This window comes from Desulfosporosinus nitroreducens (genome assembly GCF_023897015.1).
Taxonomy (GTDB): Bacteria; Bacillota; Desulfitobacteriia; order Desulfitobacteriales; family Desulfitobacteriaceae; genus Desulfosporosinus; species Desulfosporosinus nitroreducens.
In genome coordinates this window covers 115,344-173,014 of the sequence record NZ_JAMHFY010000006.1, presented here as the reverse complement: position 1 = coordinate 173,014, position 57,671 = coordinate 115,344, and the positions used below count along the sequence as shown (strand labels likewise).

Below are 57,671 nucleotides of genomic sequence, written 5' to 3'. Positions count from 1 at the left end.
CAGTGCGTCAGCGGCGTAACGTGCTGACGCGTACAGAAACCGCTCTTCCCAAGAGCATGACATGCAAAGGCGCCTCCACCGCAACCCACCCCGAGAAGCGCCGTTCTACTAAGCGACCACATTCACTCCCTAAAAGCCCTACCAGAATGCCTTTCTGCAAAGCACCACAGTACACCCCTCAGAAGTCCACCCCAGAGGAGCGGTTTCTGCTAAGCGGATGTATCTGTGAAGCCGCGGTCCAGACGTGCGCTGAGGGTTCGCGTCCCGTAGCGCGCCGCAGGGCTTGTCCATGGATGGACTGATGCCGCGGTGCCAAGGATGGCAAGGAGCGGCGTCACATGCATCATACCCTGAGGTTCGGACGCGCTCGCGAACCCTCCAATACGTCAGCGGCGTAACGTGCTGACGCGTGCAGAAACCGCTTTCCCCCACAGCATGACATGCAAAAAGCGCTCCTCGGCCCTATCTAGGGCACAAGAAGCGCAGTACAATAAGCTTCTCTTATAAGATTTTACTCAAAAACGCCTGAGTCCTTGGATTCTTAGGATTCGCAAAAACCTCGTTGGGCTCTCCCTCTTCCATGATAATCCCCTCATCCATAAAAATCACTCGATCACCAACCTCACGAGCAAATCCCATCTCATGAGTAACTACGACCATAGTCATCCCTTCTCGTGCCAAATCCTTCATGACCGCTAAAACCTCTCCCACCATTTCAGGATCAAGAGCAGATGTAGTCTCATCAAAAAGCATAATCTTTGGCTTCATTGCTAAAGCACGAGCAATAGCAACCCGTTGCTGTTGTCCACCAGAAAGGCGATCAGGGTATTCGTCCGCTTTATCATAGAGACCAACTTTAGCCAAAAGCTCTAGGCCAATCTTTCTTGCTTCCTCTTTATTTGTCTTACGAACCACTTCTGGAGCAAGCACAATGTTTTGAATTGCAGTCATATGTGGAAAGAGGTTAAAGCGTTGAAAAACCATACCCACCTCTCGTCGTATCGCATTAACATTGACCTCAGAGTTAAGAGGAATTCCATCGACGATAATCTCTCCACTAGTAGGCTCTTCAAGTTTATTTAGGCAACGCAGGAAAGTGCTCTTCCCCGAACCACTGGGGCCAATGACAACCACCACTTCTTTTTCACGAACATGGCAATCAATTCCTTTAAGAACTTCAAGCTTACCAAAAGATTTATGCAAATTCTTAACGAAGATCATTCTTGCCCAACCTCCTCTCCATATAGGCAACCCATTGGGCAATCAACTGAGTCATTACTAAGTAATACAAGGCAACGGCCATATACATTGGAAGTGGTTGGTAGGTTCGTCCAACTATAATCTTTCCGGTATAAAAAAGTTCCTGTATTGCAATTATGGATAACAACGAGGAGTCTTTTAGCAAGGCAATAAACTCGTTACCCAAAGGAGGAATCGTCCGTTTAAAAGCTTGTGGAAGGATAACATAACGCAACGCTTGAGCTTGTGTCATCCCTAGCGATCGTGCAGCTTCGGATTGACCACGGTCTATGGACTGAATGCCGGCTCTAAATATTTCAGCAATATAGGCGCCTGAATTAAGGCCCATCGCCAATATTCCTGCCGTATACTGATAGTTATCGGGCATAGTCTGCCATTTAAGAAGCATTGGTATTCCAAAATATACTAGGAATATTTGTACTAATAATGGAGTCCCTCGAAAAAAATCTATATAGGCAATCGCCCCCGCGCGAACAACTTTGTGCTTAGACAGCCGAGCTAAAGCCATGAATAAACCAATTACAACCCCGATCGCCACCGCTCCAGCCGTTAGTTCTAAAGTAAGCAACGCCCCTTTGGCGAGAATAGGCATATTATCTACAACGACATGCCAGTTCATTCCCACAATAATCCTCCTATCTTCCTAATCTTCCAATTCTTATTCTTTATACTTTATTGCTCTCTTTTCTCCACTTTATATTACATCGCCTTAAAATTATATATTTTACCGCAAATTTTTACAAGTAAAACTACATGGCTATTAACCGCGTCGATAAAGAGTATATCCTTTATAAATTTATGAAATGCCTTTCCGCACCAACGGGTTTTAAACAACTAAACAAAGTGTGATTATACATGGAGGCAGGATTATATTCAAGGACCAATTTAAACCATTTTGAGTCTATTGAGACTAAGCGTATGTCAGCCTTTTAAGGGTTAAGAGGGTTAAGGGCAAACTAAAGGGAAAGCACTTTTTTATTTCAGTGCCTTCCCTTTAGCAAAGTAGTCAAACATGTTTAAAAGGATTATTTGATTGTAGGAGCATCCACTTTGAACCATTTCTTGTAAATCTCATTGTATTTTCCATTTTCCATGAGTTTTTTCAATGAGGCATTCATCTTTCCTGCTAATTCCGTATTTCCAAGCTTCATGGCAATTCCGTAATATTCTTCACCGGAGTCTGCATTTACAGATTCAATTTGGGCTGTAGGATTTTGGGCTTGGAACCAAAGTACAACTGGTGAGTCAGCCACAACAGCATCCACTCCACCGCTTATTAGAGCGTTCATAGCATCCGGGGTTGTGTCATACTTATTTGTTTCCATACCTTTTTCCTCAACTGCATATTGCCCCGTTGTATTGAGTTGAACTCCGATTTTCTTTCCTTTTAGGTCTGCTAATGATTTAAAATTAGCCCCTTTTTTCATGGCTATATATTGTCCGCTTAAAAAATACTTGTCACTAAACAGGACACTTTTGGCACGTTCCTCAGTGATTGTCATGGCAGAAATAACCGCCTCATATTTCCCTGCCTGCAAGGCTGGAATTAAACCGTCAAAAGCTGCTGTCTCGATATCTACTTTTGTATAGCCCATATCTGCGCCGAGAGCCTGAATAAGCTCAATATCAAACCCTGTCGCTACTTGCTTTTCATCCATAAATTCAAATGGTGCATAGGCAATATCGGATCCGACTCTCAAAACCTTTTCCTCGGGAGCTGGATTCGAAGATGGAGCGGGTGTGTTGGTACTTCCGCATCCGGCAAGTGTCAAAAGACTCAAACTAAGTACTGCAGTTAAAACAAAACGAATTTTTGACCTAAACATTTTTATTCCCCTCTCTTTTGGATGTCTTAGCAAACCCCTCTTAAAGCTTCGGTGTTATGCATCAGCTTATCCTTCTTGCTTCCGATTATACTTAGTTGCGAATAATTATACAATACTTTTTTCATCGATATCTAAGACACCCTCCTGTTATTTTTTCAGGTGCAGATCTAAAACCTCCCTTAGTCCATTCCAAAGTATGTATTCGCATCATAAACTAACTTATTATGTTGTTTTATCCAGCGTCCTCAAGAAGTATACTCCCGTTGGATGAATGCTAAATCCACTAATGCTCTTGTTGGAGACAGCCATATCCAAAGAGTTGCTAATAAACACCCATGGCGCATCTTTTACAAGAATTTGTTGGGCCTCAGTATAATTCTTAATTCGCTCTTCATTACTTGAACTTTGCTGTGCCTTAAGAAGCAATTCATCATATTTAGGGTTGTTGTACATTGCATCGTTTAAACGACCATTGCCAATTTGGTTTGAATGAAGCAGAGCATATAAGAAGTTATCAGGATCCCCATTATCACCAATCCAGCCGCACAGATATGCTTCCCCTTTTCCGTTATTCACGTTATCTTTGTGCTCTTTCCAAGCCGCAGAAGTAATATTAACAGTTACTCCTGCCTCCTTCAGATATCCTTGAATCGCAATAGCCAGATTGTCTCCACCTATTGCATTGTAAGGACGTGCATCCGTATAGCTGATAAGTTCGAAACTTAAACTATCATCATACCCGGCTTCTTTCAATAATTCCTTAGCCTTCGCCGGATCATACGGATAGGGTTGCAACTCTTTTACATAGCCAAAGAGGACTGAAGGCAAGGGGCCATTGGCCAGTACAGCGTTTCCTTTGTATAGGCTATTGACTATTTCTTCACGGTTAATCGCCATGGATATGGCTTGGCGAACTTTAGGATCGTTAAAAGGTTTACGATCTGCGCGCATTCCCATGTAGTTGATGTTCATACCTGGGACTGTACTAACGTTAAGTTTGGCATCCCCTTTTAGACGTCCGACATCATCTGGGTCAATACCATCAATAATATCTGCTTCGCCAGCTAATAGTTTATTGGCGCGTACGGAGTTTTCTTTAACAACTTCAAAGATTAGTTTATCAACTTTTGGTTTGCCATCCCAATAATCTTGGTTGGCTTTAAGGGTAATCTTGGTGTCCTTTTCCCAACTTTCAAAGGCAAATGGGCCTGTACCAACTGGGTTTTCCCCAAAGTCTTTGCCCATCTTTTTAATAGCTTCTGGAGAGCAAATAGGAACGCTGAGCGACATAGCAAGGTTTAGCAAAAACGGTGCATAAGGATTCTTCAGAACAAATTTCACAGTGCTTTCATCAACTGCAACGACTTTATCCACCATACCCAACGTAAACTCCGAATACGGCATTTCTGCTGTTTGATTAGGCGGCAGTTGTCGCTCTACATTGAATTTTACGGCTTCAGCATTAAATGGAGTACCATCATGGAACTTAACCCCTTTTCGGAGCTTAAATGTCCATTCCTTTTCGTCATCTGAAGTAGACCATTCTGTAGCAAGAGAGGGTTCTACCTCGGTGGAACCCTCTCTATACCTCACCAAGGTGTCAAAGACGTTGGCCACAACTTTAGCAGATTCTCCGTCTTCGATGAGTGCCGGGTCTAAACTAATTGAATCCGCTCCCCGTGCAAAAATAACGGTTTTCTCCCCCGCAGTCTGACCTCTGCCAATGGAATTAATTACGCCACATCCAGTAAGCAACGTGCTCACTAGAAAAAGGGAGGCAAGAACCCCTGCCAATCTCCTTCTCATACTATCTCCTCCTCTTCAATGCCCCTTCTTCTCTTTTATACAAGCAGGAATAATCTTCTATATATTCGATCTTCTTTACACAATCTCCTCTTAGAAAGTTGTCTTTAAACATTCACCTATTTCCACAGTTCCCCTATAAAGTCAGATATCCTATTCATGGTGATACTAATCACTCTAATACCCCTTTTTTAGCAATAAAGATTGACTCTAGTTCTTGGGTTGACCATTAAAGTTACTTTATCCCCCTAAGTTACACACAGGAGTGTGTGGATAGTGTGGATAAGTATCGTTTTAAGCCTATTTTTTCGAGAAATCGCTGTGGATAACCTTGTTGATATTCTTATGCAAAGTAATATATTAATGCAAACAGCAACTTTTTAAAGAAAAAATAAAAAGCATTGGTCGGCGAATTGCCTACCAATGCTTGTCAATATCAAAATGTTGAAATTTCTAAATTAGTATTGATCGCGAGCTGGGCGATGGTGCTGATAGCACTCACGGCAGTATACTGGACGATCAGATGTAGGTTGGAAAGGAACCTGAGTTTCTACTCCGCAGTCCCCACAAACGACCGTAAACATTTCACGTGATCTTCCTTCTTGGGAATTACGGTTTTGTTTGCGAATGTTGCGGCATTCACGGCAACGCTGAGGCTCATTTTCGAAACCTTTCTCAGCATAGAATTCTTGCTCCCCAACGGTAAAAATAAAAGTCACTCCGCAGTCTTTACATACTAGATCTTTGTCTTCAAAGGCCATGAAAGATATTCCCCTTACGTAAAAAAATGTAATAGGCTGTGCCCATCCATTTATAATTATAACTCTAATCAGACAAAGGCACAAGTTTTTTTTCAAGGCCAGCGGCTAAGCACAAGCCATAAATTGCTCTTACTCCACTTTCCCTAAGAACCCCTGCAACCGCTTCGAATGTGGCTCCTGTTGTCGTTACGTCATCTATAATCCATACGGTTCGACCTTGATAATACTTCGGTTGTCTCACAACAAATATGCCTTTTAGGTTATGAAGTCGTTCTTGACGGGAGAGTAAAACTTGAGACGATCTTGGCTCGATCCGGTCGACACCTAGAAGAATCGGCAATCCTAATTCCCAGTGTAAAGCAGAGGCAATCACCTCCGCTTGATTAAAGCCTCGTTCTGCCAAGCGGGTTTTATGCATTGGCACTGCAACTATACCATCTACGGCTGGAAGCTGGCTAATAGCCCAATCTGAAAAAGGTCGAGATATCTCTCTAATTAGTCGTGGCTGGGCTTTAAATTTGACAGTTTGAATAAATTCCTTCAATTCTCCTGAATAATGACCCCAGGCAGTAACTTGATCCAGTTGTTTTGGTCCTCTGCCCGCGGCACAATCAAGGCAATATAACTTCTCCGACTGAACCAACTTTCCACACCTTCCGCAACGCCTTAGGTCGGAACGAAGATATTTAGTCCTGCAAGTCATGCAAATTGGACCTTTTTCAGCACCACACAGTGCGCAATATTGTTTATCCGCGTACCAAAGCGCGCGACCGACCTTAGATGCTTCCCTCCACAACTCCTTCAAGCCTTCAACCTTCTTTCTCCAAGGGGTCAATCAGTCCTAATTCCAAAGCACGTTTGTTTTGTTCCTCAATCCATTGCACTGCAGTCTTCATCGCTGGTGTGATCTGCTTAGCCAAAAATAAAACCCCTCCCCCAGGCCTTTCCCTGGTTCGTCCCACTCTTCCCGCCATTTGCACTAAAGCACGCTCATCAAAAATTGGATGGTCTGCCCCAAGAACCACTACTTGAATCCCAAGCAAAGTAATACCTCGCTCGAGAATAGTCGTACTTATAAAAATATCATATTTGCCCTGTTGCAAGTTCTTTATCTTCATATTGCGCCCCGGATCCGAACTATAACTCCCATCGACGCACCAACCCGAAAAACGTTGTTTAAAGGATTTGATCCATGGATCAATCCAAGATATTTTGGGGACAAACACCAGCACAGACCCCTGACCTCTTAATGATTCAATATCTTTAGCCCATAAACCTATACTCCTGTTAGCTTCTAGCGAATTTCCAACCCTTATCCAAATTGGAACAGGCAGAGGATTTCGATGATGTCTTGCCGGAAGGCGAATGAGCGAAATTTGCCCTTTTCGAACAGCCTTTAATCCTTCATGAGAAGGAGTTGCCGTTAAGTAAAGTAATTTGCCTCCTGGTCGCAAGGCTTGATTCAGCCCCCATTCCAATGCTTTGTTCCCATGATAAGGAAAGGCATCCATCTCATCCATGAAAATTACATCAAAACACTGCCAAAATCTTAAGACCTGGTGCGTAGTTGCCAGCACGAGTCCCCCCACTTGAAATTTAACCGTGGTGGTCCCAGTCAAAACTTGAATCGGATAATTTAAAAAGTCCCGTTGAAGCCTTGGCGCAATATCATGAATAACATCCTGACGAGGCGCAGCAAAAAGTACTGATCTCCCTTGTGCCAGTGCCCAAGCAGCTGATGGAAAACACACTTCAGTTTTTCCTGCTCCGCATGCAGCCCAGAGAAGCGCGACTTTTTCAGATGTGCCTTTGATAAACTCCGATACTTGATCACTTGCTAAACGTTGGGCCTCGGTCAAGTTCCAGTGAGGTTGAAATAAAACCACAGAAGGACCGTCCAAGATAGAACGTTTGTCTCGATAAAGCACATTCAACGAGTTACTCACACCTATGCTTTGACAACTTTGGCACGTCGCAGCCACTCCATAAAAACTGGGCCACTCTTCTAAATCCTGTTCTCCACAACGTTGACATTGCCAACCCCTTTTATTTTGTTTTACAGAAGGAACCCATTGCGCACATCCCTGCTCAACATTGTAATGAGCAAATCTTGTGATCACTTCATCCCTCAGTTCGAGCTCTCGAGCAAGTTCTCGCAGATCCCCTATTGAAAGTTGCCTGCCCCGTACGAGTTGATTAAAGGCTTTCCAGGCCTCATTCCCAATTTCTTCTGCACTAAGGACTAAGCGCTCTTCAGGCAAGGAAATAGCCTCAGGGATCTTCCTCCAAGTTAAATCCATGTCCCAACTAAAATCTTCGATAATCTTGGAGATACGGCTCTGAATAGCTTGAGGACTCTTTTTAAAATTAAGGGTATTCTTCTTTGTTAGGCGCTCTAGAACCACTTGAATAATTGCTAACGGAAGAGGCTCACTGAGATAGCTGACTGCTCTCGAATCCCACTCAAGCCTTTCTTGAAACGGAAAAACACCAACCTCATGGTTATCGTTTAACGTAAGAAAAAAGAGCACCGAAACCCCTCTCCCTGTTCACACCGTGTGATCATTTCTCACATCCTGCTTATCCTCAAGCGAGTACCCACTAATCTCCATTTCTGAGAACCGACGCTGCAGACATGCTATGTATTTCTCATTTTGTTCTAGAAACAAATCCGAATTAATCTTAACTTCAATTGATAACGGGAGTTTATCGCTCTTTTGCAGATTAGGTAATGCCTTCTGAAGAAGCCAAAGTCGCTTCTCCATCTCTCCATTTTCAGAGCCGCCGTCGCAAACTAAGAAGACGCTATGTGATTTATTGCTAAGCCGTTCCCGCCATGCACCAATAAAGTCCTGCCACTTATGAGGAATACTCCACTCATAGCGTGAATTCGCTGTCCAGCAATAAATAGCTGCAACTAACATAAGCCCAATTAAAAAAGTCATATTTTCTCCCCCTGCTTACAACTTATGTTGTGGCAGAAGTTGTGTGAGTTGTCTTTGGCGAGCATAATCTGCAATGAGCTTAATATGTTGGGATGGCAGAAAGTTCTTGTGCCCTTGCCAAAGCCTTAGATCCAAATCATTAAGGTCATCTACCCTTCCTTCAATAGCTTCAGGCACTTCCGCAACCCACTGATAAAGGAGCATAGTCATTTCCGGTTGTGCTTGTCGATTTACCTCGGCCGCATCCCAAACAACCGACTGCGCCCATTCATAAGCTTCTAACTCAAATGGTTGCCATAAAAGAACTTCTTTCACAGTCTCTAATCCAGAATCTAGGTTCCCCTGTCTAAGCAAATGCTCTGCCAACTCTTGACGCACCTTAACTTGGGTCTGATCCCGCTTCAAACTCTTACCCCATAGTTCAACACTTTTTTCAGGGTCCTGCTCCCTGCATTGGACAGCCTGCGCATTCCAAATTTGCTCTCTCTCTATCATTTGCGGATTCAAGAGGGCGCTCCCACAAATCAAACAGAAGATAAAACTTAAACCCAACATTCCCATGTTGTTCAGCATGGGAAGTAATTTATTTTGTTTTGAAAAGATCGTTCTAAAATAATCACGCCGTTTATGCAGAATGCCAAAAAGCAACCAAAACAAAATCCCTAAGGCCCCAAAAGAAAAGTCTGCGTCCACTAAACTATGTAGTGCTAAAAAGATCAGGGCACTTGACACCTTAAGTTGTGCTTTTGCTTCTTCCAATTCAGTTAATGAACTGATATGTTGTTTATTCCTTCCCCAAATCTTCCAAGCCTTAGCTAACGACAAACTTCCCCAAACCCCCACACTCACAATTCCGAAAAATCCCTGATTCAACAAGATATGAATAAAACTCGAATGGGGATCTGCTGTCCAATATGGAAAGTGTTGAACTGCAGGAAAAGCCAACCACCCTCCTGCCTGAGGATAACCCCCTGAATTCCAAGCTAATCTAATCCCATCTTGAAAATAAACTATTCTTTCCTGCCAACTTGAAGAAGAAAAGCCCCAAGCGGTTAGGTTCTCCCATGCTGATTTATAATAGAGAGGCATGAGAATTGTTCCCGCAATTCCCAGCATAGCCCATACCAGTCCTCTAAGATATCTGCTTAGTATTTTTGGTCGCTGGTGAAATCTCTGTCGTATGGATAGGCTGGAGCTGTTCTTTTGTAAGTTAACTCTTAAAAAGATCTGTTGAACTCCTAGAACTATAAGAAATAATCCCACACCAGCACGTGAACCAGTCCCCACTAGAGAAACAGCCAGAAAGATTAAAACTAGCTTTCTTTGTGGATAAAGTAAGAGTGCAGCTCCTAAAAATGCTGCTGCAGCATTAGGGTAACCAAAGACAGAACTCAATCTGCCCCCCACTTTACCGATCCAAGGCAACCAGCCAATGACCGCAATTGCAATGGCTATCCATTCAATATATTGCAGCAAATACCTTTTGGCTTTTTTATCAGAAGAAATTCGAACCCCCAACCGATAGACGAACCAAAAGACTCCCCAACGTAAGGCTTCAAGCAATCCATCTGTATATTTAATGGGATGAAGAAGCCCTAATAAGGAAAAAATGAGAAATCCCAAAAGTAGGGAATCAGTTAGGCCCAAACCGGAATACTCCTCAGTCATAAAAATAGATCTTTTGTATATAAAAGAAGACATGATATAGGCAGAAAGAAGAAATCCAAACAAAAGCCATTCTTGAGGATAATAGAGACCGTGGATAAAAACACTAAATCCTAAAAAAAAAGCTAGGAAGCGTACTGTGTTGCTCCTAGCTCTGCTGTCTTGTTGTAATGATGCCCCAATCACTGGGCCGGGTTCTTCCTCTCTAGGAAGAATTTAAGGGTTCCTTCTGCCGCCAGTGCATCTCCGACATAGGCGACACCTCTGGCAACTCCATAAGTCTTGCGCAGCTTCACTAGCTCCACCTCTAAGCGAAGCTGATCTCCTGGAATAACCTGCCTCTTAAACTTGACATCATCTAAGCCGGCAAATAAACCTAAGTAACCTTCATATTCTGGCTTTTTTAGAATAGCTACCGTTCCGACTTGAGCAAGTGCTTCAATAATCAGCACTCCTGGCATAATGGGGTGCCCTGGAAAATGGCCCTGAAAGAAGGAATCATTTATTGTAACGTTCTTGATTCCCACCGCCCTTTTTCCTTCTTCAAGTTCTATGATACGATCTACTAGAAGGAAGGGGTAACGATGTGGAATGATCTTCTGGATCTCTTGGCTTTCTAACACTGAAATTCCTCCTTATTAATCGTGGTTAGTGGCACGCATTTCAAATTGCAAATATCGTATTACCAACACGAGTATGGCAGATATTAACCACTTTGTCTAATGATATGTCATACTGGGTACAAGCTGAGGACAGTTCTCGACTTGCATTCGAATTGCATTCAAAGGGTCATGAATTGTGACGAACTGCGAATATCGAACTGCGAGTTGAGAGTATCGCTTGCAGATGTGAACCAATATGTCTTATGATTAAGTATAATAAAAGTATATAACTGCATGCAAACAGTATAACCAAGTTTAGGTCTGAAGGGAAGATGGCAGGGGTATGAAAAAAAAATACAAGATTCTACATATTATTGGTGGCGGTGAAATCGGAGGAGCCGAGCAACATGTGTTATCCCTGCTCAAGGAAATTGACCGGACTCACTTTGATCCTCATCTTGTCTGCCTGACCAAAGGTCCTTTCGCCGACCTAGCCATAGAAAATAAGATTCCCGCCACTACATTCCCTATGCGTTTCCCCCTTGATCTTACTCCCCTGCCCGCTCTTATTAACTGGTCAAGAAAACAAGCAATCAGCGTCATTCACACCCATGGTTCTCGGGCCAATCTTTTGGGGCGTCTAAGTGCCAGATGGTTAGGCATCCCCACCTTAACCACTGTCCATAGCTCCCTTGCTCACGATTATCTCTCACCTTTATCTGCCCTAATAGCTCTAAATCTTGATCGTCTAACCCTGCCTCTAACCTCTGGAATTATCACTGTATCTGAATATTTAGCACAAGAAGTTACGTTAAGAGGCGGTCGAAATATTGAAACTATTTATAACGGCTATTCCTCAATTTCCTTTGACGAGCCTTCAACTACTCGCCGCTATTTCCGCGAAGAGTGGGGTATCCCGATGGATGCTCTTGTTGTTGGAACGATCGGCCGGCTCCATCCTGCTAAAGGACAAATGAATTTAATCAAAGCCGCAACACAACTTCACTTGAGATTCCCAAATCTCCACCTCTTGCTTATTGGAGATGGTCCTCTTCGCCAAAACCTAACTGAAGAACTTCAAAGAAGCGCTATTCCTCATACAGTCACAGGCTACCTGCCCAAAGCGTATGAAGCTCTTCGGGCAATGGACCTTTTTGTCTTACCTTCAATCAGTGAAGGAATGGGGCTGGTTCTCCTCGAAGCAATGCAGGCTGGAATTCCGATTGTTGCGAGTGCTGTCGGAGGAATTTCAGAAGTTATTCACAATGATAAAGAAGGGCTGCTTGTCCCTCCTGGAGATGTTGCAGCGTTAACCGCCGCGTGTTCTTCTGTTCTAGAAAATCATACCTTAGCGCAGTCTCTGGTTCGAGCGGGCCAGAACCGCTGGCCTATGTTTTCCATTGATAGTATGATCAGAGAAACTGAACAGGTATACAATCGATTATTAGAACGAGCCGTTAAGTAATATCAAATAATGAAAAATTCAAGAGACATACGAGTAGAATAAGGAACACCCACTTTAAGAAGTGGGTGTCTTGAAATTGATTTAAAGGTTGATCAAATAAGCTCAACCTTTGATTCTTCTATTACCGTTTTTCGCGACTATCGAGACTGCTCTTGTCTAGTTTATCATTTTTAGGCTTATTCTCACCCTTAGTTTGTAACAATTCGTACTCAAGGGATGATGGATTCCCTATTCTTAAAAAGCTTGGCAGATTAACCTTTTTGTTCGCAGCTTTATCATCGCTAGTACTTATATGGTCCCCATCTCCCTTACCTTGTTGTCCTTTATCTTTCTCGTTCTCTATCCTTTTGTCTTTATTGTTCCATATCTCTTTTTCTCTATCGCTCCCTACCCCTTTGTCGCTATCGTTACCTTCAGGTTGACTCTTCTCGTCCTTTTTCTGGTCCTCAATCTCTTTGTTCTGTTGTTTATTCTCCGACTCTTGATCTTTGCCCTTATCAGGCATCCCACCTTCGACCGATGGATCTTCATGCGCCTTCTTATCCGCTTTCACCTGAGCCCGAACTTTTGGGTTCTCAAGTAACTCAACTCGTTCTAAAGTATCTCTTAATTTTTCAGGCTGAGTGTCTACCCCTGCCTTTTCAGCGGTCTGCCAAAGTGCATACTCTCCTAATGTCAGATTCTCCTTTTGAGCAAGTTCCCTATCCTGAGGTGTTAAGGTAAAGAAGGTAACTTGCGGAGTGAATCCATTTTCCTCGGTATCCTTTTTAAGCCATGAGACAATTTGATCCTCGCTGAGATTCTTGTCTGCTTGCTCTGAAGTGCCAATGATTAGAGGAGAATAGCCTACTACAATCCAAGGTTGCTCAGGGTTAAGGAAATTTTGATTATGGGCCTCCGTTACTATTTGTTCTAAAACCTTAGCAATTGGTTCTCCTTTTAGTTCAATTTTACTAATCAGACGTTCCGCATCCTCGTTTTTAGTCTTTATTTTTAACAAATTCCCTTGTTCATCAATAGTAAATTGTATACTTGGATTAATATCAACCGAGAGCAAGGCTACTGCAGTTGGAGCTTGATACAGGTTCCATGCCAAGAGAGTGGTTAAAACCATAAGAAACAGCGCTGCAACCCCAGCCCAGGCGCGCAAACCTCCCAAACCCTCCAGAGAAGCCAACTGAATTTCAATCTCTTCTCCCACTTCGGCGTTTTGCCGTCTATGAACATGGCGAAAGGTACCATTTTCAGCTAAGACCGTATAGCGAGATCCGGATTTTTCCAGAACAACCGCTTTTATTTTTTTCATCCCTTCGCCTCCTTTTTCCGTGGAAGGACATACTCCCGTAAATAAACATAGTCGTTTTGGTTCGCTAAGAGTAAGGCTACAGCCAGAATATACTTTCGACCCCGTTCCAATACCTTTGGATGAATCTGTGTTCTCAAACTTAATGCTTGCATCGGAACTTTTCCTTTAGATTCAACCTGATGCCACAGCTCTAAATCAAAGGCTAATTCTCTAGCTGCCCGAAGCAAAGTCTCTCTAGAATCACGATGTTTAGGGGATACTTCTACCAAGTCCTGAAAGGTGAGCTGGAAAATTCCCAGTGCTTTAGAGAATTGCCGAATCTCTTCCGCTCGCTCACGGTTCTGTTCTTGCTCCCGGAAATCGTCTATTCCCAGATGGACATCCACCCGACGTCCAATGTCGTCTTGATCAAGCGAAATTGACTGCCGCAAACGTTGCCTGCGATGATAATCAATTAACCTGCGTTTCATCAAAACTCGTGCATATGCTAAAAAAGGTACTCCTCTATCCTCAACAAACAGGTCTATCGCCTCATTAAAAGCGATCAACGCCTCTGATAACTCGTCGTCTCGACCCCATTCCAGAGAGCGAAAACAAGCTTGGCTAGCTACATGACGAATAAACGTTTGAGATTCGGCTAAGAAATCCTCTCGAGCTTCTGAGTCCTCTTTCAAACGCTGCCAAGAACATAGTTCTTCCCATTCTGGCATTTTCTTTCTTCCTCCTAATCTCTTATACGAAACTAATTTTCTCTATTAGGGGGTCATATTAGTAAAACCTCTGCCAAAGAACCTTCATTACAAAACGTGGCAACACACTTTGACGTTTCCAACGCCAAGGCTCTTTCCACAAACGATAGAGCCATTCCAATTGAAACTCTTGAACGCGCTTTGGCGCTCGAACAACATTACCCGCAAGCGCGTCGAAACTACCGCCGACCCCTATACTCACAGTTGCCAAATCTCGATGCTCCGCAATCCAATATTCCTGGCGGGGAGCACCCAGTCCGACAAGAAGAATATCCGGACGAAAGCCTCTGATCCTTTCTATTACTTCAGTTTCTTCCTCCATGCTGAAGTAACCGTGAGAATCCTCCCAAGTTATTCCGGGATATTTCTGGGCAACCTGGATTCCTGCCTCCCGGGCTATGCCTGGTTTCCCTCCTAGAAAGAAAATCCGCCATTTATTCTGGTCCGCCACAGGAAATAATGCCTGGATTAAATCTATCCCGGTCACTCGTTCCTGAACCGGAGTTCTTAGCCGCTGAGAAGCCCAAACAACACCGATCCCATCTGCCGTTACTATATCTGCAGAATTAATCAGGTTCCTAAGTTGCTGATCTTTACCAGATGCATAGATCATTTCCGGATTAGCTGTAACCACACGTATCTTTAGCCTGTTTTCTACAGCCTTCCGAATCTCTTCTACAGTTTCTTGCATAGAATATGTATTTACGGTGATCCCGAGAATATCAACCCTCATGAAAAATCTATTCCTTTCGGATGAATGAAATGAATTGTACGCTCACCAAAGCTTATCCACTTCCTCCTAATGATAAAGCCCAAGGAAAGGGAGCCCCTATCCGAAAAGATTCTGATTTCGGATCGACCACCTATCCTCGGACAATTTTGTTTGTTAATAGTTTTTAATTAAAATCATGCTCTGAAACACTAATACTTTCCTGTCAATACCTTACCCGTACCTAAGGCCACACAAGAAATCGGATCCTCAGCTAAGCTAACCGGCAAGCCGGTTTCACGGGACAGACGGGTGTCAAAGCCATACATCATAGCTCCCCCGCCCGTCATAATTATTCCTTTATCAAGGATATCAGAGGATAATTCGGGGGGAGTGCGTTCTAAAACTTCTTTAACCCCGGCGACAATTGCATCGATAGATTCCTCAAGTGCAACGAAACACTCTTGAGAATTTACATTAATGGTTTTAGGCAAACCCGTAATCAAATCTCGTCCACGTACATCAATATACGCAGACGGTCTGCCCTCTGAAACTGCTGAACCAACAGCGATCTTGATTTCTTCGGCAGTACGTTCTCCAATCATAAGATTATGCTCCCGTCGGATATACCGACTAATAGCTTCATCGAACTTATCCCCGCCGACTCGAAGGCTTCGTTTGGCCACTATTCCATTAAGCGATAGAACTGCGATATCCGTAGTTCCTCCACCTATATCTACTACCATACTGCCTGCTGGTCCGGAAATATCCAAACCAGCTCCCAACGCCGCTGCATATGGCTCTTCAACCACCTTTACATCTTTAGCTCCGGCCTGGTAGGCTGCTTGCTTAACGGCCCTTTGTTCCACTTCTGTAACTCCTGAGGGAATGCAAACGACAACTCGAGTTTTAAAGAATGGCCATCTCTTGGCTCCTGCTTTCTCTAGGAAATATTTCAGCATGAGTTCCGTGGTCTGATAATCTGCGATCACTCCATCACGCATTGGACGTACAGCAACAATATTTCCTGGTGTACGCCCAATCATTAACCTGGCTTCTTCTCCTACTGCAATTCGTTTATTTGTGTTTCTGTCGATCGCAATAACAGAAGGCTCATGCAGGACAATCCCTTTTCCTTTAGCATAAACCAAAACACTCGCTGTCCCTAAATCTATTCCCAAATCAATCCCAAAATCAATTCCCAACATTATCGGAGATACCCCTTTCGTTAAGCAATAGCTTGTCCATCTAAATAATACTATAAACAAATAGCATAATCTCCCTCTCGGGAGATTCGCTACTTATAATCTTCTTACTGAATTCATTCGCGATAAAATCGCTAATCCCTTTTGATATCCAACTTTTTTTCAAATTACCTTAAAGTTCACCCTTCTTCAACTAAAATTCCCCTATCTAGTTCTCTTGGTACTTCTTTCGAGTCGCCTCTCCTCCACGAATATGCCGTTCTGCTTTGTTTGTCTCAAGAATATGCTTTACTTCCATGGATAACTTTTCATTTACTAATGGCAGGCGTTCCGTAACATCTTTATGAACTGTTGACTTAGAAACACCAAAGACATCAGCCGTTTGTCGAACGGTAGCACTCGATTCTAATATGTAAGTTCCAATATCGAGCACCCGTTTGCGTATATATTCTTGCACGCAGAGCCCTCCTTCGTCCACAAGTGTAGTACATTTATATGCATTCCCAACAAAAAAAGACATCCGTAAAAGGATGTCCTCACTTGGTAAATACTGAGATGTTTATTATTGCTCACTTATCTTGTACCTTATCTCCATGCCATACTTCAAAATGACGTTAATTTATCGCTTTTCGCTCCGATCATTGTTCCTGCTGGTTCGAAATCCTGCATACCCAATAAAAATAGACATCCCTAAAAAAGGATGTCCTGACTTAGTAAACTGTGATTATTTGATATTAGGGCACTAGCCTCTGGACCTGCCCGTTGTGCCATAATTCGTAATGAAGCTGTGGTTGATCACTTTCTCCTTCCGATCCAGGAAATAATCCTACCTGACCTAGCGCTCCCTGAGTTTCTATAAACTCTCCTTCTTGAACTCTAAGGTTATCCAGTCCTCCATAAGTGATTAGCCAGCCTTCTCCGCAGTCTAAAGTCACTTTTTGACCCTGGATAGGATCTGGTCCTGCTTCAATAACCGTTCCTCCGTGTGTAGCTCTAATCATTGTTCCTTCTGACAGAGCATAATCTAAGCCAGCATGATATACATAGTTTCCGAATGCCTCAGAATAGTAATTACCCACGTTTCGAATAGGCTTCCCATTGACCGGACTTGGAAAGTCCTTTATACCGATTGATTCATTGACGGAATTCTTCTCTCCAAGGACAAGCTTTATTTCTTCCTGTAATTCTGGATCTTGATTAAGACTGTTCGTCATCATCTGTTCTGATTCGGTTACTGATACACCGTTCGCTCCATTATTATCTGTTTTTATAGCTGGAGAAACCGATACAGCACGAGCAGCCTCGTTAGTTAACTTCTGTGGTTTTTCTAAGGAAATTTCCGCCCCAGAACTTAGATACCCAATATAAAGGATCAGACCAGCTAATATGAAGGCAAACCCCCATACCAAAACCCAGTCTTTTGCTATATGCCAACGTTTCATTCGACTCACCTCTAGATCTATTTTTGCCGAATGTTCCTGCTTTTAGACAGATAAAGCTCACCCTTCAATGCTCTAAATGTTACCTAATGTATTAAGTTTTGTTCCAGGATAATAGTATGCTAAAATTTCTTCTGCTTTGATACTCTTTTTGGCCAAATCATTGGCTCCCCATTGTGACATTCCTACAGCATGCCCGTTTCCATACGCAGTAATCGTAAGGCGTTCCGGTTGAATGGCATATTCAATATCCGTCGAGGAGAGTCCTAACATAGTACGGATTTGAGTTGCTGGATACACCCTGCCTAATACTCGAACAGTCTTAGCTCTTCCGGCCGATGTCTTGCTTAACACTTGAAAATCTGTTGCAGCCAAAGACCGCGGTGACTCTCTAAGTCCCAGCTTCTTATAAAGATCTAGGGTGGTAAATACAGTTTTCTTAATATAGCGTTGTGAATTTTCCTCACCTGAATTCACATTTTGTAAATAAGGTCGAGATGAGCTCCATACCTCTTCTGATCGCTCTGTGGGCTTTCTTCCGCTGCTGCTGTGGTATAAAGCTTCGATATATTCTCCATTGAACATTAGGACCATTCCTCGAGTTCCAAGCACAGCTTTTTGTATCTTAGTCCGATACCGCCAGTAATTAAGCAATCCCCAATTTTTTCTCATTTGTGTATCCGACAGCCATGCTTGTGATAACACCGTGGTGTCCACATCATATCCCACATCTGGCAGGCTGCTTTGTCCTATGCGTTTTGCTGCATAGGTCCGCGATGCAACAGCCTGAGCTTTTAATGCCTCAAGTTCAAATTCCGCAGGCATTTCTGCTGAAACTACCCCTACTAAATATTCTTCAAGAGGCAGTTTTATAACTTCTTTATTAGGCATCAGAACTCTTATTTGTACATCTTCCGGAGTAACCTTCTCCTTCTGCCAGCGCAAGACACTCCAGGGAATTACGAAGACAATGCAGAGTGATAATGCAATGAGCCATATCCAATCTTTTTTCATTGAACCCTCCTGCAGTACAAGCATTTTGCTTAAATCTATGCAGCAGGAATACAGAATATGGCAGACATTGAATAAAGAATAACTCTTCATTGCCGTGATGCCGAGAAGGGACGGCCAGCCATGACTCGTACAAGGATGGCGGGAAGGGACCTTTCGGAAACTACATACGATAAGTTATACTTTCTGACTAGTAAAAAAAGAACAAGAGTAGAATAATCTACTTCTTGTTCTTTATACAGGGAAAGCACATTGTACCCTGACGTTAGATACGCCAATAACGAGTACTTTAACGCCACAAAAATGAGTGTCACCGAGTGCGCTATGACCTATAATGAACACTTATCGAGTAAGATGCTAGGAAACTGACTCTTCCTCGCGGATAATATTGGCACCTAATCGAGATAGTTTTTCCTCTACCATTTCGTAACCTCGATCAATGTGATGAATCCCCCTAATACTTGTTGTCCCCTCAGATGTCAGTGCTGCTAAGATCAAGGCCGCTCCAGCCCGCAAATCTGTCGCTGTCACAGGCGCAGCATTTAAGCGATTTATTCCCTGAATAATTGCACTTCGACCTTCAATCTTGATATCCGCTCCCATACGCTTCAGCTCATCGACATGCATAAAACGATTTTCAAAGACGGTCTCTGTAATCAATCCCGTTCCCTTTGCCCGAGTTAAAAATGCCATAAATGGAGCTTGTAAATCCGTCGGAAAACCCGGGTGGACCTGAGTTTTAATATCGACCGCATTATAAACGCCGTCTCCACTTATTCTAATCCCATCGTCTTCTTCCTTCATGTGAATTCCGGCTTCTTCCATTTTCGCTATCAATGGCTTTAAATGGTCTGCAATCACATTCTGAACTAAGACGTCTCCCCCAGTTGCTGCAGCTAAAAGCAAATAGCTTCCTGCCTCAATGCGGTCAGGAATCACAGTATGATTTGTACCATGAAATTCCGGAACCCCTTCAATATAGATAATGCTAGTACCTGCGCCACGAACTTTGCCACCCATCTCATTCAAAAAGGTTGCAAGATCTACAATTTCCGGCTCTTGGGCAGCGTTTTCTATAAGAGTTGTGCCTTGGGCCATCGATGCAGCCATCATTATATTTTCTGTGGCACCTACGCTTGGGTAATCTAAGTAAATTCGGGCTCCTTTTAAACCCTTTGTTGAAACATCTAAAAACCCATGATCCATTCTAACTTCGGCACCCAAAGCTTCCAAGCCCTTTAGATGCCAGTTAATTGGACGTGATCCAATTGCACACCCTCCTGGGTGAGAAATTCGCACGTGCCCTTTTCGTGCTAATAATGGTCCCATTGTAACTATGGACGCCCTCATCTGAGAGACTAGGTCGTACGGGGCCTCAATACAATCTATCTCACGGGCATGGATACTCAGTGTTGAGCCGTTACGCTCCACTGTCGCTCCCAACGCAGAAATTACCCGATTCATTACATTTACATCTAATAAGTCTGGAGCGTCATCTAGTCGTATCGGTTCTTTACATAGCAAACTTGCTGCAATAATTGGAAGAACAGCATTTTTTGCACCGCTTACTGTAATCGTCCCTTCAAGTGGTTTACCGCCTGTAACTGTAAGCTTACTCAAATTCTGAAGACACCCCCCTATCCAAGGATTATGTTAGTTATGGCCTGGCGCCAGATAAGTTTTATTTCGACTTGTTTATATTCTCTTTGACCTATCAAATTTCCTGCATAATTTCGACTTTTTTCTTGTTTTTAAAACTAGAATTCCTTGAGCAAGGCGGGGATAGCAAGAACAGATTGCCCTTCGTTCCCTTTTCCGCGACTTAATAGTTGTATATTGATTTGATCTTGACCCGCGATAACACTCGTCCCAATATTTTTTTGATAGGCTGCGGTAGAAATCATATTATCTATGAGAACCCACTGAGCAGGGTCCGCATTCGTCTGGCTTAGATAGGCGGAGATATCTACAGCCTGATTGATACGCTCATCCAGATAAATTTCGCCTCCAGCCTTTTCAATTTGCGGGACCATAGTAGTATACCACGCATAAAGACTATTTTCCTCGCTTTTATTCAGTATTTGCTGTCCTGTCAGTGTTGCTGATACTTCATTTTCCATCTGCAATTCCTTATAAGTCCATATCCATTCAGGTGTGGGTTTACTCGTTCTGATTGCGACAGGTATATTTCTATCTTCAAACCACAAAATAACGCTGACTTCTGCGTCTTGTGCCTGTGCTATACCTGAATTTAGCAGTAAGGGTGCCTCTGACTTTGCTGTCTGTCCGGCATCATTATTATGTGTCATTACTCTTAGGGTCTGGCCTCCAAAACAAATCATCAATGTCCAAGCTAATATAACTATTTTTAATCTAATACGATCGAAATGACAGGCATTTGTGGACTCGTAACTCATGAACATATTATACCCTCTTTTCTCTCTTTCTGGTATCAATCTTAGTTTTACCAAATAGTGAGAAAGCTAACATACCTGCACTGAATATTACACATATTATTTTTAAGTCAACGCGCAAAATAGAAAAAAGGCCCCAGTAATAAGGGCCTTTCATCATTTCAAAAATGAAATTAGCTATATGAGCTTATTTTTTGTCTCCAGCAGCGTTAAGTCGAGCCGCAGCCCTTCGCAACGCATACTCAGCACGTTGTAAATCGATTTCGTTGGTACGAGACCCTAATCGCTTCAAAGCTCGTTCTTTTGCTTCTACTGCTCGTTTCACATCAATCTGCTCAGCAAGCTCAGCACTGTCTGCGAGAACGACTGCCGCATTATCAACGACTTCGACAAAACCACCTGCGATTGCAGCTTGATTAGTTTTCCCGTTAAGGGTGTACCGTATAACTCCTACATCCAGTCCTGCAATTAAGGGCGCGTGATTTGGTAGAATTCCTAGCTCACCTAATCCTCCAGGAAGAACAACAAACTCAACATTTTCTTTCAGTACGTTCCCTTCCGGAGAGACAATGCGTAGAGAGAATGTTGCTGCCATGGCTTATTCCCCCAATGTCTTGGCTTTTTCGATCACTTCTTCTATGGGCCCAACCATAAGGAAGGCGGCCTCAGACAAATGATCGTATTTTCCATCCGCAATTTCGTTAAAGCCACGAATAGTTTCTTTTAGCGGCACATACTTTCCTGGCGTACCCGTAAATGCTTCTGCAACATGGAACGGCTGTGACAGGAAACGTTGGATCTTACGTGCTCTAGCTACGATAAGTTTCTCATCTTCAGATAGCTCATCCATACCAAGAATAGCAATGATATCTTGCAATTCTTTATATTTTTGGAGGATTTGCTGAATACGTCGTGCAACACCATAATGTTCTTCCCCAAGAACTAATGGCGAAAGAATACGGGACGTGGAATCTAGCGGATCCACGGCAGGGTAAATTCCTATTTCGGAAATAGCACGGGACAGAACTGTTGTTGCATCCAAATGCGCGAACGCAGTTGCTGGTGCAGGGTCTGTCAAGTCATCAGCAGGCACATAGATTGCTTGTACAGATGTGATCGATCCTTTACGTGTAGACGTAATCCGCTCTTGCAATTGACCCATTTCTGTAGCCAAGGTTGGTTGATATCCAACCGCAGAGGGCATCCGACCGAGCAAGGCCGAAACCTCAGATCCAGCTTGTGTGAATCGGAAAATGTTATCAATAAACAGCAGTACGTCTTGACCTTGATCATCACGGAAGTATTCCGCCATGGTCAGACCCGTCAAGCCAACGCGAAGACGAGCTCCCGGTGGTTCGTTCATTTGACCGAAGACCATAGCAGTCTTGTCAATAACACCGGACTCTTTCATTTCGTTCCAAAGGTCGTTTCCTTCACGAGTACGCTCTCCAACGCCGGCAAATACGGAAATACCACCGTGTTGTCTAGCAATATTGTTGATTAGTTCCATGATCAATACTGTCTTACCAACTCCTGCACCGCCGAAGAGTCCAATTTTTCCACCCTTGGAATACGGAGCAAGTAAGTCAATGACCTTAATTCCAGTCTCCAAAATGCGTGTTGAAGGTTCTTGATCTTCAAAGGCAGGAGCTGGCCGATGGATCGGATAATGAGTGTCAGCTTTGACTTCTCCACCGTTATCGATAGGCAATCCTAAGACACTTACCATTCGACCGAGAGTCGCTGGACCAACCGGGACCGTAATCGCTGCACCAGTGTCAATTACATCAGTACCTCTTTGTAATCCATCGGTTGAGGACATTGCCACAGTACGCACTGTGTTATTTCCGAGATGTTGAGCGACTTCTAAAGTTATGTTAATATTCTGGTCTGGAACCTTAATCTCAAGGGCGTTATATATTTCCGGCAGTTCGTCGGGCGAAAACTCAACGTCAACTACCGCTCCCAAAACTTGCAAAACCTTGCCGATATTCACAGGCGCGAAACCTCCTTTTTGGGTATTTATGGCAGATTATTCTAAGGCAGCTGCCCCCGAGACGATTTCGGATATTTCCGTGGTAATAGCCGCCTGTCTGGCTCTGTTCATCGCCAGCGACAACCGACCAATCATATCCTTGGCATTATCCGTTGCCGAACTCATTGCCGTCATCCGAGCCCCTTGCTCACTCGCTTTTCCTTCAAGGATCGTCCGAAATATCTGTGTTTCAACATACTTCGGCAACAGAGTGGTAAGGATTGCCTCGGGTGAGGGTTCAAATATATACTGCTTGCCTTGTTTTCCTTCCGGTTGTTTGATCGGAAGTAATTTGACTTGCGTGGGTCTTTGGGTCATCGCTGTTACGAATTCGGTATATAAGAGATATACCTCATCCGCTTCCCCTTGCTCATAAAGGCGAATCACTTCCTGAGCAATCTGTTTCGCTTGATTATAACTCGGCTCATCCCCGAGTGCTACAAACTCAGCCAAAAACTCTATTTTACCGCGTCGAAAGAAATCTCGACCTTTGCGGCCTACCGTCACCAGCTTAACCTCTTGCGGTGTTTCGGCAATCAAGCCCGCGGTCTTACGAATAAGGTTTGCATTGTACCCTCCGCAAAGACCACGATCTGACGTTATCAACACATAAACAACCTTTTGCACTGGCCGCTCTTTCAAGAGCGGATGAACAATATCCACAGGAGCCTGTGCTAAGCGTTCCAAGACTCCCTGCAATTGGCTGGCATAGGGGCGGGCAGCGTTAAGTTTTAGTTGGGCTTTTCTGAGTTTGGCCGCGGAAACCATTTTCATCGCCTTTGTAATCTGCTCCATATTGCGGACGCTGCGAATCCTCCGGCGAATATCTTGTGCTCCTGCCACCTCGTTCACCTACTCCTTTATAATCTAGGCTAAAAATCCCTGCTTAAACTCATTAATCGCTTTTTCGAGCTCGGCGATCATTTCTTTGGAGAGCGCCTTCTCAGTTCGAATTTTCCCCAACAGGTCAGCCTTCACGGAGCGCATGAAGCGCAGGTATTCCTCTTCAAACTTCCCGATCTTTTCCACATCAATCTCGTCAACAAATCCTTTAACCGCTGCATAGATGACCACTACTTCTTCTTCGACGGGCATAGCTGCGTACTGACTTTGCTTGAGAATTTCCAGCGTCCGCTGACCTCGAGTGAGTCGCATCTGGGTGACTTTATCCAAGTCAGATCCAAACTGTGAGAAAGCAGCCAATTCACGATAGGAGGCGAGATCCAAACGAAGTTGTCCAGCAACTTGTTTCATCGCTTTAATTTGAGCGGAACCCCCTACACGAGAGACGGAGATACCGACGTTAATAGCAGGTCGGAAACCAGAGTTGAAGAGGTCAGCTTCTAAAAAGATCTGACCATCTGTGATGGAAATCACATTCGTCGGAATATAGGCTGACATGTCTCCCGCTTGGGTTTCGATAACCGGGAGTGCCGTCATCGACCCGCCGCCGAGTTCATCAGACAACTTTGCAGCTCTCTCCAATAAACGAGAATGCAGATAGAAAACGTCTCCGGGGTATGCTTCACGACCTGGTGGGCGTTTGAGCAACAAGGAAAGTTCCCTGTATGCAACGGCCTGTTTAGAAAGGTCATCATAAACAATCAATACATGCTTCCCATTGTACATGAACTCTTCGCCGATAGCGCAACCTGAATAGGGTGCAATATAGACCATCGGCGCAGGTTCAGAAGCAGTAGCTGCTACAACAATGGTAAATTTCATAGCATCGTGATCTTCTAACGTCTTAACCACGCTAGCGACAGTGGATGCTTTTTGCCCAACAGCAACATAGATACAAATCATATCTTGGCCTTTTTGGTTGATGATCGTATCAATTGCCACCGCGGTTTTACCGGTTTGACGGTCCCCAATAATCAATTCGCGCTGACCGCGACCGATTGGAACCATGGCATCAATGGATTTAAGACCAGTTTGCAAAGGCTCATGAACCGACTTCCTAGCCACTACGCCTGAAGCCTGGGATTCAATCGGTCGAAACTTATTCGACGCGATTTCCCCTTTGCCATCGATGGGTTGTCCAAGTGCATTAACGACTCGGCCGATCAAAGCCTCGCCTACTGGAACTTCCACAATTCGACCTGTCCTCTTGACTTGGTCGCCCTCTTTAATACCTTTGAATTGACCTAGAATAACGCAACCGATATTGTCTTCTTCAAGGTTCATTGCCATACCATAAACGTTGCCAGGAAACTCCAAAAGTTCACCGGCCATGGCTTTTTCGAGGCCGTAAACACGGGCAATTCCGTCTCCGACTTGGATAACTGTCCCAACATCTACGATTTCGACAGCCGTATCATAGCGCTCGATTTGCTGTTTGATAATAGAACTAATTTCTTCTGGACGCAAGTTCATCCTGTTATTTCACCCCTACTTCCTGAGGTTTATCTGAGGTTTTTCGTAAATCCTCACGCATTCTATTCAAAGCGTGGGCGACGGTCCCATCCATCACGCGATCTCCGACCTGAATGAGGACTCCCCCAATGAGTTCAGATCGTACTTCGCTGATAATACGGACATCTTTCCCAGTCATCCGGCCAATGGCCTTCTTGAGGTTGTCAAGTTGAGAGTCATCCAAGCTAATGGCACTAACCACCTTGGCCTCTACGACTTGACGGGCTTCATCCGCCAGCCGAGTAAACTCACGCTGAATAACCGGCAAGAGATATTCTCTTTTTCGATCAATCAATAGGTGGAGGAACCGACGTGTTGTCTCCCCAAACTCTTCTCCTAAAATTTTGTCCATAATAGACTTTTTGTCACTTGAAGAGATATGGGGATGCAACAAGGCGTTATTAACCTCTTTGTTTCCCTCTACTAGTTTTGTAAGCTCACGCAAATCGGTATCAATCGGATCAAGAGCCGTCTCAGTCGCAATTTTAAACAAGGCTTGGGAATACCTACGAGCAAGTGAGCCATTTATCATTGCATTTCCCCTACCTCTTGAATGAATTGATCTATTAATTTACCTTGAGTCGTCATGTCAAGTTTTTGCCGAATGATTTTCTCTGCCACTAAAACTGACAGATCGGCTACCTGTGCCTTGACCTCAGTGATCGCCCGATCTCGTTCACGTTCAATATCTACAAGGGCAGATTTTTTGATCTTCTCTGATTCTTCATGAGCAGCGGCTAAAATTTCAGACGCACGAACTTCGCTTACCTTAGTAGCCTTAGCAATCACTTCTTGGGCTTCCTGGCGAGCTTTACGCATTTCCTCTTGGTATTCGCGTTTTATTGTCTCCGCCTGTTGCCGTTCGTTTTCTGCCTGTGTAAGCATGGATTCAATATTAGTCCGCCGTTCTTCCATCATTTTCATTAGCGGTTTCCAAGCATATTTACTTAGTAAATAAACAAGCAACAGGAAAGATAAGACAGTAGCCGGTACAGTATAGTCAAATTGAATAGGATTCCCACCCAATGGTCTACCCCCCTCTCGAGTCTAATTGACGTCGGGATGATTTTTTTCAAGGGAGAACTCTCGTTCCCCCTTGAATTAAGATGGGCGTAACCTCTGCCCATCATGTGAGCTTACTTTGTAAACATGAGAAGCAGGGCTAGTACCCAGCTAAGGAGTGGCAAAGCCTCGATCAAACCGACACCAATAAACATGGTAGCTTGTAATGTAGCTTTAGCCTCCGGTTGACGACCAATACCCTCTACCGTTTTACTAATAACATTACCATTACCAATTGATGCCCCAAGAGCTGCCAAGCCAGCAGCAATTCCTGCACCAAGTGCAGCAGCAGCAGACACGTCCATGGGATTTCCTCCTTTCTTGTTTCCAATAATTTTAAAATATTATTCCCTCAGTGGTGTCGAGCATCACTGAAAACCGGCACAGAACGAAGTGCTTAATGGGATTCCGAGACAGCCTGCGATACATAGGCTGTTGTCAGCACTACAAACACATACGATTGAATTGCACCCACGAAAATACTAAAAGCTAGCCAAATAGTCGTAGGCAAAATCCCGGGCAGAACCCAGATACCAGGCAACATTAGTATAACCCCTAGTAAAATTTCGCCAGCAAAGATGTTTCCGAAAAGACGGAAGGCTAGTGTCATTGGCTTGGCAAGCAAGTCAATAAGGTGAATGATCGCGAACACTTTGAAAGGCTCCACAAAATGATGGAAATAATGGAGTCCTTTAGCCTTAATACCCAAATAGAGAACCAAAAAAATGGTCAACAAAGCTAAGGACATTGTAGTGTTGATATCTGCGGTCGGAGACATCATGCCTGGTGTGGCGAAAATATGACCTAATTGGGCAAAATGAACGTCGTGTAATAGACCAAAAGTGAAGTTCGGGATAAGGCCAAGCATATTGGAAAAGAAAACAAACATGAACAACGTTACCAAATAGCTTAGCAATGGACGCCCCTTTTCATAGTCCATGTTATCATTTATGATGCCACGGACAAAGTCCACGATCCACTCTAAAACGTTTTGCATTTTACCAGGTTTTCCACTGGTTAAATTGCGTACTCCAAGTAAGACAAACACCATAACAGCGGCCATCGAAATCCAAGTCATGACTAGTGTTTTACCATGAAATGTCATACTCCCCAAATGCCACAATACTGTTTCATGCACTTCTTTTATCACCCCTTTCTCCATAGTTTTTTTGTATTGCCACAATGATAAAGGATATTATCACCCCTGTAACAATCCCTAACGCTAAAGTAAACAGCCAACTTGACTGGAACCGAGCAACAGCGACGACAATGAGAGTAACCATGCCTAGCCGAGCCATAAAGTTCCTGCGCATCCGTTTGATCGCTGATTGAATATCAAGCTCAGAACTTAGTACCGCTTCACGATGAAGCCATAGAGTATAACCAAACCCAGCCCAATATCCCAGCAAACTACCGAAGAAGACCTGCCTACCCGTTAAAGCTACCCCAATTAACATACAGGCTGTTCCACTCAACAATGCGATAAAGCTACTTCTTATCATCGGATGCTCCCAACTTCATTAAAGTGATTACTAAGTAGCTTCCTCCGAGTACCAATCCAATTAACATTAAACCTATTGTGAATAATGGTTCTGTTTGCCATCGAGCATCGAGGTATCTGCCTAGGAAGAAGCCTCCCCCGACAAGAATAGCCAAGGATGTCGATATATTCGAACCGACTACGAGCGCTTTTTGCCAAGATCTTTGTTCCTCAGCCATATTATTCTTTCCTTATGTATCGAATTTTAAAAAGTGAAACTAAAACTTCTTAATTAGAATCAGCTATTTCAACCTGCGTTCAATATGCTAATTTTAACAATTCCTGCTATATTTTATATATTAGCATACTTCAAGAGGACTTTGTGCTTTTTTTTACAGCATTGAAGAATTTTATGTCCACTCTTAATTTTCTGCAATTATTTCTACAATTCGTGTAGCCGCAGTTCCGTCTCCATAAGGATTACTGGCCAATGTCATTTTTTGATAAGCATTTTCATCCCCTAATAGATGCTTTAGTTCTAAAAATACACGTTCGTATTCTGTCCCCACGAGCGAGACAGTCCCCGCTGCTACAGCCTCAGGACGTTCCGTCGTGTCTCGGACTACCAACACTGGTTTCCCTAAAGACGGGGCCTCCTCCTGAATCCCACCCGAGTCGGTTAAAATCAAATGTGCCCGTGCCATTAGGTTTGCAAAGGGCTCATAGTCCATCGGTTCAATAAGATTGACCCGAGGATGAGACCCAAGGACCTCTGTGACAACTTTTCTAACAATAGGGTTTTTATGAACTGGAAAGATAACGTATGTATCAGTAAAGGTATCTAGGGTATTCCTCAAAGCCTGATAAATTTGGCGCATTGGCTCACCTAAGTTTTCCCTGCGATGCGTCGTAACAAGAATCATTCGTGATTCTTGTCGTTGGCTCAGGATCTCTTGAATTTCTTTGTCAACAAAACTGTATCCCGGGTTCACCGTAGCAAGTAAAGCATCTATGACCGTATTGCCCGTGACAAAAATCTTCTCTGGAGGAATTCCTTCTTGTTCGAGATTTCTTTTTGCCGTCTCTGTAGGGGCAAAATGGTAGTCGGTTAAAACACTCGCCAGTTTTCGATTCATCTCTTCTGGAAATGGGGAATACTTGTTGCCGGTTCGCAATCCAGCCTCGACGTGGCCAACAGGAATTTGCGTATAAAAAGCAGCAAGAGCAGCCACAAACGTTGTCGTCGTGTCCCCATGTACCAAGACCAAGTCAGGAAGTTCACGTTGGAAAACTTCTTTTAGTCCATTTAATGCCCGAGTTGTGATTTCAGTTAACGTTTGCCCCTGCCGCATAAGGTTTAGATCAAAATCCGGGACGATTTTAAATAACTTCAAAACTTGATCTAACATCTCTCGGTGCTGAGCAGTTACGATAACTTGACAGAGAATTGAATCTTTCTGTCGGAGTGCTCGGATCACGGGTGCCATTTTTATAGCCTCTGGGCGTGTTCCAAACACTACCATCACTTTTTTTCGTTTATTCACTCGGATTACTCCCTTCGATAATCAATCGTTAATCCGACTGCTGACTAAATTAACCTAAGGCTAATTCCTTCACCTTGAATTAAAATTCCAAGAGCAACATACATTAGCTAAGAAATATCTTCTCCAAATTTCACCAAATCCAATCCTGCTTCTCTAGCCATTTCGACTGCCAGCTGATCAGGATACGAATGAGTGTATATTACTCGCTTAATGCCAGCATTAATCAGCAGTTTTGTGCATAATACACAAGGCTGATGAGTGGTGTACAGATCTGCTCCAGTAATAGCGACTCCATGCTTTGCTGCTTGTACTAAAGCATTTTGTTCTGCATGCACAGCACGGCAGATCTCATGGCGTTCCCCTGAGGGAACGCCTAAGCTCTGCCGTAAACAACCAACTTCATCACAATGTTGGAGTCCAGAAGGACTCCCGTTATATCCGGTACTTAGGATTTGTTTATCCTTAACCAAGACAGCCCCAACTTGGCGGCGCAGGCAAGTTGAGCGTCCGGCTACTACTTGTGCCATTTGTATAAAATAGCTGTCCCAACTAGGACGCTTACCTTGACTCATCATTTCGTGCCAAACAACCGGTCCCCGGCATCCCCGAGACCCGGTACAATATAACCATGGTCGTTCAACCGCTCATCTACCGCTGCGACAAAGATATCCACATCAGCGTGTGCGTTTTGCACGGCTTGAATTCCCTCCGGCGCTGCGATCAGGCACATTAATTTAATGTTCTTGGCGCCACGTTCTTTTAAAAACGTTATTGCTGCTGCCGCCGAGCCACCCGTTGCCAACATTGGATCAATCACAATAAGATCTCGTTCCGCAATGTCGGGGGGCAACTTGCAATAGTATTCCACAGGCATGAGAGTTTCAGGGTCTCGATAAAGTCCGACATGTCCCACTTTTGCAGCAGGAATTAGGCGGAGCATTCCATCGACCATTCCTAAACCTGCACGCAGAATCGGAACTAATCCGACTTTTCGACCTGCAATCACCTTGCTTTTTGCTATTGCTACAGGGGTCTTCACTTCAATTTCCTGAAGTGGAAAATCACGAGTTACCTCATAGGCCATTAACATCGAGACTTCTTCGACTAGTTCCCTAAATTCCTTTGAACCTGTTTCCTCATCCCGTATTAGAGACAACTTGTGTTGAATTAAAGGATGATCAAGTACTTGAAGCTTTGGCATCGTTTTGGCTCTCCTAACTCCTAATCTAAATTAGTGTATAAGGGAAATTCAGCGCATAAAGAACTGACTATTTCCCGTGCTTGTGACAGTTTATCAGGTTCATTGTGCGAGGTCAAGGCAAGGTCCATCGCTTCCGCTATCCGCTTCATAGCGTCTGGGTTCATGCCCCGCGTTGTGACTGCAGGAGTCCCAAGCCTGATTCCACTGGTGACAAAAGGACTTGCCGTGTCAAAGGGAATCGTATTTTTATTTACTGTAATACCAACTTCATGCAGGATGCTTTCTGCTTCCTTACCTGTTAACTGTTTAGTCCTTACATCTACAAGCATTACGTGATTGTCAGTTCCCCCTGAAACAAGGCGGAATCCGCGATCCGTAAGTGCCTGAGCCAAAGCCTTAGCATTCTCAACAATATTCGTTTGGTAGATTTTGAATTCAGGTTGAAGAGCTTCTCCAAAGGCAACTGCTTTAGCCGCAATAACATGCATCAAAGGGCCGCCTTGAATACCTGGGAAAATTGCTTTATCAATGGCTTGAGCATTTTCAGCTTTACAGAGAATTAAGCCACCGCGCGGTCCTCTCAACGTTTTATGGGTAGTAGAAGTCACAAAATCTGCATAAGGCACCGGAGATGGGTGTAAACCCGCCGCCACAAGTCCCGCAAAGTGGGCCATGTCAACCATTAATAAAGCGCCCGCTTCATCTGCAATTTCACGCATTTTGACAAAATCTATAATTCTTGGATAAGCACTTGCTCCTGCAACAATCATTTTTGGATGATGTTCAATAGCCAACTGCCGAACCTGATCATAATCAATTCTTTCCGTTTCTGGGTCTACTCCGTAAGGAACTACATTGAAATACACTCCTGAAATATTGACCGGGCTCCCATGGGTCAAGTGCCCCCCGTGGGATAAATTCATGCCGAGTATTGTATCTCCAGGTTTCAAAAATGCAAAATATACAGCCATATTGGCTTGAGACCCAGAATGAGGCTGTACATTCGCATGCTCCGCGCCAAAAATCTCCTTAACTCGTTCACGTGCTAAATTTTCGGCCACATCAACAAACTCACACCCGCCATAATATCTCTTACCTGGATATCCTTCAGCATACTTGTTGGTGAGTACAGATCCTTGAGCAGCCATCACTGCTCGGCTAACAAAGTTTTCAGAGGCTATTAGCTCAATGGTATTCTTCTGACGATTTTCTTCTTGCTCGATGGCTTTAGCAACTTCGGGATCCTGGCTTTTTACCCATTGATTAATATAATCCATGTTAGTTCACTCCTGTTCACAATTTCCTTTAGCTGGGGTCGCGAGGTTTTTTGCTAATATGTAATAGGGGCATTTCTCGACTGGCATGTATTAAGCATACGCGGCTCGCGGGCCGCCAATAAGGCGCGGTCGGGTGCGTGCCAAGGTGAGGTGAGCTTCACCGAGCTCTTTGACATGTATGCGAATAGGTATTGCTACTGGTCTAAGGTGCATGCCAATAAATGTATCGCCAATATCAATCCCCGCATGTCCTTGAATTCTTTCTACCATAACTGGAGAAGAAAACTCTTCCCATGCTTTGACAGTCATAGCTCCTCCCGCATGAAGCGCCGGAAGAACTGTAACTTCCTCCAGTCTGTAATGCTCCCGGCAAGCACCTTCTACCACTAAAGCACGGTTGATATGTTCACATCCTTGAACCGCTAAATAGATCCCATGCTGGTGCACCCGTTCTAACAAAGGAGGAAGCAATACCTCTGCGATTTCCAAACTGCTTCCCTGCCCAATTTGATGTCCGGCGACTTCACTCGTACTGCACCCTAAGATAAGGATTTGTCGGGACCGGAGTTCAGCCTTTGAGAAGAAGGCATCTAATACCTCATTCCATACTTTAGCCATATCTTGAAGTTTTTCCGCGATGTTTCTGTCCATAAGAAAGGTTCCCTCCTCTCCTTAGTCATTGATTCCATGAAGTTTCGAAGTTAAATGTCTTCCCCTCGTTCAATATTAGAAATCAAACTTACACGGAGAGCATGCCTGCCACCTGAAAATGACGTCTTCAAGAAAATATCAACAATGTCAAGGGCAAGTCCTGCTCCAATAACTCGAGCACCCAGGGCTAAAATGTTAGCATCATTATGTTCCCTTGCCATTCGAGCGGAAAAAGTCTCAGAGCAAACCGCAGCACGGATTCCAGGAATTTTGTTAGCAGCCATAGAGATTCCCAACCCGGTTCCGCAGACGGCAATTCCTAAATCTGCTTCTCCTTTTGTGATTGCACTGCCTACTGCAAAACCGTACTTTGGATAATCAACAGAATCCTTAGAATGGGTTCCAAAATCGAGAACTTCTATTCCCTGAGTCTCTAAATGCGTTCGAATAGCTTCTTTAAGTTCGTATCCACCGTGATCAGCTCCCAGCGCAACTCTCACTCTTAAACCTCCCTCTTTAGTTCATTACTTTATTTCTCTAGATAGTTGTAAAAGTCCTGCAAAAACACAAAATATAGCGACGTTTCACGCCGCTAGTGTAGACATTTTTCTTCTATCTTATGCTTTTTTCTCAGTACTTTCATTACCTGTAAGCAACTGCCTTTTTAAATTGCTCAGCAATTCTCTGATTTCCTGCGCCGTCTGACGATAAACTTCTAGTGAACCCATCCACGGATCTAGTATATCTCGTTTTCCATCTCCCCAATCCCCTAAACGCCGGATTTTATGATTACATTGAGGAAAGCGACGCTTTAAGCCTTCTTCTTGCGCTTGAGTCATAGGTATAATCCAATCAGCATCTGCCATAAGTTCATAACTAACTCTTCTTGCACCATGCTGAGAAATATCTACATTTTGTTCTTTAAGAATCTTTACCACGTGAGTACTGACATTGTCTCCATCCCACGCATCCATTCCCGCTGAACTTACTTGGACTAAGTCTCCAAACATTGCCCGGGCCATCCCCTCCGCCAACGGACTGCGACACGTATTTCCTGTACAAACAAACAAAAGTTTCGGCCCCAATAAATTCACCTCATTATTACAAAAGAAGTTTGATTCCAATTAGAAACAGTGCCAGTCCCCCGAATAATTCGGCCTTCTCCCCCAACCGGGTTCCCATTATTCGACCCAGAACCAAGCCCATTCCTGTCATTAATCCCGCAATCATGCCAATAATCATAACCGTCATAAAAATGTCTGCTCTAATCGTCCCTAGAGAAAATCCTACACTCAAGGCATCTAAACTTACACTTGCTGCCAAGACATAAATACCATAGCCTTTAAGCGTACTGTTACCGGTATTATTCTTGTGAAAAAGGGTCTCCCTAGCCTCCCCGAATGGAAAACTCTGCTTGGTTGGCCGGTAGACTTTATAAAGCATTCGCCCGCCCAAACCAATAAGGACCAAAGCTCCTAACAGACTGGCAAATTGTCCGAGAATCGATCCTAGTGCTTGACCAAGTATCATCCCGCTTAGCGGCATGAACACATGAAATAAAGCCACTATAAAAGACAATCTTACCATCATGCTTTTTCGGATACCTGCTAATCCAATTGCCAAAGCCAGGGAAAATGCATCTGCACCTAAAGCAGTTGCAACAGCCACAACCCATACTAAATTCATTCCCTTTCCCTCCGTTCTCCCTATGTATATGCATTGGAAAGGGTTGATTAGACGAATTAGTGACTATATGTGTTGCGTTCGTTTGCCAGCCGCTTTTTCTAAGCGGTTCATAACGGCACTCCCCAGGCCTGCTTCTTCGATCCCTTCGACCAAAATCAAATCCATTCTTCTTTCATCACACAACCGTAACCCTTCAAATATGTTGCTTGCCACTTCTTGAGGTCTATCTTTAGAACCTAGAACAAATAAAAGATCGGGAAACCAGTTATGTAAAAGGGATGCACTCTCTAACGTACACAGTACACCGACCTTTTTTAACCTTGCCTGTCCTCTGAGAATTTCTTGTCCCATGCGTTGTACAACTCTATCTCGCAGTCCGCTGACCAGAAGCAACTCGCCCTGTGGAGCGTAGTGCCTATATTTCATGCCCGGCGCTTTGGGAGCCTGGTTTTCCGAAGGAGTGTCTGCACGGACTTCACCCAACACCTCTTCTAACTGTTCCTTGGTAATCCCGCCTGGGCGAAGAATGGTGGGAACGCCCCCGCTCACATCGAGCACAGTCGATTCCAAGCCAACTTCACACGCTCCTGCATCAAGAATTAGGGGAATCTTCCCTTTCATATCACGCCAGACGTGACTTCCTCTTGTCGGACTCGGTTTACCTGAAAGATTAGCACTTGGCGCAGCAATCGGAAAGCCGGCTTCTTCGATCAAGCGAAGGGCAACTGGATGACTGGGCATACGTATTGCAACGTTAACTAGTCCAGCAGTTACAATATCCGGTACCAAGGCCGTTTTTGGGAGGATTAAGGTTAAGGGACCTGGCCAAAAATGCTGAACACAAAGTTCTGCCTCAGACGTCCAACTTTCAACTAGATTATTTGCCATAACACGATTGCAAACATGAACAATTAATGGATTATCTTGAGGCCTTCCCTTTGCTTCAAAAATCTTAGCACAAGCGGAAGCATCCAGGGCATTTGCCCCTAACCCATAGACGGTTTCCGTTGGAAAGGCAACCAGTTCTCCTGCTTTCAGCCACTCAGCGCCCTCATTAATAAGTTCAGCTTCAGGGTGGAGTCTGTCAATAGTACTTCTTTTTGTTTGCATCAATGCTCACCTCGCTAAGATCACTCTGTCCCGCCCCGCTAAGTCCGGGAAAACTTGTGTTTTGAAACCCTTCAAGTGAAAAAGACTACAGACGGCTTCGGCCTGATCCCAGCCAATCTCCATTAGTACTTTCCCTTGAGGCCTCAATAAGGGACGTATCTCTTCTGCTAAACGACGATAAAAATCCAGACCATCTGATCCCCCTAAAAAGGCCATAGCAGGTTCATGGAAAATCTCAGGAGCGCATTGACGATAGTCCTCTGTTGAAACATAGGGAGGATTTGTAATGATATAGTCCCAACATTCTCCCCGAATAGAATCCACAAAATCCCCCTGACGCCACTGCACTATAGCTCCCAATCGTTCGGCATTTTGTCGGGCTACCTCTAAGGCATCTAAAGAAAGGTCGATTCCAACCACCTCTGCGACAGGATAATAATGGGCAATAGAAATTGCAAGCGCCCCGCTTCCTGTACAAAGATCAGCAACCTTAATCAGTCGATCCTGACCTATATCATTTTCCTGCCTTACAATATCCAGCCACTTCTCGACTAATATTTCGCTGTCTGCGCGGGGGATAAGCACCCTTTCATCAACATAAAAAGAGAGTCCCATGAATTCCTGTCGCTTTAAGATATATTGCAGTGGCACGTTCGAAGCACGACGCTGGATAAACGCCCTGAATTGTTCATTCTCTTGCTCAGACAAATTACGATCCCAATCAAGGTAAAGACGATCTCGCGTTACCTTTAGCACTTCCGCTAATAACAAGTCTGCGTCAAAGCGAGCATTTTCAATCTCTTTTTTCAAGAGTTCAGTCTCGCCCCAACGCATTCCATCAACTATCTTCAACCCACAAAGCCCCTTCTCGATGTTCGAGATTCGCAGTTCGTGGTTCGAATCTCTACTTTACACATATAACGCCCGAAAAATAAGTTCCCTAAAAGTTAAATAACATTACATATTATTTAAGCTTAGGTTCCTTTATTGAATCTCTGCTTTTAATCTTTCCGCTTGGTCTGATGAATTCAGAGCTTGGATAATCTCCTCCAAATCTCCCGTCAGGATCGTCTCTAGGCGATGGAGGGTCAAGTTAATCCGATGGTCCGTCACTCGTCCCTGTGGGAAATTAAACGTTCGAATTCGCTCACTCCGATCCCCTGTACCTACCTGACTGCGACGTTCAGACGCCTGTTCTCCACTCGCTTCTTCTTGAGCTTTCTCTAAAATACGAGCACGCAAGACACGCAAAGCCTTTTCTTTGTTCTTAAGCTGGGATTTTTCATCCTGGCAAGACGCAATAATTCCAGTAGGAAGATGCGTAACACGTACCGCCGATTGGGTAGTATTTACACACTGTCCGCCTGGTCCACTCGAACAGTAGACATCAATACGCAAATCATTCGGATTGATAGAGACTTCCACTTCTTCTGCTTCGGGAAGGACCGCTACTGTAGCAGTAGAGGTATGAATCCTGCCTGCCGATTCTGTGGCCGGTATCCTTTGAACGCGATGCACACCACTTTCAAACTTTAATTTACTGTAGGCTCCATGTCCTTCAATAAGGAAAATAATCTCCTTATATCCCCCTGCATCAGAGTAACTAACACTAAGAACCTCTACTTTCCAGCCCTGACCTTCAGCATAGCGGGTATACATCCGATGAAGATCGCCTGCAAATAAGGCAGCTTCATCCCCACCGGCTCCTGCTCGAATCTCCATAATAACGTTTTTCTCATCCAAAGGATCTTTGGGCAAGAGAAGAATTCGAATTTGCTCCTCAAGTTCCTGAGATTGGTTTAAGAGTTTTTCTCGTTCCTGCTCAGCCATCTCCTGCATATCAGAGTCAAGCTTTTCTCGAAGCAACGATTCTATCTCCTCTTGTTCATGAAGCACTTCCTGATATTCCCTAAACGTTGTGACAAGATTCGTCATCCCCGCCTGAGCTTTAGCATATTTTTGCCATTCGCTCTGATTGGAAATTATTTCCGGGTCACTGAGGAGCTCTGTAAATTCATCATATTTCCGTTCAATTTCATAAAGTTTTTCTAACATTTTTACACCTCAAAAATTACGTAAGTTCTTTACCTGAAATCTAATACGCCCTTTAAGGCCGCCAGGGCTACTTCTAATTGAGCATCGTCCGGTTCCCGAGTCGTTAATTTCTGTAATAACAAGCCAGGAACAATAAGCCACGTAACCGCCACCAAAAAGGATACAACCCGACAAAAGCAAATACAAAAATACTTACAGCAACGACAATATGGAGAAAACTCGTCCCACAGCGCGGATGCAACCTAGGGAATGAACGCGTATTATCTACAGTAAGATCTTGCCCTGCTTCATAGTTAAATATTGCTTTATGCTCTGCACCATGGTATTGGAGGAAACCCGCTGAATGTCTTTGAGTTCCTCTTCTCCACCCTCTTCCTCTCCCAGAGAACGATTGACGGAAAAGGTTAATGCACGTATTCCTGCTATCAAAGAATCTATAAGTGCAACGAACCCTCGAATCACCATTCGGCAGCCTAACTGCAATGGCGCTCTCCTGCGGTCCACGCATCATAACCCCTTCTATGACCGCCTGCCGGCTATATTAAACTGGTCTGCTCATCCTACGTCCTCCTCTATTATATCGAGGCGAGATGCGGGAGGTTCAATGTTTGAGGTTAATGATAAAAATATCCAGCCTCACTTCGAACATTACGCAAAAAGCAGAGCTTGCGCTCTGCTTTTCCACCAGCAACGACCGCAGGCCGTTGTTTACATCCCATATTTCTTTTTAAACCGATCAACCCGTCCGCCAGCATCGACAAACCGCTGTACCCCGGTATAGAAGGGATGGCATTTTGAACAGATTTCCACTTTAATGTTCATTCTTGTGCTCCCTGTTGGGATAACTTCTCCACAAGCACATGTAACAGTGGTTTGTTCATATTTTGGGTGAATTTTTTCTTTCATGTCTTCACCTTCTTTCCCATTTGGATCGAGGCGCTCTTTTGTCGCACCTTAAAATACAATTCCAGTCAACTCTTACTATTCTAGCATAAAGATCATTAAGCGGTCAAGGATCGTGTTCCTAAATTTATCGTTACTCCTAAATTAACAACCTTTCATGGCATAGCGAGGTTTTTTATCGAAGCTGTGACGTGCTTCAATAAATCTAACCGTCCCGGTCTTTCCTCGAGCCACCACGGTATGTGTTAATGCCCCTTTAGCTGTAAAGGTAACCCCTCGCACCAAGGGACCTTCAGTAATTCCAGTTGCAGCAAAAAAAACATCATCACCGCTTACTAAGTCATCCATTGTCAACAATTTACTAACATCATCAATTCCTAAGGCTTTCGCTCGTGCTACATCTTCCTCATTTTCCGGCCAAAGACGCCCTTGCATTTCTCCTCCAATACATCGAAGGGCTGCGGCCGCGAGAACCCCTTCCGGCGCTCCGCCTATTCCCATCATCATATCCACACCAGTGTCTTCAAAGGCACAGGCCACAGCTGGGGAAACATCTCCGTCTGTAATAAGACGAATCCTCGCCCCACAAGCGCGCACATCCTGAATCAGCTTTTGATGTCTTGGGCGATCTAAAATCACGACCGTTATATCCTCCATGCTTTTCCCTAACGCTTTTGCTACATTTGAGACGTTCTCGGCTACTGTAGCATCTAAGTTAATCCGCCCAACAGCTGCCGGACCTACGGCAATTTTATCCATATACATATCTGGAGCATGCAGCAGGCACCCCTTCTTAGCTATTGCAACAACAGCTATCGCCCCAGCCATTCCTTTGGCAACAATATTAGTTCCTTCAAGAGGATCGACAGCAACGTCCAATTGGGGTTTGTCTCCGTTTCCCACTCGTTCTCCAATGTATAGCATTGGAGCCTCATCCATCTCCCCTTCGCCGATTACCACTGTACCGTCCATGTGAATAGTATCAAAAACGGCCCGCATAGCTTCAACCGCCGCATTATCCGCTGCATCCTTATTCCCTAGCCCAACCCAACGCGCCGAAGCTAAGGCCGCAGCCTCAGTCACTCTAGCAAATTCCATTGTAAGTTCTCTCTCCAATTTCAATTCCCCCTTAAATGCTTAACCTCTGCTTTTAAAACTATAATTATAATAATTTATATAGCACATTTTAAATCTATCACCTTATTGTGACATGCTTTTAGAGGTTTTTCAACAACGATTAATATGTAAAACCCTATCAAACGCATAAAAGTTGGCATCAACTTATCTGTATGCAGACAGGCCAATGCCAATTTATATTAAGAAAAGGCCATAAATGGCCGAATGTACCTATTTCTATCGCTTTTTCCAATCCGCCAAGAATTTTTCAATCCCAGCATCTGTCAATGGGTGACGGAATAGCTGTCTCAAGACTCCAAAAGGGACTGTTGCAAAATCTGCTCCTATTTTGGCTGATTCAGTTACATGAACGGGATTTCGAATGCTGGCAGCAATAGTTTTGGTTGTAATTCCATGAGCCTGATAAATCTCGCAGATATTTGCTAATAAATCCAATCCATTTTCACCAATGTCATCTAGTCTGCCAAGAAAAGGGCTTACATATGCGGCACCTGCCCGTGCTGCCAGTAACGCTTGGTTTGCCGTAAACACGAGTGTAACATTTGTTTTAATTCCCTTGCTGCTTAATACCTTTACGGTTTTAAGACCATCTTCAGTCATCGGAATTTTTACTACAATGTTTGGATGAATAGCAGCTAAGACATGTGCTTCCTGCAACATCCCTTCATGATCAAGGGCTATTACTTCTGCACTGATAGGGCCGTCAACGATCCCAACCACCGTATTAAGAAGTTCATGAAAGTCTTTTCCTTCTTTAGCGACTAAACTGGGGTTTGTCGTTAGTCCTCCTATGACTCCCATATTCCAAGCTTGCTTAATTTCTTCGATATTTGCAGAGTCTAAAAAAAACTGCATTCAGCTACCTTCTTTCTAAAAAGTTTATCCGATTCGCTAACCGCCACTAACACTCTTGAAAGGAAAAATTAGCGGTCCCTTCTCGCCATCCTGCAAGAAGGCTAATCCGTGCGAAGACAGTGTCTTCGGGCTACAGGGACACTTGGCCGTCCTTGGCCAGCGGTCCCTTCTCGCTGTCCTTGGCTACAGGGACACTCGGCCAAGCCTGGATAACTTCAACTGAAGTATGTTTCCTTTATGCCTTACCGGTGCTCCCAAAAATCCGAATTTTTTCTCGGATTATTGCAGTTGCGGCTTCACGAGCAGGACCTAACATTTTTCGCGGGTCAATTTCCTTAGAATCTCCTTCAAGCACATGGCGAGCAGCCAAGACAAAGGCTTCACGAATATTAGTATCAATGTTAACTTTACAGATACCTCGTGAAATCGCCTCGCGAAGCGCTTCCTCAGGTACCCCTGATGAACCATGTAAGACTAGCGGAGTAGAAACTCTTTCCCGAATTTTTGTCAGTCGTTCAAAATCAAGTTTCGGAATCCCTTTGTATTGACCATGAGCCGTTCCGATTGCAATTGCTAAGGCATCCACTTGCGTTGCTTGAACAAAATACTCCGCTTCTGCAGGCTCTGTAAACAACGCCTCTCGCTCGGTGACCGTAATATCATCTTCGGTCCCACCTATTTTACCCAATTCGGCCTCTACAGAAATACCCAAAGGCCGAACAGCTTCAATCACTTTGTTGGTTAATGCAATATTATCTTCAATAAGATGCTTAGACCCATCAATCATGACAGAAGAAAAACCATTACGTGCACACTGCATTACCTGTGCAAAACTTGTCCCGTGGTCTAAGTGCAAGGCAATTGGAACGTTTGCCTTTTCAGCAGCTAATTTAGTTAAGGTTGTAATGTACTCAATTCCGGCGTATTTTATTGCACCTTGGCTCGCCTGGATGATTACTGGTGCATTTTCAGCCTCAGCTGCGGCCACGATCGCCTGCACAATCTCCATATTATTACAGTTGAAAGCACCTACGGCATAATGTCCTTTTTGTGCCTGATCTAATAACTCGACCATCGATACTAACGCCATTTCTTCTCCTCCTCTATTGTACGTGAAACATGCTGGCCACGTAACGGACTATTGATAAGCCAAGTCTTATTCTCTTCTAAATAAACAGATTTTATTCCTTCAATTTGACGAATATTATCTGAACTGTCCGCGTAAATAACTCCCACTGCTTCACAGCATTCACAATAAAGCTCCACACGATCCGGCAATAATTCAAAAGTTAACTGATGATTTCCACAAGCACACCCTAAATCCCCTTGCCTAGCCAGACGATGAAGATAATCTAAAACCCAAAGCATTACTTCAGGATTCTCGAAATCTTCCTCATACCCTAACTCTAGGGCTAATTCCCCAATGGATTTTTCACGCTCACGACAGGCCTGGGTGACTTTTTGCTTCGGTCCGATATACCCAACTGAAGCCCCTACATCAGGGCAAGCGAGTGGTAACGCTTCCTTCCCCCAAATTGCATGGTTGTTTAATCTCAAATAATGGGTCTCCCCACAGTAAGCACAAGCGTAAGCGATGTTGAACTGTCGTCGGTTCCTGCTGGTTAGCGACATCAGTTGACAGCCACAACCACAATGCAGATTCTTGCGTCCTTGACTAGAAAATGCAAAGAGAGAGAGGGCATAGAATTCTAGCTCCCCACATTGGGAGCATTGTATAGCAATAGTCGTATTTGTCGTTAGAATCATAATTCCCACCTCTTCCTACAGCTTATACTTCGTCATGGAAGAAGATTTTCCTGCCTTCCGTTAAAGAAAACTAAGGTAGCCCCAAAACCACAACGAAGGCCAAGGACGGCCGAGTGTCCTGGGCATTCGGCACGAGATACGTACTGTAGAGAAAATGTCATTTGGCGGGAAACACTACTTAAGGCTATATCTCGGTTAATATATCTCTTACTCGTTCTCTCAATTCAAATAAATCAAAAGGCTTACCCAAGTAATGAAGAATTCCAAGCTCCTTAGCTTGCTCCATATTTTGAGCATCACCATAGGCAGTCATCATAATCACGCCGACTTGACGGTCTAAAGCACGAATTTGCCTTAAAGTTTCAATACCGTTCATCCCCGGCATCTTCATGTCCATCAATATAAGATTAGGCTTGAATGTTTTAAGCATCTCAACGGCCTCTTCTCCGTCTGCAGCCATCTCAACCTCATGTTGATCCCCTCGGAAGGTCTCAAAGAGTAGGCGACGCACACCAAGTTGGTCATCTACTATAAGAATCTTAGCCACTCCCCACATCCCTTTCCTTTATCTAATCTAAAATGAATATTCTGTATACGTTGATGAAACTCCTTCTTCAATAATTCGTTCTGACAAAATTCGTCCATCTTGTTTATATTTCCTATGTATCCTGGGATTGGCTACTGTCCTGCGCAACGGAATCCTAACCTCATCTCCTAACGCGCAGTCTTGCATACCCACATCAATTACTGTAAGCTGCATACCAATCTTTCCAGCAACACGGACAGTCCGCCCCTTTAATTCTACTCGCTCTTGGCTAAGAAAAATACCTATCAAAGCCGCAAAATTTTTAATTATAATCTTAAGAAAATCAATCCATCCTTGGGGAACAAAGTGGGGAGCTAAACCTAATCCATCTGCATACCCTGCTGGGATCACGGCGAGCTGGGTAACGGACTTCGTACGATAGATGCTTTGATACCCTACATACGTTCCTTTTGGTACTTGGCGCAGATGAACAATCCGACTTTTAGCAACCCATGGGTCTCTTAATACTATTTTCCCGCCAAAACCCTGCCCGGGATAATGCCCAATCAATAGTGTCCCGATACGGACAAAGTCAAGATGCCATTCAGGATAATCCAGAAAAGCAGCACTATTGCAGACGTGTTTCCATACTGGATGAATCCCCAATTCCTCAAGACGAGCTGTGAGGAGCGTAAACTGTTCATATTGCTCTAATGTGTAGCGTTTGTCCCTTTGGGCTGCTCGAGCAAAATGAGTATATACCCCAACAACCTTAAGCTGAGGAGCACTCGCCAAGTTCCTAGAGAGCTCATCCAGCTCAGATAGCCGAAATCCCGTTCTCCCCATGCCTGTCTCCAATTTGAGCTGGACTGATACATGCTGGTTCAAGTCTTCACAAACTTCATTCAACTTGGCAATTGAGGACAATTCGGTAAGCGTCAGTTGCAATTGAGCTCCAACAGCCTCCGTCCATTCCTCCTGTGTGGTCGGACCTAACACTAAAATTAGTCCCTTTATCCCATGCTTACGCAACATTAAGCCCTCTTCAACCTTGGTAACCGCAAACGCTTCACATCCAACTCGCTCCAAGGCAAGACCTACTTGAACCGCGCCTAAACCATAGGCATCCGCTTTTACAACTGCCATACATTTCGATTCGGGATGGAGGTGCTTAATTATTTCTTGATAATTGCTTACTATGGCATCCAAGTCCACTTCTATCCAGGTTCCAGCCATGGCGTTATCTCCTCCGCACTCGCCGTAACTTTGATATTAATCCCTTTATAACATCAGAATACAGCGGTTCTAAATGATTCCAGAGAAAATAGGTAACTGGGCGATACACTAGATCCCATTCTCCAATAAACTCAGTGTACTCCCCGTTAAACCCCTTCTTAAAGCGATAAAGTCCATAAAGCGGATTATCTTCCGTCAAGTGTCCAGGGACCCCTCGGAAATCATAAAGCGTACACCCCAACGACTTTGCCCAGCGAATCATCTCCCACTGAATTAAGTAGTTAGGCATAACATTTCGATGAGCATTAGACGAAGCTCCATATATATACCAGGCTTTATTTCCAATAACAAATGCCAAAGTACCAGATATGATATTCCCTTCATATTCAGCGATAAACAATTCTCCTAAGCCAACTGGCACTAAAGAATCGTAAAGGTCTTCAAAATAGGAATAAGCCCGCACTAAGAAGCGGTCACGTTCGGTAGTTTCTTTAAGAACACGATAAAAGTCCGGTAAATCATCGCGCGTCCCTTTTCGAATATGTACCCCTTTCTTCTGGGCTAGACGAATATTGTACCGTGTTTTTTGTTGCATATTACTGAGAAGAGTTTCCTCATCCGGTGAAATATCCAGACGAAACACATACTTAGGCTGAACCCCTTCAAAACCCTTGCCACTCTCAGCAGATCTAAATCCTCTGGAAAGCAAATACTGTTCCAATTCCTTTTCAGAAGACGGCAAATCAGGATCAACCTTGAGGAAAATCGCTCCACGCGATTTTGCTAACTTACGAATCTCAGCCAAAACCAAATCAAACAACTCGACGTTCTTCCAGTCAACCACCGGTCCACGAGAAGCATAAAAGATAGGGATTCCTACAACGGGAATCTTCCGCTCAAGAATAGAGACCGCCGCCACAATTTCACTGCCCTCTTCAACAACCAATCTCCAGGGCACCCATCCCGTCCTGCTCTTAATCTCTCCCCATTCCCAAGACTGGAGTACATGCCCCTTCGAATGTTTAGCTAAAAACTCATTAAAGCGTGTATGTTCATTTTTATCGATCCACCTAGCAACATAGGTCATCGGTTCAGTCCCCTTCCTCTCACCATTCTTTCCATGGTTTTACTCCTCTAATCAGTAACTCAATATTATAAATAGCTTGGCTGTCACCAAACCACTGGCGAAGGCAGTAGCCTTAGTTGAACTTATTCGCTTGCCATGACTCGAACAAGACGTTCGAGGTTAATTGCACTGCCATGAATGGCAAGATGCCGTGATAGCCGATTGTCCCTGCGACAAGGATGGCGAGAAGGGACCGCTGGCCATGGACGGCCAAGTGTCCCTGTCGCCCACGAAAACACTGTTTTCGCACGGATTACTCTTCTTGCAGACACTGTCTTCGCACGGATTAGCCTTCTTGCAGGACGGCGAGAAGGGACCTTCTAGAAAGTAAAAACGATAAGTTAACTTTCTGGCTTAGTACACAGGAAGAGTTCGTGCCAGACCCTTAATCTAGGGTTTAGCAGAACTCTCCTAAGTTAAATCTATGATTTCAATATATGTACATCGAACTTTCAATACTACCATTGTTCATTGCCCCATTCTAATTCCCCTGTTCGAGACACAGCGACACACGTGAGACATCTTTGCATTAACACAAATTCAACTCTGCGTAAGCGCCCCCAGTCATTGCCCAGTATTCACTGTCCCCTTACCCCTTATGGTTCCGGGTCACTCACTCATTCATAGACGGTGCACACAAAAGTGCCGTCTCCCAAACTCCCGTCTCCCGACCTAAGCCCGGGACCCCGTGCGAGACGAGCGCGAAGTCTCAACGTAAGCAGAATAGCAAACTTCCGTTAAAGCGACCCTAGATACGGGGCAGTGTACAAGGTCCCCTCCCGCCATCCATGGCTCCGGGGACACTAGTCCATCCATGGACGTCGGATGTACACTGCCGCCAGTGGGCCACGGACGGCTCGTCTGGCACGATAGTCTCCAGTGGAGATTATCGCCGTAGGCGGGTTCTTTAAAATGATACTATCGCCGAAGGATGAACCCCGCTCCCCAAAGCCAAGAGCTTTAACGTTTAGTTTTGCTCTGCGTCGTAGGCACTGAGCGCTGTGTCCCGCAAGTCCTCTTACTTCAACGTCGCCCTAATAAACTCCCTAAACAGAGGATGTGCCCTGTTTGGTCGAGACTTAAACTCAGGATGGAACTGAGAAGCTACAAACCAAGGATGATCTAAGTACTCAGAAATCTCAACCAAACGACCATCCAGGGAGGTTCCGGAGAACCTTAAACCTACCTTCTCTAACTCCGCTCGGAACTGGTTATTAACCTCATAACGATGACGATGGCGTTCATATACTACTTGGTCTTGATAAGCCTGATATGCTTTGCTGCCCTCCACCAACTTTGCTGGAGAAATACCTAAGCGCATAGTTCCGCCTTTGTCTTCGATGTCTTTTTGCTCGGGGAGAATATCAATAACCGGGTAGGGTGTATCTGCATCAAATTCTGTACTGTTGGCTCGTTCCATGCCGCAAAGATTACGGGCAATTTCTATAATAGCAGTTTGCATACCTAAGCAAATTCCCAGAAAAGGAATTTTTTGCTCTCTCGCATATCGAATCGCTTCAATTTTCCCTTCAATCCCGCGGTTTCCAAAACCTCCTGGGACAAGGATTCCATCGACACCATCTAAATACTTCTCAGCGGATTCTTCCTCGATGTTTTCTGAATCAATCCAACGCACTTTTATTTTAGCTCCATGCTCAGTCCCTGCAGACCGCAAGGCTTCTGCCACACTTAGATAGGCATCGGGAAGTGCAACATATTTGCCCACAATGGCAATCTCTATTTCTCGTGTTGGGGATTTGATTTTGTCCACCATATTCTTCCATTCAGTCATATCAGCTGGAGGGGCTTCTAGTCCGGCACAACGCAGGACAATATCGTCAAAACCTTCTGCTTGGAGCATAAGAGGAACTTCATAAATCGTCGACGCATCCAAGCACTGAACAACAGCTTCTAAATCCACGTCACATAACAAAGCTAACTTTTCCTTCATCTCTTTGGCAAGGGCCTTTTCCGTTCGACAAACAAGAATCGACGGTTGAATGCCAATTCCCCGTAACTCTTTAACAGAGTGCTGAGTTGGCTTTGTTTTCAACTCGCCAGACATAGCTAAATAAGGGACTAAAGTAACATGAATATAAATAACATTCTCTCGCCCGATATCGTTTTTCATTTGCCGAATTGCTTCCAGGAAAGGCAAAGATTCTATATCCCCAACGGTCCCGCCAATTTCTGTGATCACGAAGTCAGGATGGCTCTCACGAGCAACTCGATAGACCCGTTCTTTGATTTCATTAGTGATATGTGGAATAACTTGAACCGTTCCGCCCAAATAATCCCCCTTACGTTCCTTTCGGATAACCGACCAATAAACCTTCCCTGTTGTAACATTGCTGTTTTTCGAAACTGGCACATCAATAAAGCGCTCATAGTGGCCTAAATCTAAATCTGTCTCTGCCCCGTCATCCGTAACAAACACTTCACCGTGTTGATATGGGCTCATTGTTCCAGGATCAATATTAATATAGGGATCAAACTTTTGTATTGCAACTTTAAAACCCCTATTTTTTAGGAGACAACCAAGGGATGCGGCCGCGATTCCTTTGCCAAGGGAAGACACTACTCCGCCCGTTACGAAAATAAATTTTGTCATGCGCTTTACCATTTCCTTTCAGACCTTTAAATGTAAACAAGTTCCTCTATTTCTCAAGCAGAAGATATATTCCTTACCAGACTATCTTCTGCAACAAAACACATAAATAAAGCTAGTCCGAGAGCCGCACTAGCTTTATTTTTTCGGTCAGAAAAGACTATGTTTTGTGTAAGGGGCAACCAAGACAAACGACTGTCAATGCGTTAGCTTAGTTTTCTTTATCTTCCTGTTCTATTTTAGCTAGACTTATAAAGGATGTCAAGATAAAGGGCACTTGACACTAAAAAAGTCGTTCCTCAAATCACTTATCGCTAAAAAACAAGACCCCCTCTCTTAAATTGAAGGGGTCTTTATCATCGACTGAGCTTCATTTATTAATTCCGAGACTCCCACTTCAAGTGGGTGTTCCTTATTCTACTTCGTGGGAGTAGACTCCCTCACCGAAGTCTCGATGTTCAGCTTTAGCTGAACGAGTTCACTCGCCGTGCATCCTTACAAATGTGCTAAACATTTACCATCCGAGTGAACTTTCTTTTCTGTCGATTATGAACTACCACTTTTCTCCGCGTTGCCCTTCATCGGTTTCATCAAATACTTCATCGCTTTCCGAACTGTCTTCATCTAAGGAATCTTCCTCTAATTCTTCTGTATCTAACTTGTCATCTTCATCCAAAGACGCTCTGTTCATCAAAGCAACCGCAGGCGACCGACGAGGCATTTTCGCAGGTTCCCAAACCTTAAGACCCCATTCACCTCGCCCAATAAATGTGAATCTGGTATCCAGATTAATCTGAGTGAGTGCCGCTGCAATCCGTATAGCCTCCTGAGAAATCCCTAAACGTCGAAGTACTTCTTCGATTAAGTTTTGATAATGCATGGGATTACCCTGAGCTTTTAAAACCTCATAAGCTATATCTGCTTCCGTCGGCTTGTCTTTTTTACTTAAAGAGTGGGTCAAAAAACTCCACCGCCCTTCGTCGTTTTGAATATCACTATATTCGGCCCACCCCTAAATATTTCCTGCTTATCGAAACTTTAAACATAATAAATTTACATTCTTTCTGGGGCTGATACACCTAATATAGCTAATACGTTTCCAACAATTTGTTTTACGGCTCGAACTAAGTTCAATCGAGCCCTTCGTAAACCGTCATCTTCAACAAGTACTCTCTGACTGTTATAAAAAGTATGAAAGAGACCCGCTAAATCAAGCACATAACGAGCTAAGCGATGAGGTTCCATGAGACGTGCAGCGACAATGATCTCGCTCGGCAAATCTGCCATCTTCTTGAGCAAATCCCGCTCCTCCGTGCTGTCAAGTCTTAACAAGTCTTCTTCAGTGGGCGGAGTGCCCAGGTCGCCCAGTTCCTCGGATTGCCGTAATATACTGCATAAACGAGCATGCGCATACTGTACATAGTAAACTGGATTATCAGATGACTGTGCTCGGGCCAAATCCATATCAAATTCCACTGTGGAATCCGGATCCCGCAGATTAAAGAAGAAACGCGCGGCATCTTTTCCCACTTCATCCATCAATTCACGCAAAGTAATATACTGACCTGACCGTTTAGACATTTTTACTACTTCGCCGTTTTGTATAAGACGCACGAGTTGCATTAAAATAATTTGAAGATTATCCGCCTCATATCCTAAGGCCGACATCGCGCCTTTCATTCGAGCGACGTGACCATGATGGTCAGCTCCCCAAATATTGATAACTTTATTAAATCCACGGTCAAACTTGTTGCGATGATAGGCAATATCCGCCGCAAAATAGGTGGGGGATCCATTGCTCCTGATTACTACCTCGTCTTTTTCATCCCCAAATTGAGTAGACCTGAGCCAATGAGCACCTTCTTTTTCGTAAATGTACCCTTTTTTCTCGAGTTCTTCCATTGTAGAACGAACAGCTCCAGAATCGTGTAAAGATTGTTCGTTGAACCAAACATCATATTCGACACCAAAATCCTCCAGTGTTTCTCGAATATTACGCATTTTTTCATCTAAGGCATACCGCACCAAAAACTCCCGTCTTAACCCTTGTTCAACCGATAGATACTTATCCCCAACTTTGGCGATTAAACCTTTTACAGTATCAACCAAGTCCTCCCCATGATATCCGCCTTCTGGAAAAGGGACATCTTGACCAAGCAGTTGCAAATACCTAGATTCCAGCGACAAACCAAAATTATGTATTTGATTCCCAGCATCATTAATATAGAACTCACGAGTAACTTCATACCCTGCCTTTGATAATAGCGAAGCTAAGCTGTCTCCTAATGCCGCACCTCGGGCATTACCCATATGAAGCAACCCTGTGGGATTGGCACTCACGAACTCAACTTGTATCTTTTGACCCTTTCCGATATCTACTCGACCGTAATCATCACCGGCTTTTAACACCTCACCAATAACGCCTGTAAGCCACACGGGGTTTAAACGAAAGTTAATAAAACCAGCCCCGGCAATTTCAGAGGATTCTATCCATGTTCCGCTCGTTTCCAAGTGTTTTATGAGTGCAACAGCTATATCACGGGGTGAGCGTTTCGCTTGTTTGGCTAAGACCATTGCGAGATTGGTTGCCAAATCTCCGCGCTGCCTTTCCCTCGGTTCTTCCAAAACAAAACTTGGCAATTCCTCAAAATTCAACTCTCCTGCCAATTTCGCCTTATTCGCAGCTTCTAGCAACTGGCTTGTAATCTTTGTCTTTATATTCTCGTAGAGACTCATCAGGGGATATCCTCCTTTACGTTTACCAACAGACCATTGTGACTCACCAATTTATCATCGACAAAAAGGTCATATTCTAGACTAATACGTCCCCCTTGGACTGTCAAGTCATACTCTACTTTGTTAGGCATAACACTTAACCATATTTTACCATAACAAGTGGTGTAAATACTGTTGTTAAGTACACCCTTTCTAAATTCCTGCGTAAGATCGATCGCGCCTTTTCGATTTAATACCACCGACTCATCTTTAATCGTTATAAATGTTGTCACTTCACCAAGATCCGAAGCATCATTTCCAGCTTCCTTATATACTACATAGAAAACCCCGTTTCGTTCATAAAACTTCCCAACCGTAAGCAATTCCTGTTGATTCTCATGCCCTTCCGGATACTTCTGTTTACCGTTGATTTGGATAGTTGCGTTTATTTGCAATAGAATTGCTCCTTTCTGAAGGAAGTGGGGAGCTATTAGGATAACCAATTTTGCAACCACTTAACCTGAGATCCAATAATCGGCAAGATACTAATGAATTATAACGTATAAGTGCATAAGTGCCTATTCTCGTTAACTTATAAAAATCCTTTTTCCTTATTAAGAAAATTAATTCTATCTATTCAAGAGCGAGAGGGAAGTTCCCTCTCGCTTGTTTTTATAATCGATTGTTACTTAAGATATTCCCCTCGTGGGGTCTTAATAATTCGTTGGATCTTCTCTTCTGCACCGTTAGAAGCATTTAGGTATATAAGATACTCTTCCCCCTGGTATCGACCTCGAAACTCATAACAATAAACTTCTTGGTTCCCACTTTTAGCAATTACGGCTAAGCGACTCTCCAGAACCTGAAAATTCAGCCGTAATTTGCGTACTGCTTGTTCCATTGTTAGTTTCGTTGGAAAAGTCCGTTCGTGATGGAACGCATAAAATGGCGAAGCGTCAAATCCGACAAGCTGACCGTTGTCCAAAGCGATCATTAAACGCACCTTGTCTGGGTAAATCCTTACCCCGTCTTTTTCCACAACGGCATCAAATTGAACATAAGAGCCGAATTCTTCACTTGACGTTATCGCAAGCTGCCAGCCTAATGACTGCAAAACTGCCTTGGCTTTATTTGAGGCTTCTTCAACACTCAGAGTCTTGGGCTCAATTGATCGTTGATCACGGTAGAGAGTAATAACACCGCCTTGACGGCTAACTTCCAAATAAGATTCTTTGAAATTCCAAATATAACCGCCCAGTGGCCCCTGAGATTCCCCTGCAAATTCTGGAGAAGCATCAGCATAGCCTGCTTTGTTCAAGAATTCCCGTGCTCTTTCAAGGGATTGATCTCGTGTAACATCCCCCGCCGGGAGGCCCAAGGGCTTTTCAACAACCCGAGTGGCGTACTCTCCTGTATACGAAAACGGTGGAAGCTTCTGTAGACTCGCATCTAACTGATCTAAGCCAGAGCGTACGGATTTCGAAGGAGCTTCTGACCCATCTGCAGCTGCTTCTGCAACTTGAGTGCCTAAACCAAGCCGTTGCCTTAATGATGGATCTGGGTCTGTCCAAACTAACTTTTCCGTGTCCATTCTGAGAATTAAATCCTGAACCTGTTGATTAACCGGCATAAGGCGTTCATGCATATCGCTAAGAGTCTTTTCCTCTTCTGCCGAAATTGTTCCTCCCCCAGCAATTCGCTGGGCCATAGTTCGGGTAAAATCACCGGACTGTGTCAAAAATTGCCCAACATAACTGAGTCCCGTTTGCTGAGCCGGAATTTGTGCGAAGTCTTTAAGTGCTGCATCACTTTTACTTGAAACTTGGCTTAAGTAGAGAATTTTTTGAGCCGGGTTACTAGCTACATTTCCTTTAGCCATATCTGTTTCCACCTGATCGAGATGACTCGCAAAATCGTTTAATGCTCGGCGGTTATTATTTTCTGCAGCAATACGATATTCCCCCGCCAGACGGTATTCATTCCATCCCCAGCCCAGTGAGATTAACAAGGCTAAGCCTAAAGCACCAATCCAAAATTTTCTGTGCATGTTGTCCCCCTACTTCGTAAACATATGGTTACCGATTTGCTTAATCTGTGGGCGTGACCATATATATTTGTTGGATGTTTTCGCCGGATTAAAAAAGAAGACTGCTCCGCCAGAAGGGTCTGATCCACTTATTGCTTCTTGAGCAGCACGAATTGAAGAAGCCGAAGGTGCTAAATTAATCTGTCCATCATCAACACTGGAAAAGGCTCTGGGCTGATAGATAATATCCGCAACTGTTTTCGGAAACGCAGGATCCTTAATCCGATTCAAGATCACGGCAGCCACGGCGACTTGTCCAATGTAAGGTTCTCCCCTTGCCTCCGCACTCACAGCGCGTGCTAAAAGGTTTGTGTCGATATTTTTATAACCCACAGCCTTTCCTGAAGCGTTTGTGCTCTGCCCTGTAAGGCGCTTTAATTCCTTGATGGTTTGTGTTCCAGCCAATCCATCTACTCTTAACCCATGTTCCTTTTGAAAGCGCCGAATCGCAGCTTCTGTTTTTGATCCGTACTTTCCGTCAACTGTTCCAACAGTATAACCCAACTGGACCAATTTCTTTTGCAACTCAGTTACTTCAGAGCCTTTACTCCCTCTGCCTAGTAAACGATCCCCTAAAGCTGCATAGGCAAACCCAGACAGAGCTATGCTAAGTAATAATCCGATGGTGATAACCATCCCCCAAGGTCTAATGTGTAATTTCATACCCTCACCTCACTTTGTTTAATAGTCTTTAGTGTGGCAAAGTTCATAGAAATTATCCAACATTACCCTAATTATTCCGCGAATATGATTATTAGGGTTTTGGGGGAAAATATTTGCGTTGGCAATAAAAAATAGCCACAAGGTTTTAACCCGTGGCTGGATCAGTGAACTCGTTCAGCTAAAGCTGAACATAGAGACTTCAGTGACGTAGGATGGACTCTAAAAACTGTATTAAGTCTCGAACTTCTCTCCGTATAAAAGGATAAGCATATCTCTAAAATATGCTTATCCTCAGAACGTTTCTTTAAGAACGAGGGCCTCTAAAAGGTTGCAATGCTCTTGGTTTCCCCAGGATTTCCGCCCAAATAACTCCTTGAACGAGTTCCTTTTTTGTGATAGAAAAACTGAGACCATTCATTACTTGAGTTCCTCTGGGTATACTCTTACTGCGATCTCTCTCTGCATCACGATTTGTTTCCGCTCTGTCCCGTCCTTGGTAGGCACTGGTTCCTTCGATTCCTTGAGTCCCCTCAACTCCCTGAGTTCCTTCAACCCCTTGAGTTCCCTCTGTTCCTTGAGTCCCTTCCATTTGAACAAAGTTCTCTATAGAGCCCCCCGGTTGAGGCAATTCCAAAGATTCTGCTTGAACAGTCCTCTCTTGGCGAGAACTATTCGTTAACGATTTTTGCATCTGTTCCCGCCATGATACTTGGGGCGGGTCCTGCAAAGCCTCTCTTATTGTTCGACCATCGGGTAATTTAAATCGATCAGAGAAATTTCCCGGTGTTTGTTGTTGCTTACTCTTCTTCAAAAGAGAGACGCCTAACTGATATATTACCCAAATGATAATTACAACCGTGAAGGACGACATGATTTCACCTACTTCTTCGTTGTGCTATCATTGCCTGATTCGCATTTTCCTGTTTGGGCAATGTTTCCTCTCATCTGGGTGTCCGATATGATATTTTGCATGTTGTAATAATCCATAACGCCTAGTTTACCTTCTCTGAGAGCCTGGGCCATAGCTCTTGGAACTTCAGACTCTGCTTCAACAACCTTGGCTCTCATCTCTTCAACAGCTGCTCTCATTTCTTGTTCTCTGGCAACCGCCATCGCACGCCGTTCCTCTGCTTTAGCTTGGGCGATACGCTTATCAGCTTCGGCCTGATCCATCTGGAGTTGAGCTCCGATATTTTTGCCGACATCAACATCCGCCATATCAATGGATAAGATTTCAAATGCCGTTCCTGCGTCCAGACCTTTAGCTAACACTGTTTGAGAAATCAATTCTGGCTTTTCTAAGACGGCTTTATGCGACTCAGATGAACCAATGCTCGTCACAATTCCTTCTCCAACTCGAGCAATAATTGTTTCTTCACCAGCACCTCCGACAAGTCTGTCGATATTGGCGCGTACTGTTACCTTGGCTTTAACTCTAAGCTCAATACCGTTTTGTGCCACAGCAGATACAACAGGAGTCTCAATCACTTTTGGGTTAACAGACATCTGTACGGCTTGAAGAACATCCCGCCCTGCTAAATCAATGGCTGCCGCCCGTTCAAAAAGGAGGGGAATAGCCGCACGTTCAGCAGCAATCAAAGCATTCACAACCCTATCGACATTCCCACCTGCCAAATAGTGAGCTTCAAGCTGATCTGTCGTAATCGGCAAACCTGCTTTATGTCCTTTGATTAACGGGTTGACGATTTTTGACGGAACTACTCGTCGCAAACGCATTCCTATTAAGTTGAAAATCCCGACGTTAACCCCTGCCGCTAATGCCGATATCCAGAGTCCAACAGGGATAAAGGTGAGAATTACACTTAAGACTACAAAACCGAGGAAAAACAGAGCAAGTGTTAAATATAATGGGTTCATTCATTGCCCGGTCGAAACCGAGCTCCACCTCCTTATAATTTTTATTTTTCTTCCCTGACAATAATTCGGGTACCCTCAACTCCAATTATTTTAATTGCGGTCCCGAGTCCTATATACCCTCCTTCCGTAACCACATCTAATTTTACGCCATCAAAACTACCTGTCCCAGCTGGGCGTAACTGAGTAAGAGATATTCCTACTTGCCCCAGATACATTTCATACTGAGGTTTTGGGGCAACATACCCCTCCTTAGCTGTTTGGCGAGTGCTTAACGAGAATCTCTTCCATAAGCGCCTAGTCCTGGGTAACCGAAAACTTAGGTAAATTATAATGCCCAAGACAGTTAGCGCTCCAACTGTGAACATTAAACCTTCTAACAGCGAATCTGTTACCAAAAAGATTCCCGTAATTAAGGATGCCATTCCAAGAATTCCGCTAACTCCAAAACCGGGGATGACGAACACCTCGACAGCCAACAGAGCAATTCCTATCAGAATCAGCGTTATAATAATACCCTGCGACACTGCCCTCTCCTCCTTTTTCTATGCTAAGCGTACTCTCTTACTTTAGTTCTATGTCTCTAAACTACTCAACCAACGCTTAGCAATTTGTTTATATAAATTGGCTCTCGCCAATAAATTTAGAATAACCAGCGTGGTAACAACCTTTTCCCGGTCTTCCTCAGGCATCTCTTCTTCAGCAAGTGTTTCTTCGACTTCTTTTTCTAAGCCATGCAATGATTTTTCCCAATCCAGCTGAGAACAATCAAAAATTTCACTATAGTATCGATAAAGCTTGGTAGGATTAATTCGGTCATCCGACGTATCTAAAAGGCTTTCATTGACATAACCTAACAAATGAGAAACCTCTTCTAATGACAGTATATCGCGTAAATCATTCATAAGCAGAACGTTGGCAACTTGTTCCCGATTATATTTCCTTTTTAAGGGATTAGGAAGGTACTTACGTCTGACCCAGTTCTGAACATGTGTAGGATTAATATCGTTCTGACTTACCCTCTTAGCAACTTCAACAACCTGTGCAAGCATCATGGAATCTAATTCTAGATAAGGAAGTGCTTTCTGCTTGGGTTCCAAATCATTCAACACATTGCGAATTGCTTGTAAATGCTTTAAATTCATCATCTCACCTACTCATGTTAATTATTAATTTGTTTAGCCGTTCAAGCAACTTGTTCTTTATGACATTATTATACGATCACTCCGATCATATGTCAATACCATAATTCCGCTTTTCAGTATCACTGTAATACTATATTTGATTTGTACTATTAAGTTTATCTGCTATTTCATGCAGGTATTTACCGTACCGTTGTAGAACAAAGATTCAAATACAAAAAGTGTTGGGAGATGGTAACATGTTTTACGAAGGGAAAATTTTCCGTCCGCCGAGTGAGGCCAAAAGTATCATCTTACAAATCACTGTTGGATGTCAGCATAACGCCTGTACATTCTGTACCATGTATAAGGATAAATCCTTTCGGATCAAATCTCGGGAAGAAATCAACGATATTATTTCAATAGCACATGCCCAAGATTCGGACGCTGAACGAATCTTCTTGGCAGATGGAGATGCGATCGCAGTTGATACATTATTGCTAATTGAGATTCTTGATCAACTTTATAAGAAATTCCCACATCTCCAGCGAGTCGGAATTTATGGAGGTCCCAAAGACATTCTCGCCAAGAGCCCCGAAGAATTAGCCGATTTAAAAGCTCATGGACTTAACATTGTCTATTTAGGTGTTGAAAGTGGCAATGAAAGTATTTTGAAATCAGTTTGTAAAGGCGTCACTGCTGATCAGATGATCTCAGCTGGACAAAAGGTTAAGGCGAGCGGTTTAACCCTATCTTGCACGGTTATTATTGGCTTGGGTGGAAAAGCCCGTTCACACGAGCATGCTGTTGATACAGCACGTGTTATCAGCGAGATAGATCCCCAATATTTGGGGGCTTTAACTTTAATGTTGGATCGCGAAGCACCTCTGGCCAAGGCCATTAAAGAAGGCACCTTTCAACAACTCAACCCCTTCGAATCTTTAACAGAGCTTCGAACTATGCTCGAAGCTCTTAACGTATCCCATTGTGTCTTTCGGAGTAATCATGCCTCAAACTACCTGCCGTTGCGGGCTACACTTCCTGAAGACCGAAATGATCTTTTGCAGACTCTTGACAGCGTCATAAAGAATCAAACTACGGAGCGGCTTCGCCCAGAGTATTGGAGAGGGTTCTAGCAACAACGTAAAAAAGTGGAAGCCAAAATTGATTACTCAATTTTGGCTTCCACTTTTTAAATCCACTTTGCAGTGTCCCATCTCGCCGTCCTTGGCCAGCAGTCCCTTCTCGCTATAAGACAAAGGTATTTCAAATAAGCGCCTGGGCCTGTGTGCTTGGGGCTAGGCAAGCATTCTTTTATTAACTAATTGAAGCATCTCTTCCACAGCACGTTCAGTGGAATGACCTGGTAAGGCAACC

62 protein-coding genes and 1 pseudogene (1 of these 63 only partly in view) are annotated in these 57,671 nt (G+C 44.0%); 2 read left to right on the top strand and 61 right to left on the bottom strand.

Going from position 1 to position 57,671, the window contains the following annotated elements; translation table 11 throughout:
* Positions 1–7: 7 nt before the first annotated feature.
* The 11 genes from M8E35_RS09350 to fabZ form a co-directional block, all read right to left on the bottom strand.
* Positions 8–175, bottom strand: coding sequence for a hypothetical protein (locus M8E35_RS09350; RefSeq protein ID WP_252468580.1), 168 nt, complete (start codon positions 173–175; stop codon positions 8–10).
* A gap of 326 nt (positions 176–501) precedes the next feature.
* A complete protein-coding gene (locus tag M8E35_RS09345) occupies positions 502–1,221 on the bottom strand; it encodes an amino acid ABC transporter ATP-binding protein (protein WP_073027561.1) in 720 nt (239 codons plus the stop codon).
* Positions 1,208–1,879, bottom strand: a complete 672-nt coding sequence (locus tag M8E35_RS09340) for an amino acid ABC transporter permease (protein WP_248286333.1) — start codon at positions 1,877–1,879, stop codon at positions 1,208–1,210. Before M8E35_RS09340 ends, M8E35_RS09345 begins: the two co-directional genes overlap by 14 nt.
* A 406-nt stretch (positions 1,880–2,285) precedes the next feature.
* Complete coding sequence (locus tag M8E35_RS09335) at positions 2,286–3,086, bottom strand: basic amino acid ABC transporter substrate-binding protein (RefSeq protein ID WP_252468579.1); 801 nt, start codon at positions 3,084–3,086, stop codon at positions 2,286–2,288.
* A 222-nt stretch (positions 3,087–3,308) separates the two neighbouring features.
* On the bottom strand, positions 3,309–4,892 hold the full coding sequence (locus M8E35_RS09330; RefSeq protein ID WP_252468578.1) for an ABC transporter substrate-binding protein: 1,584 nt from the start codon (positions 4,890–4,892) through the stop codon (positions 3,309–3,311).
* A gap of 455 nt (positions 4,893–5,347) precedes the next feature.
* Entirely contained in the window at positions 5,348–5,650 is a 303-nt protein-coding gene (locus M8E35_RS09325; RefSeq protein ID WP_014905249.1) for a zinc-ribbon domain containing protein, read from the bottom strand.
* 64 nt (positions 5,651–5,714) lie between these two features.
* Entirely contained in the window at positions 5,715–6,455 is a 741-nt protein-coding gene (locus M8E35_RS09320) for a ComF family protein (protein ID WP_252468577.1), read from the bottom strand.
* Between the two features lie 4 nt (positions 6,456–6,459).
* On the bottom strand, positions 6,460–8,181 hold the full coding sequence (locus M8E35_RS09315; RefSeq protein WP_252468576.1) for a helicase-related protein: 1,722 nt from the start codon (positions 8,179–8,181) through the stop codon (positions 6,460–6,462).
* A gap of 18 nt (positions 8,182–8,199) precedes the next feature.
* The gene (locus M8E35_RS09310; RefSeq protein ID WP_252468575.1) at positions 8,200–8,595 is read right to left on the bottom strand and encodes a hypothetical protein; all 396 of its coding nucleotides are present in this window, start codon (positions 8,593–8,595) and stop codon (positions 8,200–8,202) included.
* A gap of 15 nt (positions 8,596–8,610) precedes the next feature.
* Positions 8,611–10,242 carry an O-antigen ligase family protein gene (locus M8E35_RS09305; RefSeq protein ID WP_252468574.1) on the bottom strand — a complete coding sequence of 544 codons (1,632 nt, stop codon included), beginning with the start codon at positions 10,240–10,242 and terminating at the stop codon, positions 8,611–8,613.
* Between the two features lie 200 nt (positions 10,243–10,442).
* A complete protein-coding gene (gene fabZ, locus M8E35_RS09300; RefSeq protein WP_073027548.1) occupies positions 10,443–10,883 on the bottom strand; it encodes a 3-hydroxyacyl-ACP dehydratase FabZ in 441 nt (146 codons plus the stop codon).
* Positions 10,884–11,205: 322 nt separating this feature from the next.
* Here fabZ and M8E35_RS09295 point away from each other — a divergent pair, with 322 nt between their 5' ends.
* Positions 11,206–12,327: a glycosyltransferase gene (locus M8E35_RS09295; protein ID WP_252468573.1), complete on the top strand. Its 1,122-nt coding sequence runs from the start codon at positions 11,206–11,208 to the stop codon at positions 12,325–12,327.
* Positions 12,328–12,448: 121 nt separating this feature from the next.
* Here the strand turns inward: M8E35_RS09295 and M8E35_RS09290 are convergent, their stop codons facing one another.
* The 49 genes and pseudogenes from M8E35_RS09290 to M8E35_RS09050 all read right to left on the bottom strand — a co-directional run bounded on the left by M8E35_RS09290 (position 12,449) and on the right by M8E35_RS09050 (position 56,318).
* On the bottom strand, positions 12,449–13,633 hold the full coding sequence (locus M8E35_RS09290) for an anti-sigma-I factor RsgI family protein (protein ID WP_252468572.1): 1,185 nt from the start codon (positions 13,631–13,633) through the stop codon (positions 12,449–12,451).
* Positions 13,630–14,343: a sigma-70 family RNA polymerase sigma factor gene (locus M8E35_RS09285; protein ID WP_252468571.1), complete on the bottom strand. Its 714-nt coding sequence runs from the start codon at positions 14,341–14,343 to the stop codon at positions 13,630–13,632. The genes M8E35_RS09290 and M8E35_RS09285 overlap by 4 nt, the downstream gene beginning before the upstream one ends.
* Positions 14,344–14,401: 58 nt before the next feature.
* Positions 14,402–15,115 carry a WecB/TagA/CpsF family glycosyltransferase gene (locus tag M8E35_RS09280; RefSeq protein WP_252468570.1) on the bottom strand — a complete coding sequence of 238 codons (714 nt, stop codon included), beginning with the start codon at positions 15,113–15,115 and terminating at the stop codon, positions 14,402–14,404.
* Between the two features lie 188 nt (positions 15,116–15,303).
* The gene (mreB, locus tag M8E35_RS09275; protein WP_252468569.1) at positions 15,304–16,299 is read right to left on the bottom strand and encodes a rod shape-determining protein MreB; all 996 of its coding nucleotides are present in this window, start codon (positions 16,297–16,299) and stop codon (positions 15,304–15,306) included.
* Positions 16,300–16,504: 205 nt separating this feature from the next.
* Positions 16,505–16,753 carry a sporulation transcriptional regulator SpoIIID gene (spoIIID, locus tag M8E35_RS09270; RefSeq protein ID WP_009619498.1) on the bottom strand — a complete coding sequence of 83 codons (249 nt, stop codon included), beginning with the start codon at positions 16,751–16,753 and terminating at the stop codon, positions 16,505–16,507.
* Between the two features lie 277 nt (positions 16,754–17,030).
* A complete protein-coding gene (locus M8E35_RS09265) occupies positions 17,031–17,738 on the bottom strand; it encodes a M23 family metallopeptidase (RefSeq protein ID WP_252468568.1) in 708 nt (235 codons plus the stop codon).
* A gap of 72 nt (positions 17,739–17,810) precedes the next feature.
* Entirely contained in the window at positions 17,811–18,749 is a 939-nt protein-coding gene (spoIID, locus tag M8E35_RS09260; protein ID WP_252468567.1) for a stage II sporulation protein D, read from the bottom strand.
* A 354-nt stretch (positions 18,750–19,103) separates the two neighbouring features.
* The gene (murA, locus tag M8E35_RS09255; protein ID WP_252468566.1) at positions 19,104–20,366 is read right to left on the bottom strand and encodes a UDP-N-acetylglucosamine 1-carboxyvinyltransferase; all 1,263 of its coding nucleotides are present in this window, start codon (positions 20,364–20,366) and stop codon (positions 19,104–19,106) included.
* Positions 20,367–20,503: 137 nt separating this feature from the next.
* Positions 20,504–21,169, bottom strand: coding sequence for a hypothetical protein (locus M8E35_RS09250; protein ID WP_252468565.1), 666 nt, complete (start codon positions 21,167–21,169; stop codon positions 20,504–20,506).
* A gap of 178 nt (positions 21,170–21,347) precedes the next feature.
* On the bottom strand, positions 21,348–21,755 hold the full coding sequence (locus M8E35_RS09245; RefSeq protein WP_073027533.1) for a F0F1 ATP synthase subunit epsilon: 408 nt from the start codon (positions 21,753–21,755) through the stop codon (positions 21,348–21,350).
* Between the two features lie 3 nt (positions 21,756–21,758).
* Positions 21,759–23,156 carry a F0F1 ATP synthase subunit beta gene (gene atpD, locus M8E35_RS09240; RefSeq protein WP_252468564.1) on the bottom strand — a complete coding sequence of 466 codons (1,398 nt, stop codon included), beginning with the start codon at positions 23,154–23,156 and terminating at the stop codon, positions 21,759–21,761.
* A 36-nt stretch (positions 23,157–23,192) separates the two neighbouring features.
* The gene (gene atpG / locus M8E35_RS09235; protein ID WP_073027529.1) at positions 23,193–24,038 is read right to left on the bottom strand and encodes an ATP synthase F1 subunit gamma; all 846 of its coding nucleotides are present in this window, start codon (positions 24,036–24,038) and stop codon (positions 23,193–23,195) included.
* A 24-nt stretch (positions 24,039–24,062) separates the two neighbouring features.
* Positions 24,063–25,571 carry a F0F1 ATP synthase subunit alpha gene (atpA, locus tag M8E35_RS09230; protein WP_252468563.1) on the bottom strand — a complete coding sequence of 503 codons (1,509 nt, stop codon included), beginning with the start codon at positions 25,569–25,571 and terminating at the stop codon, positions 24,063–24,065.
* A 4-nt stretch (positions 25,572–25,575) separates the two neighbouring features.
* Positions 25,576–26,142, bottom strand: a complete 567-nt coding sequence (gene atpH / locus M8E35_RS09225; protein WP_073027521.1) for an ATP synthase F1 subunit delta — start codon at positions 26,140–26,142, stop codon at positions 25,576–25,578.
* The gene (atpF, locus tag M8E35_RS09220; RefSeq protein WP_073027519.1) at positions 26,139–26,636 is read right to left on the bottom strand and encodes a F0F1 ATP synthase subunit B; all 498 of its coding nucleotides are present in this window, start codon (positions 26,634–26,636) and stop codon (positions 26,139–26,141) included. Before atpF ends, atpH begins: the two co-directional genes overlap by 4 nt.
* Before the next feature lie 110 nt (positions 26,637–26,746).
* Positions 26,747–26,977, bottom strand: coding sequence for a F0F1 ATP synthase subunit C (atpE, locus tag M8E35_RS09215; RefSeq protein ID WP_007787575.1), 231 nt, complete (start codon positions 26,975–26,977; stop codon positions 26,747–26,749).
* A gap of 92 nt (positions 26,978–27,069) precedes the next feature.
* Positions 27,070–27,810, bottom strand: coding sequence for a F0F1 ATP synthase subunit A (atpB, locus tag M8E35_RS09210; RefSeq protein ID WP_252468562.1), 741 nt, complete (start codon positions 27,808–27,810; stop codon positions 27,070–27,072).
* The gene (locus tag M8E35_RS09205; protein WP_252468561.1) at positions 27,803–28,174 is read right to left on the bottom strand and encodes a hypothetical protein; all 372 of its coding nucleotides are present in this window, start codon (positions 28,172–28,174) and stop codon (positions 27,803–27,805) included. The genes atpB and M8E35_RS09205 overlap by 8 nt, the downstream gene beginning before the upstream one ends.
* Positions 28,161–28,391 carry an AtpZ/AtpI family protein gene (locus M8E35_RS09200; RefSeq protein WP_252468560.1) on the bottom strand — a complete coding sequence of 77 codons (231 nt, stop codon included), beginning with the start codon at positions 28,389–28,391 and terminating at the stop codon, positions 28,161–28,163. Before M8E35_RS09200 ends, M8E35_RS09205 begins: the two co-directional genes overlap by 14 nt.
* A 183-nt stretch (positions 28,392–28,574) precedes the next feature.
* Positions 28,575–29,696 (bottom strand): non-hydrolyzing UDP-N-acetylglucosamine 2-epimerase, encoded by a 1,122-nt coding sequence (gene wecB, locus M8E35_RS09195; RefSeq protein WP_309446452.1) that lies wholly within the window; start codon positions 29,694–29,696, stop codon positions 28,575–28,577.
* 107 nt (positions 29,697–29,803) lie between these two features.
* On the bottom strand, positions 29,804–30,268 hold the full coding sequence (locus tag M8E35_RS09190; protein ID WP_252468559.1) for a deoxycytidylate deaminase: 465 nt from the start codon (positions 30,266–30,268) through the stop codon (positions 29,804–29,806).
* On the bottom strand, positions 30,268–30,897 hold the full coding sequence (upp, locus tag M8E35_RS09185; protein WP_073027500.1) for a uracil phosphoribosyltransferase: 630 nt from the start codon (positions 30,895–30,897) through the stop codon (positions 30,268–30,270). Before upp ends, M8E35_RS09190 begins: the two co-directional genes overlap by 1 nt.
* A 20-nt stretch (positions 30,898–30,917) precedes the next feature.
* Positions 30,918–32,174: a serine hydroxymethyltransferase gene (gene glyA, locus M8E35_RS09180; protein WP_252468557.1), complete on the bottom strand. Its 1,257-nt coding sequence runs from the start codon at positions 32,172–32,174 to the stop codon at positions 30,918–30,920.
* A gap of 90 nt (positions 32,175–32,264) precedes the next feature.
* Complete coding sequence (locus tag M8E35_RS09175; RefSeq protein WP_252468555.1) at positions 32,265–32,825, bottom strand: TIGR01440 family protein; 561 nt, start codon at positions 32,823–32,825, stop codon at positions 32,265–32,267.
* A 50-nt stretch (positions 32,826–32,875) separates the two neighbouring features.
* A complete protein-coding gene (gene rpiB / locus M8E35_RS09170; protein WP_252468554.1) occupies positions 32,876–33,325 on the bottom strand; it encodes a ribose 5-phosphate isomerase B in 450 nt (149 codons plus the stop codon).
* Positions 33,326–33,442: 117 nt separating this feature from the next.
* On the bottom strand, positions 33,443–33,910 hold the full coding sequence (locus M8E35_RS09165; protein WP_252468553.1) for a low molecular weight protein arginine phosphatase: 468 nt from the start codon (positions 33,908–33,910) through the stop codon (positions 33,443–33,445).
* Positions 33,911–33,926: 16 nt separating this feature from the next.
* Positions 33,927–34,511, bottom strand: coding sequence for a manganese efflux pump MntP (locus M8E35_RS09160; protein ID WP_252468552.1), 585 nt, complete (start codon positions 34,509–34,511; stop codon positions 33,927–33,929).
* Positions 34,512–34,574: 63 nt separating this feature from the next.
* Positions 34,575–35,621, bottom strand: a complete 1,047-nt coding sequence (locus M8E35_RS09155; RefSeq protein ID WP_252468551.1) for an L-threonylcarbamoyladenylate synthase — start codon at positions 35,619–35,621, stop codon at positions 34,575–34,577.
* Positions 35,622–35,627: 6 nt separating this feature from the next.
* Entirely contained in the window at positions 35,628–36,473 is an 846-nt protein-coding gene (gene prmC / locus M8E35_RS09150; protein WP_252468550.1) for a peptide chain release factor N(5)-glutamine methyltransferase, read from the bottom strand.
* Positions 36,474–36,605: 132 nt separating this feature from the next.
* Positions 36,606–37,676 (bottom strand): peptide chain release factor 1, encoded by a 1,071-nt coding sequence (prfA, locus tag M8E35_RS09145; RefSeq protein ID WP_252468549.1) that lies wholly within the window; start codon positions 37,674–37,676, stop codon positions 36,606–36,608.
* A gap of 16 nt (positions 37,677–37,692) precedes the next feature.
* Positions 37,693–38,187, bottom strand: a pseudogene (locus M8E35_RS09140) (DUF1385 domain-containing protein).
* Between the two features lie 197 nt (positions 38,188–38,384).
* On the bottom strand, positions 38,385–38,582 hold the full coding sequence (rpmE, locus tag M8E35_RS09135) for a 50S ribosomal protein L31 (protein ID WP_073027488.1): 198 nt from the start codon (positions 38,580–38,582) through the stop codon (positions 38,385–38,387).
* Between the two features lie 141 nt (positions 38,583–38,723).
* A complete protein-coding gene (gene glpX / locus M8E35_RS09130; protein ID WP_073027486.1) occupies positions 38,724–39,695 on the bottom strand; it encodes a class II fructose-bisphosphatase in 972 nt (323 codons plus the stop codon).
* A 237-nt stretch (positions 39,696–39,932) separates the two neighbouring features.
* Positions 39,933–40,571 (bottom strand): fructose-6-phosphate aldolase, encoded by a 639-nt coding sequence (gene fsa, locus M8E35_RS09125; protein ID WP_252468548.1) that lies wholly within the window; start codon positions 40,569–40,571, stop codon positions 39,933–39,935.
* A 235-nt stretch (positions 40,572–40,806) separates the two neighbouring features.
* Positions 40,807–41,661 (bottom strand): class II fructose-1,6-bisphosphate aldolase, encoded by an 855-nt coding sequence (locus M8E35_RS09120; protein ID WP_252468547.1) that lies wholly within the window; start codon positions 41,659–41,661, stop codon positions 40,807–40,809.
* Positions 41,652–42,338 (bottom strand): hypothetical protein, encoded by a 687-nt coding sequence (locus M8E35_RS09115; protein ID WP_073027481.1) that lies wholly within the window; start codon positions 42,336–42,338, stop codon positions 41,652–41,654. The genes M8E35_RS09120 and M8E35_RS09115 overlap by 10 nt, the downstream gene beginning before the upstream one ends.
* Before the next feature lie 184 nt (positions 42,339–42,522).
* On the bottom strand, positions 42,523–42,894 hold the full coding sequence (locus M8E35_RS09110) for a response regulator (protein WP_252468546.1): 372 nt from the start codon (positions 42,892–42,894) through the stop codon (positions 42,523–42,525).
* A gap of 18 nt (positions 42,895–42,912) precedes the next feature.
* Positions 42,913–44,100, bottom strand: a complete 1,188-nt coding sequence (gene alr, locus M8E35_RS09105; RefSeq protein WP_252468544.1) for an alanine racemase — start codon at positions 44,098–44,100, stop codon at positions 42,913–42,915.
* A 4-nt stretch (positions 44,101–44,104) separates the two neighbouring features.
* Positions 44,105–45,187 carry a lipid II:glycine glycyltransferase FemX gene (locus M8E35_RS09100; protein ID WP_229247798.1) on the bottom strand — a complete coding sequence of 361 codons (1,083 nt, stop codon included), beginning with the start codon at positions 45,185–45,187 and terminating at the stop codon, positions 44,105–44,107.
* Positions 45,188–46,244: 1,057 nt separating this feature from the next.
* Entirely contained in the window at positions 46,245–47,837 is a 1,593-nt protein-coding gene (pyrG, locus tag M8E35_RS09095; protein WP_252468542.1) for a CTP synthase, read from the bottom strand.
* A 550-nt stretch (positions 47,838–48,387) separates the two neighbouring features.
* Entirely contained in the window at positions 48,388–48,795 is a 408-nt protein-coding gene (gene rpoE / locus M8E35_RS09090) for a DNA-directed RNA polymerase subunit delta (protein ID WP_073027474.1), read from the bottom strand.
* A gap of 92 nt (positions 48,796–48,887) precedes the next feature.
* On the bottom strand, positions 48,888–50,570 hold the full coding sequence (gene argS, locus M8E35_RS09085; protein WP_252468540.1) for an arginine--tRNA ligase: 1,683 nt from the start codon (positions 50,568–50,570) through the stop codon (positions 48,888–48,890).
* The gene (locus M8E35_RS09080) at positions 50,570–51,004 is read right to left on the bottom strand and encodes a YwiB family protein (RefSeq protein ID WP_252468538.1); all 435 of its coding nucleotides are present in this window, start codon (positions 51,002–51,004) and stop codon (positions 50,570–50,572) included. Before M8E35_RS09080 ends, argS begins: the two co-directional genes overlap by 1 nt.
* Before the next feature lie 230 nt (positions 51,005–51,234).
* The gene (locus M8E35_RS09075; RefSeq protein ID WP_252468536.1) at positions 51,235–52,596 is read right to left on the bottom strand and encodes a PepSY1/2 domain-containing protein; all 1,362 of its coding nucleotides are present in this window, start codon (positions 52,594–52,596) and stop codon (positions 51,235–51,237) included.
* Between the two features lie 9 nt (positions 52,597–52,605).
* A complete protein-coding gene (gene sleB, locus M8E35_RS09070; protein WP_073027468.1) occupies positions 52,606–53,298 on the bottom strand; it encodes a spore cortex-lytic enzyme in 693 nt (230 codons plus the stop codon).
* A gap of 304 nt (positions 53,299–53,602) precedes the next feature.
* Positions 53,603–54,109 (bottom strand): YqfB family membrane protein, encoded by a 507-nt coding sequence (locus M8E35_RS09065; RefSeq protein ID WP_252468535.1) that lies wholly within the window; start codon positions 54,107–54,109, stop codon positions 53,603–53,605.
* A 68-nt stretch (positions 54,110–54,177) separates the two neighbouring features.
* Positions 54,178–55,176, bottom strand: coding sequence for a flotillin-like protein FloA (gene floA / locus M8E35_RS09060; protein WP_073027465.1), 999 nt, complete (start codon positions 55,174–55,176; stop codon positions 54,178–54,180).
* Between the two features lie 41 nt (positions 55,177–55,217).
* Positions 55,218–55,700 (bottom strand): NfeD family protein, encoded by a 483-nt coding sequence (locus M8E35_RS09055; RefSeq protein ID WP_252468534.1) that lies wholly within the window; start codon positions 55,698–55,700, stop codon positions 55,218–55,220.
* A 48-nt stretch (positions 55,701–55,748) separates the two neighbouring features.
* On the bottom strand, positions 55,749–56,318 hold the full coding sequence (locus M8E35_RS09050; RefSeq protein ID WP_073028174.1) for a DUF1836 domain-containing protein: 570 nt from the start codon (positions 56,316–56,318) through the stop codon (positions 55,749–55,751).
* Positions 56,319–56,554: 236 nt separating this feature from the next.
* Between M8E35_RS09050 and M8E35_RS09045 the strand changes: the two genes are divergently transcribed.
* Complete coding sequence (locus M8E35_RS09045; RefSeq protein ID WP_252468533.1) at positions 56,555–57,430, top strand: radical SAM protein; 876 nt, start codon at positions 56,555–56,557, stop codon at positions 57,428–57,430.
* A 162-nt stretch (positions 57,431–57,592) separates the two neighbouring features.
* Here the strand turns inward: M8E35_RS09045 and M8E35_RS09040 are convergent, their stop codons facing one another.
* A protein-coding gene (locus tag M8E35_RS09040) for an MGDG synthase family glycosyltransferase (protein ID WP_252468532.1) crosses the window boundary here: on the bottom strand, positions 57,593–57,671 show its 3' end. 1,061 nt of this gene lie beyond the right edge of the window; 79 of the gene's 1,140 nt are visible here — the last part of the coding sequence; its start codon lies beyond the right edge, outside the window — the gene reads right to left on this strand; its stop codon occupies positions 57,593–57,595.

Excerpts from the sequence above, each read along its gene's own strand:
- M8E35_RS09345 (WP_073027561.1), bottom strand. The coding sequence starts at position 1,221 with ATGATCTTCGTTAAGAATTTGCATAAATCTTTTGGTAAGCTTGAAGTT.
- M8E35_RS09340 (WP_248286333.1), bottom strand. The coding sequence starts at position 1,879 with ATGAACTGGCATGTCGTTGTAGATAATATGCCTATTCTCGCCAAAGGG.
- M8E35_RS09335 (WP_252468579.1), bottom strand. The coding sequence starts at position 3,086 with ATGTTTAGGTCAAAAATTCGTTTTGTTTTAACTGCAGTACTTAGTTTG.
- M8E35_RS09330 (WP_252468578.1), bottom strand. The coding sequence starts at position 4,892 with ATGAGAAGGAGATTGGCAGGGGTTCTTGCCTCCCTTTTTCTAGTGAGC.
- M8E35_RS09325 (WP_014905249.1), bottom strand. The coding sequence starts at position 5,650 with ATGGCCTTTGAAGACAAAGATCTAGTATGTAAAGACTGCGGAGTGACT.
- M8E35_RS09310 (WP_252468575.1), bottom strand. The coding sequence starts at position 8,595 with ATGACTTTTTTAATTGGGCTTATGTTAGTTGCAGCTATTTATTGCTGG.
- M8E35_RS09295 (WP_252468573.1), top strand. The coding sequence starts at position 11,206 with ATGAAAAAAAAATACAAGATTCTACATATTATTGGTGGCGGTGAAATC.
- M8E35_RS09290 (WP_252468572.1), bottom strand. The coding sequence starts at position 13,633 with ATGAAAAAAATAAAAGCGGTTGTTCTGGAAAAATCCGGATCTCGCTAT.
- M8E35_RS09285 (WP_252468571.1), bottom strand. The coding sequence starts at position 14,343 with ATGCCAGAATGGGAAGAACTATGTTCTTGGCAGCGTTTGAAAGAGGAC.
- M8E35_RS09280 (WP_252468570.1), bottom strand. The coding sequence starts at position 15,115 with ATGAGGGTTGATATTCTCGGGATCACCGTAAATACATATTCTATGCAA.
- mreB (WP_252468569.1), bottom strand. The coding sequence starts at position 16,299 with ATGTTGGGAATTGATTTTGGGATTGATTTGGGAATAGATTTAGGGACA.
- M8E35_RS09265 (WP_252468568.1), bottom strand. The coding sequence starts at position 17,738 with ATGAAACGTTGGCATATAGCAAAAGACTGGGTTTTGGTATGGGGGTTT.
- spoIID (WP_252468567.1), bottom strand. The coding sequence starts at position 18,749 with ATGAAAAAAGATTGGATATGGCTCATTGCATTATCACTCTGCATTGTC.
- M8E35_RS09250 (WP_252468565.1), bottom strand. The coding sequence starts at position 21,169 with ATGTTCATGAGTTACGAGTCCACAAATGCCTGTCATTTCGATCGTATT.
- M8E35_RS09245 (WP_073027533.1), bottom strand. The coding sequence starts at position 21,755 with ATGGCAGCAACATTCTCTCTACGCATTGTCTCTCCGGAAGGGAACGTA.
- atpA (WP_252468563.1), bottom strand. The coding sequence starts at position 25,571 with ATGAACTTGCGTCCAGAAGAAATTAGTTCTATTATCAAACAGCAAATC.
- atpH (WP_073027521.1), bottom strand. The coding sequence starts at position 26,142 with ATGATAAATGGCTCACTTGCTCGTAGGTATTCCCAAGCCTTGTTTAAA.
- atpE (WP_007787575.1), bottom strand. The coding sequence starts at position 26,977 with ATGGACGTGTCTGCTGCTGCTGCACTTGGTGCAGGAATTGCTGCTGGC.
- M8E35_RS09205 (WP_252468561.1), bottom strand. The coding sequence starts at position 28,174 with ATGATAAGAAGTAGCTTTATCGCATTGTTGAGTGGAACAGCCTGTATG.
- M8E35_RS09200 (WP_252468560.1), bottom strand. The coding sequence starts at position 28,391 with ATGGCTGAGGAACAAAGATCTTGGCAAAAAGCGCTCGTAGTCGGTTCG.
- M8E35_RS09190 (WP_252468559.1), bottom strand. The coding sequence starts at position 30,268 with ATGAGTCAAGGTAAGCGTCCTAGTTGGGACAGCTATTTTATACAAATG.
- upp (WP_073027500.1), bottom strand. The coding sequence starts at position 30,897 with ATGCCAAAGCTTCAAGTACTTGATCATCCTTTAATTCAACACAAGTTG.
- glyA (WP_252468557.1), bottom strand. The coding sequence starts at position 32,174 with ATGGATTATATTAATCAATGGGTAAAAAGCCAGGATCCCGAAGTTGCT.
- M8E35_RS09175 (WP_252468555.1), bottom strand. The coding sequence starts at position 32,825 with ATGGACAGAAACATCGCGGAAAAACTTCAAGATATGGCTAAAGTATGG.
- M8E35_RS09160 (WP_252468552.1), bottom strand. The coding sequence starts at position 34,511 with ATGAATTTAGTATGGGTTGTGGCTGTTGCAACTGCTTTAGGTGCAGAT.
- M8E35_RS09155 (WP_252468551.1), bottom strand. The coding sequence starts at position 35,621 with ATGCAAACAAAAAGAAGTACTATTGACAGACTCCACCCTGAAGCTGAA.
- prfA (WP_252468549.1), bottom strand. The coding sequence starts at position 37,676 with ATGTTAGAAAAACTTTATGAAATTGAACGGAAATATGATGAATTTACA.
- rpmE (WP_073027488.1), bottom strand. The coding sequence starts at position 38,582 with ATGAAAGAAAAAATTCACCCAAAATATGAACAAACCACTGTTACATGT.
- fsa (WP_252468548.1), bottom strand. The coding sequence starts at position 40,571 with ATGCAGTTTTTTTTAGACTCTGCAAATATCGAAGAAATTAAGCAAGCT.
- M8E35_RS09120 (WP_252468547.1), bottom strand. The coding sequence starts at position 41,661 with ATGGCGTTAGTATCGATGGTCGAGTTATTAGATCAGGCACAAAAAGGA.
- M8E35_RS09115 (WP_073027481.1), bottom strand. The coding sequence starts at position 42,338 with ATGATTCTAACGACAAATACGACTATTGCTATACAATGCTCCCAATGT.
- M8E35_RS09110 (WP_252468546.1), bottom strand. The coding sequence starts at position 42,894 with ATGTGGGGAGTGGCTAAGATTCTTATAGTAGATGACCAACTTGGTGTG.
- alr (WP_252468544.1), bottom strand. The coding sequence starts at position 44,100 with ATGGCTGGAACCTGGATAGAAGTGGACTTGGATGCCATAGTAAGCAAT.
- M8E35_RS09100 (WP_229247798.1), bottom strand. The coding sequence starts at position 45,187 with ATGACCTATGTTGCTAGGTGGATCGATAAAAATGAACATACACGCTTT.
- pyrG (WP_252468542.1), bottom strand. The coding sequence starts at position 47,837 with ATGACAAAATTTATTTTCGTAACGGGCGGAGTAGTGTCTTCCCTTGGC.
- argS (WP_252468540.1), bottom strand. The coding sequence starts at position 50,570 with ATGAGTCTCTACGAGAATATAAAGACAAAGATTACAAGCCAGTTGCTA.
- M8E35_RS09075 (WP_252468536.1), bottom strand. The coding sequence starts at position 52,596 with ATGCACAGAAAATTTTGGATTGGTGCTTTAGGCTTAGCCTTGTTAATC.
- sleB (WP_073027468.1), bottom strand. The coding sequence starts at position 53,298 with ATGAAATTACACATTAGACCTTGGGGGATGGTTATCACCATCGGATTA.
- floA (WP_073027465.1), bottom strand. The coding sequence starts at position 55,176 with ATGAACCCATTATATTTAACACTTGCTCTGTTTTTCCTCGGTTTTGTA.
- M8E35_RS09050 (WP_073028174.1), bottom strand. The coding sequence starts at position 56,318 with ATGAATTTAAAGCATTTACAAGCAATTCGCAATGTGTTGAATGATTTG.
- M8E35_RS09045 (WP_252468533.1), top strand. The coding sequence starts at position 56,555 with ATGTTTTACGAAGGGAAAATTTTCCGTCCGCCGAGTGAGGCCAAAAGT.